At 56.3% G+C, this 52,378-nt stretch carries 66 protein-coding genes, 1 tRNA gene and 1 pseudogene; 17 read left to right on the top strand and 51 right to left on the bottom strand.

Annotated features, from left to right (window positions below; genetic code table 11):
• A pseudogene (locus ACR0EL_RS19890) lies at window positions 1–96 on the top strand (IS5/IS1182 family transposase); the annotation flags it as partial.
• 20 nt (window positions 97–116) lie between these two features.
• On the opposite strand, the gene ACR0EL_RS19895 reads toward ACR0EL_RS19890, so the two are convergent.
• The 9 genes from ACR0EL_RS19895 to ACR0EL_RS19935 all read right to left on the bottom strand — a co-directional run bounded on the left by ACR0EL_RS19895 (window position 117) and on the right by ACR0EL_RS19935 (window position 9,440).
• Window positions 117–1,130 (bottom strand): TAXI family TRAP transporter solute-binding subunit, encoded by a 1,014-nt coding sequence (locus ACR0EL_RS19895; RefSeq protein ID WP_480501763.1) that lies wholly within the window; start codon window positions 1,128–1,130, stop codon window positions 117–119.
• Between the two features lies 1 nt (window position 1,131).
• Window positions 1,132–2,262 (bottom strand): hypothetical protein, encoded by a 1,131-nt coding sequence (locus ACR0EL_RS19900; RefSeq protein WP_480501765.1) that lies wholly within the window; start codon window positions 2,260–2,262, stop codon window positions 1,132–1,134.
• Between the two features lie 195 nt (window positions 2,263–2,457).
• Window positions 2,458–2,901 carry a hypothetical protein gene (locus ACR0EL_RS19905; protein WP_480501767.1) on the bottom strand — a complete coding sequence of 148 codons (444 nt, stop codon included), beginning with the start codon at window positions 2,899–2,901 and terminating at the stop codon, window positions 2,458–2,460.
• Window positions 2,902–2,903: 2 nt separating this feature from the next.
• Window positions 2,904–4,199, bottom strand: coding sequence for a hypothetical protein (locus ACR0EL_RS19910; RefSeq protein WP_480501769.1), 1,296 nt, complete (start codon window positions 4,197–4,199; stop codon window positions 2,904–2,906).
• Between the two features lie 739 nt (window positions 4,200–4,938).
• The gene (locus ACR0EL_RS19915) at window positions 4,939–5,178 is read right to left on the bottom strand and encodes a hypothetical protein (RefSeq protein ID WP_480501770.1); all 240 of its coding nucleotides are present in this window, start codon (window positions 5,176–5,178) and stop codon (window positions 4,939–4,941) included.
• Window positions 5,179–5,742: 564 nt separating this feature from the next.
• Window positions 5,743–5,819 (bottom strand) — tRNA-Arg (locus ACR0EL_RS19920).
• 64 nt (window positions 5,820–5,883) lie between these two features.
• Window positions 5,884–7,266: an ATP-binding protein gene (locus ACR0EL_RS19925; protein WP_480501773.1), complete on the bottom strand. Its 1,383-nt coding sequence runs from the start codon at window positions 7,264–7,266 to the stop codon at window positions 5,884–5,886.
• A gap of 19 nt (window positions 7,267–7,285) precedes the next feature.
• A complete protein-coding gene (locus ACR0EL_RS19930) occupies window positions 7,286–8,704 on the bottom strand; it encodes a dihydrolipoyl dehydrogenase family protein (protein WP_480501774.1) in 1,419 nt (472 codons plus the stop codon).
• A 4-nt stretch (window positions 8,705–8,708) separates the two neighbouring features.
• Complete coding sequence (locus ACR0EL_RS19935) at window positions 8,709–9,440, bottom strand: TVP38/TMEM64 family protein (protein WP_480501818.1); 732 nt, start codon at window positions 9,438–9,440, stop codon at window positions 8,709–8,711.
• 295 nt (window positions 9,441–9,735) lie between these two features.
• On the opposite strand from ACR0EL_RS19935, the gene rpmH reads away from it, so the two are divergent.
• The 13 genes from rpmH to ACR0EL_RS20000 all read left to right on the top strand — a co-directional run bounded on the left by rpmH (window position 9,736) and on the right by ACR0EL_RS20000 (window position 20,459).
• Complete coding sequence (gene rpmH, locus ACR0EL_RS19940; protein WP_005980833.1) at window positions 9,736–9,870, top strand: 50S ribosomal protein L34; 135 nt, start codon at window positions 9,736–9,738, stop codon at window positions 9,868–9,870.
• A gap of 26 nt (window positions 9,871–9,896) precedes the next feature.
• A complete protein-coding gene (gene rnpA, locus ACR0EL_RS19945; RefSeq protein ID WP_480501775.1) occupies window positions 9,897–10,322 on the top strand; it encodes a ribonuclease P protein component in 426 nt (141 codons plus the stop codon).
• Entirely contained in the window at window positions 10,319–10,564 is a 246-nt protein-coding gene (yidD, locus tag ACR0EL_RS19950) for a membrane protein insertion efficiency factor YidD (protein WP_480501776.1), read from the top strand. The genes rnpA and yidD overlap by 4 nt, the downstream gene beginning before the upstream one ends.
• 57 nt (window positions 10,565–10,621) lie before the next feature.
• Window positions 10,622–11,515, top strand: coding sequence for a tRNA 2-thiocytidine(32) synthetase TtcA (ttcA, locus tag ACR0EL_RS19955; protein ID WP_480501777.1), 894 nt, complete (start codon window positions 10,622–10,624; stop codon window positions 11,513–11,515).
• 64 nt (window positions 11,516–11,579) lie between these two features.
• A complete protein-coding gene (locus tag ACR0EL_RS19960) occupies window positions 11,580–13,133 on the top strand; it encodes a putative bifunctional diguanylate cyclase/phosphodiesterase (RefSeq protein ID WP_480501779.1) in 1,554 nt (517 codons plus the stop codon).
• A 111-nt stretch (window positions 13,134–13,244) separates the two neighbouring features.
• The gene (gene yidC, locus ACR0EL_RS19965) at window positions 13,245–15,074 is read left to right on the top strand and encodes a membrane protein insertase YidC (protein ID WP_480501780.1); all 1,830 of its coding nucleotides are present in this window, start codon (window positions 13,245–13,247) and stop codon (window positions 15,072–15,074) included.
• Window positions 15,071–15,808: an MOSC domain-containing protein gene (locus ACR0EL_RS19970; RefSeq protein WP_480501781.1), complete on the top strand. Its 738-nt coding sequence runs from the start codon at window positions 15,071–15,073 to the stop codon at window positions 15,806–15,808. The genes yidC and ACR0EL_RS19970 overlap by 4 nt, the downstream gene beginning before the upstream one ends.
• On the top strand, window positions 15,805–16,458 hold the full coding sequence (gene yihA / locus ACR0EL_RS19975) for a ribosome biogenesis GTP-binding protein YihA/YsxC (RefSeq protein WP_480501782.1): 654 nt from the start codon (window positions 15,805–15,807) through the stop codon (window positions 16,456–16,458). The genes ACR0EL_RS19970 and yihA overlap by 4 nt, the downstream gene beginning before the upstream one ends.
• Window positions 16,455–16,823 (top strand): DUF2946 domain-containing protein, encoded by a 369-nt coding sequence (locus ACR0EL_RS19980; protein ID WP_480501784.1) that lies wholly within the window; start codon window positions 16,455–16,457, stop codon window positions 16,821–16,823. Before yihA ends, ACR0EL_RS19980 begins: the two co-directional genes overlap by 4 nt.
• 67 nt (window positions 16,824–16,890) lie before the next feature.
• A complete protein-coding gene (locus ACR0EL_RS19985; protein ID WP_480501786.1) occupies window positions 16,891–18,294 on the top strand; it encodes a PepSY-associated TM helix domain-containing protein in 1,404 nt (467 codons plus the stop codon).
• Window positions 18,295–18,408: 114 nt separating this feature from the next.
• Window positions 18,409–19,272 carry an acetylglutamate kinase gene (argB, locus tag ACR0EL_RS19990; protein WP_480501787.1) on the top strand — a complete coding sequence of 288 codons (864 nt, stop codon included), beginning with the start codon at window positions 18,409–18,411 and terminating at the stop codon, window positions 19,270–19,272.
• 18 nt (window positions 19,273–19,290) lie between these two features.
• Complete coding sequence (locus tag ACR0EL_RS19995; RefSeq protein ID WP_480501789.1) at window positions 19,291–19,965, top strand: ferredoxin; 675 nt, start codon at window positions 19,291–19,293, stop codon at window positions 19,963–19,965.
• A complete protein-coding gene (locus ACR0EL_RS20000; protein WP_480501790.1) occupies window positions 19,962–20,459 on the top strand; it encodes a SixA phosphatase family protein in 498 nt (165 codons plus the stop codon). Before ACR0EL_RS19995 ends, ACR0EL_RS20000 begins: the two co-directional genes overlap by 4 nt.
• A 46-nt stretch (window positions 20,460–20,505) precedes the next feature.
• Here ACR0EL_RS20000 and ACR0EL_RS20005 read toward each other — a convergent pair whose 3' ends face one another.
• The 31 genes from ACR0EL_RS20005 to ACR0EL_RS20155 form a co-directional block, all read right to left on the bottom strand.
• Window positions 20,506–21,297: an amino acid ABC transporter ATP-binding protein gene (locus tag ACR0EL_RS20005; RefSeq protein ID WP_353010793.1), complete on the bottom strand. Its 792-nt coding sequence runs from the start codon at window positions 21,295–21,297 to the stop codon at window positions 20,506–20,508.
• A 12-nt stretch (window positions 21,298–21,309) separates the two neighbouring features.
• Window positions 21,310–22,608 (bottom strand): amino acid ABC transporter permease, encoded by a 1,299-nt coding sequence (locus ACR0EL_RS20010; RefSeq protein ID WP_353010791.1) that lies wholly within the window; start codon window positions 22,606–22,608, stop codon window positions 21,310–21,312.
• Between the two features lie 3 nt (window positions 22,609–22,611).
• Window positions 22,612–23,844 (bottom strand): amino acid ABC transporter permease, encoded by a 1,233-nt coding sequence (locus ACR0EL_RS20015; protein ID WP_353010789.1) that lies wholly within the window; start codon window positions 23,842–23,844, stop codon window positions 22,612–22,614.
• Window positions 23,845–23,966: 122 nt separating this feature from the next.
• Complete coding sequence (locus ACR0EL_RS20020) at window positions 23,967–24,983, bottom strand: amino acid ABC transporter substrate-binding protein (RefSeq protein ID WP_353010787.1); 1,017 nt, start codon at window positions 24,981–24,983, stop codon at window positions 23,967–23,969.
• Between the two features lie 207 nt (window positions 24,984–25,190).
• Entirely contained in the window at window positions 25,191–25,898 is a 708-nt protein-coding gene (locus ACR0EL_RS20025; RefSeq protein WP_480501793.1) for an ATP12 family chaperone protein, read from the bottom strand.
• A 3-nt stretch (window positions 25,899–25,901) separates the two neighbouring features.
• A complete protein-coding gene (locus ACR0EL_RS20030; protein WP_480501794.1) occupies window positions 25,902–26,573 on the bottom strand; it encodes an HAD-IA family hydrolase in 672 nt (223 codons plus the stop codon).
• Window positions 26,570–27,613, bottom strand: coding sequence for an RluA family pseudouridine synthase (locus ACR0EL_RS20035; protein ID WP_480501795.1), 1,044 nt, complete (start codon window positions 27,611–27,613; stop codon window positions 26,570–26,572). Before ACR0EL_RS20035 ends, ACR0EL_RS20030 begins: the two co-directional genes overlap by 4 nt.
• A gap of 180 nt (window positions 27,614–27,793) precedes the next feature.
• Window positions 27,794–29,107 (bottom strand): replication-associated recombination protein A, encoded by a 1,314-nt coding sequence (locus tag ACR0EL_RS20040; RefSeq protein ID WP_480501797.1) that lies wholly within the window; start codon window positions 29,105–29,107, stop codon window positions 27,794–27,796.
• Between the two features lie 4 nt (window positions 29,108–29,111).
• On the bottom strand, window positions 29,112–30,497 hold the full coding sequence (locus ACR0EL_RS20045) for a trypsin-like peptidase domain-containing protein (RefSeq protein WP_480501798.1): 1,386 nt from the start codon (window positions 30,495–30,497) through the stop codon (window positions 29,112–29,114).
• Window positions 30,498–30,639: 142 nt separating this feature from the next.
• A complete protein-coding gene (gene rplQ, locus ACR0EL_RS20050; protein WP_170805984.1) occupies window positions 30,640–31,059 on the bottom strand; it encodes a 50S ribosomal protein L17 in 420 nt (139 codons plus the stop codon).
• A gap of 118 nt (window positions 31,060–31,177) precedes the next feature.
• Window positions 31,178–32,194 (bottom strand): DNA-directed RNA polymerase subunit alpha, encoded by a 1,017-nt coding sequence (locus tag ACR0EL_RS20055; protein ID WP_010437127.1) that lies wholly within the window; start codon window positions 32,192–32,194, stop codon window positions 31,178–31,180.
• Window positions 32,195–32,308: 114 nt separating this feature from the next.
• Window positions 32,309–32,698 (bottom strand): 30S ribosomal protein S11, encoded by a 390-nt coding sequence (gene rpsK, locus ACR0EL_RS20060; protein ID WP_008757289.1) that lies wholly within the window; start codon window positions 32,696–32,698, stop codon window positions 32,309–32,311.
• Window positions 32,699–32,713: 15 nt separating this feature from the next.
• Window positions 32,714–33,082: a 30S ribosomal protein S13 gene (gene rpsM / locus ACR0EL_RS20065; RefSeq protein ID WP_008757392.1), complete on the bottom strand. Its 369-nt coding sequence runs from the start codon at window positions 33,080–33,082 to the stop codon at window positions 32,714–32,716.
• Between the two features lie 202 nt (window positions 33,083–33,284).
• Window positions 33,285–33,860 carry an adenylate kinase gene (locus tag ACR0EL_RS20070; RefSeq protein ID WP_480501800.1) on the bottom strand — a complete coding sequence of 192 codons (576 nt, stop codon included), beginning with the start codon at window positions 33,858–33,860 and terminating at the stop codon, window positions 33,285–33,287.
• Window positions 33,857–35,221 carry a preprotein translocase subunit SecY gene (secY, locus tag ACR0EL_RS20075; protein WP_170531614.1) on the bottom strand — a complete coding sequence of 455 codons (1,365 nt, stop codon included), beginning with the start codon at window positions 35,219–35,221 and terminating at the stop codon, window positions 33,857–33,859. Before secY ends, ACR0EL_RS20070 begins: the two co-directional genes overlap by 4 nt.
• 109 nt (window positions 35,222–35,330) lie before the next feature.
• Complete coding sequence (gene rplO / locus ACR0EL_RS20080) at window positions 35,331–35,804, bottom strand: 50S ribosomal protein L15 (protein ID WP_480501802.1); 474 nt, start codon at window positions 35,802–35,804, stop codon at window positions 35,331–35,333.
• 202 nt (window positions 35,805–36,006) lie between these two features.
• On the bottom strand, window positions 36,007–36,222 hold the full coding sequence (locus tag ACR0EL_RS20085; RefSeq protein WP_170531617.1) for a DUF1127 domain-containing protein: 216 nt from the start codon (window positions 36,220–36,222) through the stop codon (window positions 36,007–36,009).
• 244 nt (window positions 36,223–36,466) lie between these two features.
• Complete coding sequence (locus tag ACR0EL_RS20090; protein ID WP_480501819.1) at window positions 36,467–37,237, bottom strand: VOC family protein; 771 nt, start codon at window positions 37,235–37,237, stop codon at window positions 36,467–36,469.
• Between the two features lie 192 nt (window positions 37,238–37,429).
• A complete protein-coding gene (rpmD, locus tag ACR0EL_RS20095; protein ID WP_480501804.1) occupies window positions 37,430–37,618 on the bottom strand; it encodes a 50S ribosomal protein L30 in 189 nt (62 codons plus the stop codon).
• Window positions 37,619–37,630: 12 nt separating this feature from the next.
• The gene (gene rpsE / locus ACR0EL_RS20100) at window positions 37,631–38,200 is read right to left on the bottom strand and encodes a 30S ribosomal protein S5 (RefSeq protein ID WP_480501805.1); all 570 of its coding nucleotides are present in this window, start codon (window positions 38,198–38,200) and stop codon (window positions 37,631–37,633) included.
• 112 nt (window positions 38,201–38,312) lie between these two features.
• Entirely contained in the window at window positions 38,313–38,672 is a 360-nt protein-coding gene (gene rplR / locus ACR0EL_RS20105) for a 50S ribosomal protein L18 (RefSeq protein WP_039523386.1), read from the bottom strand.
• A gap of 11 nt (window positions 38,673–38,683) precedes the next feature.
• On the bottom strand, window positions 38,684–39,217 hold the full coding sequence (gene rplF, locus ACR0EL_RS20110) for a 50S ribosomal protein L6 (RefSeq protein ID WP_170356679.1): 534 nt from the start codon (window positions 39,215–39,217) through the stop codon (window positions 38,684–38,686).
• 11 nt (window positions 39,218–39,228) lie between these two features.
• On the bottom strand, window positions 39,229–39,621 hold the full coding sequence (rpsH, locus tag ACR0EL_RS20115; protein WP_039523381.1) for a 30S ribosomal protein S8: 393 nt from the start codon (window positions 39,619–39,621) through the stop codon (window positions 39,229–39,231).
• A gap of 13 nt (window positions 39,622–39,634) precedes the next feature.
• The gene (gene rpsN / locus ACR0EL_RS20120) at window positions 39,635–39,940 is read right to left on the bottom strand and encodes a 30S ribosomal protein S14 (RefSeq protein ID WP_010437098.1); all 306 of its coding nucleotides are present in this window, start codon (window positions 39,938–39,940) and stop codon (window positions 39,635–39,637) included.
• A gap of 19 nt (window positions 39,941–39,959) precedes the next feature.
• Entirely contained in the window at window positions 39,960–40,520 is a 561-nt protein-coding gene (gene rplE, locus ACR0EL_RS20125) for a 50S ribosomal protein L5 (RefSeq protein ID WP_480501807.1), read from the bottom strand.
• Window positions 40,513–40,824 (bottom strand): 50S ribosomal protein L24, encoded by a 312-nt coding sequence (rplX, locus tag ACR0EL_RS20130; protein ID WP_170531626.1) that lies wholly within the window; start codon window positions 40,822–40,824, stop codon window positions 40,513–40,515. Before rplX ends, rplE begins: the two co-directional genes overlap by 8 nt.
• 2 nt (window positions 40,825–40,826) lie before the next feature.
• On the bottom strand, window positions 40,827–41,195 hold the full coding sequence (gene rplN / locus ACR0EL_RS20135) for a 50S ribosomal protein L14 (RefSeq protein WP_008757934.1): 369 nt from the start codon (window positions 41,193–41,195) through the stop codon (window positions 40,827–40,829).
• 76 nt (window positions 41,196–41,271) lie between these two features.
• Entirely contained in the window at window positions 41,272–41,502 is a 231-nt protein-coding gene (rpsQ, locus tag ACR0EL_RS20140) for a 30S ribosomal protein S17 (RefSeq protein ID WP_008757253.1), read from the bottom strand.
• A 4-nt stretch (window positions 41,503–41,506) separates the two neighbouring features.
• Window positions 41,507–41,713, bottom strand: coding sequence for a 50S ribosomal protein L29 (gene rpmC / locus ACR0EL_RS20145; protein ID WP_037311745.1), 207 nt, complete (start codon window positions 41,711–41,713; stop codon window positions 41,507–41,509).
• A gap of 270 nt (window positions 41,714–41,983) precedes the next feature.
• Window positions 41,984–42,766 carry an SDR family NAD(P)-dependent oxidoreductase gene (locus tag ACR0EL_RS20150; protein ID WP_480501808.1) on the bottom strand — a complete coding sequence of 261 codons (783 nt, stop codon included), beginning with the start codon at window positions 42,764–42,766 and terminating at the stop codon, window positions 41,984–41,986.
• Window positions 42,767–42,841: 75 nt separating this feature from the next.
• On the bottom strand, window positions 42,842–43,462 hold the full coding sequence (locus tag ACR0EL_RS20155; protein ID WP_480501809.1) for a 2OG-Fe(II) oxygenase family protein: 621 nt from the start codon (window positions 43,460–43,462) through the stop codon (window positions 42,842–42,844).
• 325 nt (window positions 43,463–43,787) lie between these two features.
• Between ACR0EL_RS20155 and ACR0EL_RS20160 the strand changes: the two genes are divergently transcribed.
• Window positions 43,788–44,459, top strand: coding sequence for a DUF1194 domain-containing protein (locus tag ACR0EL_RS20160; RefSeq protein ID WP_353010755.1), 672 nt, complete (start codon window positions 43,788–43,790; stop codon window positions 44,457–44,459).
• A 104-nt stretch (window positions 44,460–44,563) separates the two neighbouring features.
• On the opposite strand, the gene rplP is transcribed toward ACR0EL_RS20160, so the two are convergent.
• The 5 genes from rplP to rplB are packed head-to-tail and all read right to left on the bottom strand — an operon-like array spanning window position 44,564 to window position 47,208.
• Window positions 44,564–44,977, bottom strand: a complete 414-nt coding sequence (rplP, locus tag ACR0EL_RS20165; protein WP_010437070.1) for a 50S ribosomal protein L16 — start codon at window positions 44,975–44,977, stop codon at window positions 44,564–44,566.
• Window positions 44,978–44,989: 12 nt separating this feature from the next.
• Complete coding sequence (rpsC, locus tag ACR0EL_RS20170; RefSeq protein ID WP_008758042.1) at window positions 44,990–45,700, bottom strand: 30S ribosomal protein S3; 711 nt, start codon at window positions 45,698–45,700, stop codon at window positions 44,990–44,992.
• Window positions 45,700–46,080 (bottom strand): 50S ribosomal protein L22, encoded by a 381-nt coding sequence (gene rplV / locus ACR0EL_RS20175; RefSeq protein ID WP_039538267.1) that lies wholly within the window; start codon window positions 46,078–46,080, stop codon window positions 45,700–45,702. The genes rpsC and rplV overlap by 1 nt, the downstream gene beginning before the upstream one ends.
• A 3-nt stretch (window positions 46,081–46,083) precedes the next feature.
• Complete coding sequence (gene rpsS / locus ACR0EL_RS20180) at window positions 46,084–46,362, bottom strand: 30S ribosomal protein S19 (protein WP_005980699.1); 279 nt, start codon at window positions 46,360–46,362, stop codon at window positions 46,084–46,086.
• A 3-nt stretch (window positions 46,363–46,365) separates the two neighbouring features.
• The gene (gene rplB, locus ACR0EL_RS20185) at window positions 46,366–47,208 is read right to left on the bottom strand and encodes a 50S ribosomal protein L2 (RefSeq protein WP_120633917.1); all 843 of its coding nucleotides are present in this window, start codon (window positions 47,206–47,208) and stop codon (window positions 46,366–46,368) included.
• A 446-nt stretch (window positions 47,209–47,654) separates the two neighbouring features.
• On the opposite strand from rplB, the gene ACR0EL_RS20190 reads away from it, so the two are divergent.
• Complete coding sequence (locus ACR0EL_RS20190) at window positions 47,655–47,954, top strand: hypothetical protein (RefSeq protein ID WP_480501811.1); 300 nt, start codon at window positions 47,655–47,657, stop codon at window positions 47,952–47,954.
• Between the two features lie 332 nt (window positions 47,955–48,286).
• Here the strand turns inward: ACR0EL_RS20190 and ACR0EL_RS20195 are convergent, their stop codons facing one another.
• The 5 genes from ACR0EL_RS20195 to rpsJ are packed head-to-tail and all read right to left on the bottom strand — an operon-like array spanning window position 48,287 to window position 50,887.
• A complete protein-coding gene (locus ACR0EL_RS20195) occupies window positions 48,287–48,925 on the bottom strand; it encodes a hypothetical protein (protein ID WP_480501813.1) in 639 nt (212 codons plus the stop codon).
• Window positions 48,922–49,218, bottom strand: a complete 297-nt coding sequence (locus ACR0EL_RS20200; RefSeq protein ID WP_010437040.1) for a 50S ribosomal protein L23 — start codon at window positions 49,216–49,218, stop codon at window positions 48,922–48,924. The genes ACR0EL_RS20195 and ACR0EL_RS20200 overlap by 4 nt, the downstream gene beginning before the upstream one ends.
• Window positions 49,215–49,832 carry a 50S ribosomal protein L4 gene (gene rplD, locus ACR0EL_RS20205; protein WP_480501815.1) on the bottom strand — a complete coding sequence of 206 codons (618 nt, stop codon included), beginning with the start codon at window positions 49,830–49,832 and terminating at the stop codon, window positions 49,215–49,217. Before rplD ends, ACR0EL_RS20200 begins: the two co-directional genes overlap by 4 nt.
• Window positions 49,829–50,554, bottom strand: a complete 726-nt coding sequence (gene rplC, locus ACR0EL_RS20210; RefSeq protein ID WP_008758167.1) for a 50S ribosomal protein L3 — start codon at window positions 50,552–50,554, stop codon at window positions 49,829–49,831. Before rplC ends, rplD begins: the two co-directional genes overlap by 4 nt.
• A gap of 18 nt (window positions 50,555–50,572) precedes the next feature.
• Window positions 50,573–50,887, bottom strand: coding sequence for a 30S ribosomal protein S10 (rpsJ, locus tag ACR0EL_RS20215; protein ID WP_008756422.1), 315 nt, complete (start codon window positions 50,885–50,887; stop codon window positions 50,573–50,575).
• 349 nt (window positions 50,888–51,236) lie between these two features.
• Between rpsJ and ACR0EL_RS20220 the strand changes: the two genes are divergently transcribed.
• Complete coding sequence (locus ACR0EL_RS20220) at window positions 51,237–52,229, top strand: hypothetical protein (protein WP_353010750.1); 993 nt, start codon at window positions 51,237–51,239, stop codon at window positions 52,227–52,229.
• Here the strand turns inward: ACR0EL_RS20220 and ACR0EL_RS20225 are convergent.
• A partial coding sequence (locus tag ACR0EL_RS20225; RefSeq protein ID WP_480501817.1) for a hypothetical protein occupies window positions 52,199–52,378 on the bottom strand: 180 nt, incomplete at its 5' end. The genes ACR0EL_RS20220 and ACR0EL_RS20225 overlap by 31 nt on opposite strands.

Raw genomic sequence — 52,378 nt, forward strand, 5'->3', positions numbered from 1 at the left:
AAGGATTGGCGGCGTGTGGCAACCCGCTATGACAGGTGCCCAAAGGTATTCCTCTCCGCCATCGCTCTCGCCGCCACTGTCATATTCTGGCCATGAAACAACAACGAGTCCTGAACCTAATCTCCCAAGCCGTGATCGATTTGCGTGATCGCCGCATGTGGCAAAACGTTGCTGGCATGCTGAAACAGCGAGTCAGGCTGCAGAAAGCTCAATGACGGGTGCTTGTTCTTGAAGCTGCCGAGGCTGCTCAAAATCTCCAATGCGATGATTTGTACTTTCTCTGGGGCCATCGAACTGTCTACCATCAATGACGCAAAAGCGCCTACAGTTTCTATCTGTTGTGAGTTGCCGGGGTAAATACCGCCCGGTAAGGATTGCGGTACAAGTGAAGTTCTCTCTGATGTCATTTTGAGTGTGATGGCATCAGGGATATTCAAAAGTACCCCTTGGCACCTTGATGTTAACTCGGTTGCAAGCTGATTAGGGATCGCAGCCATCCAGATGATCACGTCTAGTTCCCCATTGCAGAACGCATTTACTTGCTCAAAAGGCTCAAGTTCGCCTGCGAAAGCAAGATCATCAATGGTGATACCTATCGCGCGCAAAAGAGTCTCAGCGGTGATCCTTGAACCGGATTCTTTGCTTCCAATGTTTACGCGTCTGCCTCGCAAATCTCTAACTGATGAAACTTTTGAACTGGGCAGAGCAATCACGTGTAGGGTCTCTTGCTGAAGGGCGATTATGTTGCGAAGGTCAGAGTAAGCACCACTTTCTTCGAACGGCCCGGTACCGCTGAGTGCTTTGGCAAGTGCATCACTCTGTACAATCCCAGCTACAACGCTAGGAAACTCACGCATGCTATTGATGTTTTCGATCGAACCGCTTGTTGCCTCAACAGAGCACCTCAAACCATGGATGTGACTACGGTTGTTCAGTACGTCACAAATACCATCGGCAATTGGATAATACGCTCCGCTGATACCTCCGGCGCTAATCTTTAGATAACTGTTTTCTGTCGCTTGTACAGATTTAGAAATGGGCATGAGTGCAAGCACTAGACAGAAAAGAATGGATCGACCCAAAACTGAAAACCCAGCGCGAGACCTTCTGACTATCCAAACTAAGAGCATCTTATTCCGACTCCAGCAATGCGCGTGCCGATGCAGCTTCCTCCAACAAAACGCGGTTTGTCGGGTTTAGCCGCAACCCTCGCTCAATCACTTCGACGGCGCCAGTGTTATCACCTGCTTCGACCAGTACTTTCCCATAGAGACCATACACCTGCGCGTCCTCGGGCTCTATTTCGAGCAGCCTTTCGCAGGCCCTTAAGGTTTGCCTGCTCATAGTGCCATCCAACCCAGAAATGCACGCAGCATACGCGTAGGCGGAGGATGTCTGATCGGAATTGAACGCGCGCAAAAGGTCCTCCGTTGCTTCGTCCGGGAGCCCCATCGTCATGTAGGTCAGACCGCGTTGATAGAAAACTTCTGCTGGTTCAATGCCGAGACGTACATGCAAGGCGTGTGCTACATCAAATGTATCAAGCGCTTCGTGATACATTCCAAGAGCGTGTTGAGAGCTACCGATATGAAGTTCCAGGTTCGCCAAATAAATATCATTTTCATCGGACCCGGGCGACATGACGCGTTGTGCAGCGCGAAATGACCTCAACGCTGAGGCATGGTCACCCTGCGCGGCTTCGAGGTTTCCTGCTGCAAGTTCGACGACATATTCATCAAGTTGAGAATCCTTGTACTGTATTTTGCGGGACTTCGATCTGCGCAAAACAAGCCTGGCCCGATCACAGTCGATTTCGGCAATCAAGAAGTATCCTGCAGAAGTCGCTGCCCAACACCGTTGCCAAAGAGAAAAGATGTCATTGGGTTCGAAATCAAGGGCTGACCCGAAATTCGCAATCGCCCGATCAAATTGTCCGCTGCGAAGATTTGCACTCCCCTTGAGCCGAAGAGCCGAGACATAATTGGTTCTATTGATGTCCTCAATCAGAAGCGTTGCTTCTGCTGTTCTTTCCGCTATGGAAAGGTCTCCCTTCGAGATTGCCTTGGAGCTTTTCTCTAGCAAGATTTCAGCCAGAGCGTCGCCACTACCAACGGTTTTCAGTGCCAAACTAAGCTCAGTCTTCAAATGTGCATCAAATCCACTAGCGATCGAAGCGAGAACTCGCTCAACCGTTTGATTTTCTTCAGAACTCTCTGCAAGCAAGAAACTCGTGCTTGAAAGCAGAACCAAAAGCGCGCTCAAAACGTTTGCCGCTGTTCTGTGTTGAGAGGCTAGCACTTTAGTACACTCGTAGGGCACGGCGGAGGGGGAGGAGAGTTAGCATCTGCAGCTCCGAGAGTGGCTATAGCAAAAAAAAGGATAGCGGCGGACGCTATCATTGCTAGAGTAGGCGGCTTAGGCTTAGCCCTTTCAATAGGCACAGAGTTGCACTTTGAGTCATTCTTTACCTTTCTCATCAGCTGTCTCCATTTTCGAATACTCGCTTCGATTTCCTATGGGGGTAACATCATTTTTGTCGGCGTTACCGGATGAATAAGCCTTTGCTTCCTCAGTGTCTGCTTGCGTTTCTGTTTCACCTGGCTCGTGACTTGGACCTTGATCAACTTTGCCGGAAGTCCCCCGCTTTGTGCCTGGAAGGTCTTTCTTGTCAGCACCGTTGCCAGCCGCATCAGACATCCAGTCTTTGAGCAAACCGACCAGTGTCCCAAAATAAAACCCAATTATGAGACCGCCCCAATCCTCCAAGATTGATGGGGTCTCACTATGCTCATCGAGGTACGGATGAAGGATTGCAGCTCCTATAGTTGCTAGTGCAATTATCGAAGAGACACAGACAATGATTAAAACCACACAGCGCCTAAGCCAAATATCTCCCTTCATAATCAGTTCCCCGCTGCTTGGTTAGACAGTGCTTGAACCGTCGAAAGCTGCACGATCTCTCGCGCGATATCGCAGTGAAGTTTTAGATTGGCACTTCGCTTCACAAGCGGAACTGCAGTCCCGCTGTCATCGAAACAAGCGTCTCGATAGAGTGTCCAGAGCTCCAGCAGATCGGGTTCTTGTGATACAGCTAGCTTCCAATCCGAGCTCAGGCTCTTCAAGTTTGGAAGACTTGAAAAGTTGACCACGTAATACGCAAAGTCAGAAAAGAAGTTCCGCATAATACGACTCGAGAAGGTTCGATCTGAATTGACCAAATCGAACAAGATATATGCGCAATCAATCTGGAACTCTGACCCATCTTCATTGCACATAAATTCATAGGCATGTTGCATTTTTCGGCCGACCGCGGTCGTTTTGATGGTGCTGTTGCTGGCAACGGCAAGCTCGCTCGCGGAGAGATAATACTGCTTTGCCAAATCTCTGATCCGGGTTCCTGGTGAAATCACAAAATCGCCGTTCCTTGCAGTCGTCAAGACAAGTGCCAAATCAGTCAACAACCGAAATTGGTCAATATCGGAAAGCTCAAGAAATGCGGTGTTATCTTCAATCGTACGCAAACCATCCACAAAGTCCGATGGCCATGAAACAAAGCGCTGGTCCAATTCATTCTGCATCCCGACTATTTCGCGCACAAATTCTACTAGAAGCAAAAAATGCTTCAGTTCAGTGTTTGAGCTCAAATAACCACGAAGAGCCAAATAGGTGTCGTCAATCTCCTCGACGGGGACAGCAGAGGGTTTCATGACCCGGTCGCTGAGTTCTTGAATATAGACTTTTTGTGCATCATCGGTTCGGAAGGTTTCCCTAAATTCGACATGCAGCTGTTCAATGACAGATCCGTGTTGATCAATTTCAACTTCGCTTGCCCCATAATATCGACCATGAACAAATTCAACGACAACTGTAACAGGTAGTGTCTTTACTTTCTTGTTGCCAAAGATAAGCGTGTACTCAGCAAGCTGCACAAAGTCAGGGTCGTCGATAAATGCGATTTCTGGCCCAGTCCGCAGAAACGCCGGACGGCCACTATTTTTAAGACTATAGATTAGGCTGTTTTTGATTCTTTCTTGACTGCTTGGCCAAGGGTAGACATCTCGGTCACCGCTGGGCCTAGTAAAGTAAACGAGCCCTTCAACTTTGGAATTCTGAGCGACAACTGGCGTTGAAAAAACGAAACACAGCGCGACTGAAATAAATCGAATGAGGCAATTCAACTCAAAACCCTCAACAAACAAATTCGAATCAGCTAATAGGCGGATTATAACACAAATTCTGCAACTCTAGAAAATCTGGCGCAATCATACCAAACATATCTGCCTTGATGTTCACCATCGTTCGTTTGCAAACTTCCATTCTGCATTACAGTGAAGATCGGCCCACCGCCCTTGCTGATTTCTCTTGCAGTTAAAAGCGCGCAAAGCGGTCATCAAAAAGAGGAGGTCAGACGGCGGGTTTGTCCGCACTGCGGTCGTCTTCGAACGGCGTCTCGAATTGCAGTTTTCTGCAACCTCTGAATGATTGGCGCCTTCGTAACAATTTAAGAACATCGCTGAACGGGTGTTATGTGAAGCGATCTCTGGTTGTATCATCGGCCATCTGGGTCGTCATCACTCCAGTGCCCCAATTCATAAATGCCCTGTTTTTTCATACGACGTATAAAAGCAAGGTAGTTTATCACCTGATCGACCTCATCCATGTCTCCGGTGGCATATACTGCTGTGTTGTCGATTAGCTGTTTCGACATCTACCGCCACAAACCGGAATGTGCGGTCAGTAAAAGTCTCTAAGTCAGGTGAGATGTCCGCTTTCGAATTTCTTGGGGCCGGTATGTACATTCTAGTTTCAGCGGGCTGCGTTTGGCTCAAGGAATTGCTCGGCTCTGATATGTATAGCGCATATGTCTTTCCCTTCTTTTCCCTTGTGATCTCGCCTGCTTTTTCCAACCAAGAAATCAAGTTGTTCACATGACGGCCGTCATCTTCCCCGAGCTCGGCCTTTACCTTGTTTTGCAATACTCCAGGCTTGGATGAAGCCTTTGGTCGCCAGAGCTTCATCCAATGCGGCCCTGTCGTCTGTCGACAAGGCTCCTACAACATCTTTAGTCAATCCAGACACTAGCGGGTAGCCTGATTCAAAAGATGTCCCTGCTCCAAAAAGGAAACCCAAATTATCTATACTAGTTCCTGCTTTTGGAACAAATTCTTCAATACCCAAAAATATCACTTCTCAGTAATGGTGGAGATGATCTCGCACAACCGACGGTAGCGCAATAACCGGTGGCGAACCAGACCCAAAGCAAAGTGCCCGAATGGTGCAACTATTTGTTTAACGTCTGTTGTCCCACTGCACTGAAAAAGGAAGTTACTGCGGCTAAGCTCGGTTTCCGCTCACGCAGATTCACATGATGAAGGCGTCTTGTTCAAAAATAGTGACGACAAAGCATGCCCCACCGCTTCTGTTTTCCTTGGGGCCAGCGGGATTTGGACAAGCCAAATGCCCCTGGCCATCAGGGGTAAGACACTGCCTTCCCCCTCGGGCAACCCTATTAGACAACACCGTGTCCTCGGCTGCGCCTGCGGGCCGCACCACTATTGTCGAATAGCATTGCCTCGCCCCCAGGCGCCTTCGGCGTCTGATCTGCAAATCAGCCCTGATTTCCCAAAAGGGAAGTCAGGATCATTGAAATCGGTCTAGGTGCTGGATGAAGGACGTGAGGCGAAAATGGCAAGGTTCTGTCGCTGGTGGCAGAACTATGTGTCGCCTGACACAAGTACCAAGTGGCGGACCGAGGAGGATTCGAACCCCCGACCCCTTGATTCGTAGTCAAGTACTCTATCCAGCTGAGCTATCGGTCCGCGTTGGTGAGGCGCTGTTTAGACCCGGGGCGATGGACGTGCAAGTCGATTCTGTAAAAAATCCTCAAAAAGTCTCGTCTCCACGCGGCAACCTTATTTCAAAGGTTGTTCCATCGGGTCCGGTGTCTTTCAGCACCAGATCCCCGCCATGGCCGCGCACCAGTTCCTGCGAAATTGCAAGACCTAGGCCAGATCCACCCTTGCGCACACCACCCTCAAACGGGGTGAACAGGTTTTCACGCGCTTTGGGTGGCAGCCCGGGGCCTGTATCGCTGACTTCGATGCACCAGGTGCTCTCCAGCTCGCACCCCACGATGACGATCCGACCTGGTTTTCCAGAGGCAACCAGCGCCTGCCGCGCATTGCGGACAAGGTTCATGATAACTCGGTACAATTGCTCTGGGTCGGCGCGTGCGACCAGATCGTCCGGTACTTCGTTCGCAATCTCAACGCAGGCGTCGGCCACCGCCAATTGTTCGCTTGCAGCCACGTCCGCAGCAATGTCGCGAACCTTTACCATGTTCAGAGTCGGTGCGGGTTCTTCTGCACGGCCAAAGGCCAGTGTGCTTTCGCAAAGGGAAACCGCTCGGGTGATCGAGTTGACCAGCTTCGGCGCCATGCGTTTGACCAACGGATCATCGCTCGCCTCAATCCGGTCTGTAAAAAGCTGCGCCGATGTCAGGATATTCCGCAAATCGTGGCTGACCTTGGCCACGGCACCACCCAATTGCGCCAATCGCTCGCGCTGTTTCAACGCCTGTGTCAGGTCCGTTTGCAACATTTGCAAGGCTTCTTCCGCCTCGCGCAGTTCAGTCACTTTCGAACTAGGCGAGATGATGCCACGCGCATCCTCGGGCGCGCTAGCATAGCGCTGCATATAGCCGACAACACTTTTGATCGGACGAACAAGAACAATACGTACTGCGAGAAACAACAACGACGCCGTTATGATCGAGATAACAAATGACAGTCCAAGGATTCGAAGGCCATAGTCCACCATCGCCATCCGCAAAGGTGCGCTTTCCATGGTCACTTCGATTAACAAACCAGCCCGTTTGACAGGTTCTCCGATCACACGGATAACTTCGTTTTCTACGGTGAATATCCGGGTCATCGCATCACGGATCAGAATCCAGGGGCCTGCATCCCGCAGATCGTAAGTATTGGTGATCTGTTCAGGGATGGGTGAGGACAGCATCAACTGACGCACCTCATCACGTCTGAGTACGACATTATAGACGCCCGCGTTTTCCAGCAGTTCGGCCTCAAGCTCATCGGCCAGCATGTCGTCGGCCAATAGCGCCAGAGATGCGATCTGCGCGCGCTCCAGCCGGTTTAGCAGAAAGTCTTCCCGGAAGCGCGCGATTGACGGGACAAAGATCAGGATTTCGGCCAGCATCACGAAGACCGTCGTCAAGATCAGGAAACGGCCCGACAGCGAGTTCAATTGACGCTCCTTCTTTGGGTCAGGGAATCCAGCGCTGGACGAACCTGACCACTCGTTTAACTGTCTGATTCTCAAACAGCCTCGGCGAGAAATAAGCACCCGCGACGCGTTTGTTAAGCTCTCCGATCGTCGGATAGGGCGAAACCATCGCGGCGATCTGACCCATCTTGAGGTTATTGGCCAGCGCCAGAGACCACAAGTTGATCAACTCTCCGGCCTGATGTCCCACGATTGTTGCGCCAACCGGGCGGCCTTTGACGACCATCACCTTGATAAAGCCCTTTGTCTTGCGCTCAGAAATAGCGCGGTCATTGTGGTGATAGTCAAACCGGGCGATTTCCATCGCCTCACCATGTTGTTCGCGGGCCTGCGCCTCTGTCAATCCGACCTGCGCCAATTCTGGGTCGGTGTAAGTTGCCCATGGGATATGCGCCGTTTTGGCTTTCGAGGGCAGCCCAAACAGCGCTGAGCGAATGATGATGCCAGCATGATACCCTGCGACATGAGTAAATTGCAGCCCACCTGCGACGTCACCAATCGCGTAAACCTTGCGGTTGGTCGTACGCAATGCGTCGTCAACCTGGATACCGGTGCGGGTGCGGTCGATACCAGCAGCCTCAAGGTTCAGACGATCCACATTCGCCTTGCGCCCGGCGGCCATCAACAGATGGGTGCCCGACATGATATCGCCGTTCTCGGTCACAACTTCGATCTTACCGTCCTCACCACGTATCTGAGCGACCATGGCTTGCTCGCGGATATCGACGCCTTCCGCCCTCAAGATGTCCACAACCACGGCCGCAGCCTCGGGGTCATCCTTGCCCAGCGCCTTCATGCCTTCGATCACTGTAACTTTGCAGCCCAACCGGATATGCGCTTGCGCCATTTCCATGCCGATAGGCCCTCCACCGATGATCAGCAGATGGTCCGGTTTGTCGCGCAGATCGAAAACGGTCTCGTTGGTATAATACGGCACATTTTCCAAACCGGGGATCGGAGGGACCAACGGAGATGACCCGGTCGCAATCACAACACGGCGCGCGGTGATCACGGTGTCCCCGGCCTGCACCTCGGTTGGCGACAGGAAGGTGCCAAACTCTCGGATGACTGTCACACCAAAGCCCTCGAACCGTTCCTGACTGTCCATCGGCTCGATCTGAGCGATCACATCATGAACGTGATCTTTCGCTGCAGCATAATCGACCTGAGGCGTAACATCGGCCACCCCAAACGGCGAGGCGTGCGCTTGCCCATAAGCCATTTTACCGCTCGCGATCAGCGCCTTCGACGGGACGCAGCCAAAGTTCAGGCAGTCACCACCCATTTTGTGGCCTTCCAGCAGGATCCCGTCAGCCCCCATCTGTGCGGCTCCTGCGGCAACTGACAATCCGCCTGATCCGGCTCCGATCACCAGGATATCCGTCTTCACTTTCTTCATGCTTTCAGGTGTCCTTTTTCCCGCGCAGGGCTTTGATCACAATCGGCAACGCGGCCAGCACGCAAAGACCGATGATCGGGCCGATCACAAACGGTTCCCACAACAGGGATACATCAGGCGTTTCACCCCGATCGAACACACCGCCCAGCCCGACGCCGATCCACGTATACACGATCCCGCCCGGAATAATCCCTAGCGCTGTGGTGATCAGGAAGTTACGGAACTTCACACCGACCAGTGCGGGCACCAGATTGGCGACAAAGAAAGGTACCACCGGAACTAGCCGCAAGAGGAACAGCACAGAAATCTCGTTCTCGCGCAGCCCGTCTTTCAGCTTCTTAACCGTGCCTTCCGAGGATTCCAGCCGCGCGGTCAGCGATTCACCCAAACCCCAACGGGCGGCCAGGAAAATCGCCGATGCACCAATCGTCGCCGCGAAAACGTTAAAAACTGTTCCCGCGAACAAGCCAAACAGGAAGCCGCCGGTCATCGAAGCCACGGCTGCACCGGGCAAGGAGAAGGCCACAATCACGATGTAGATTGCGATAAAGGCACCGGCCATGGCCCAGTAATTTGCATCCCGCCAGGCCAGAAGCGCCTCACGATTATCGCGCAGGGTTTCGAAGCTGAGGTAATCGCCAAGCGTGAAGAACCCGAGCGCTGCGACCGCAAGGATCACCAGCAATGGGATATGGCGCGCAACGCCGCTGCGCGGGGGCTGGGTCGTTTCACTCATAGGCTCGTCCGGCTTGATCTGTTTCATTCTGACCCCAACATGCGTTGCCCGACCGCCAAACGACAGGTCCCTCACGCGGCCTTGAACTATGTGGCAGGGAATGTGAGGGTTTCGGGCGCAAAACCCGGAATCTGAAACCTTTTCGACGACCCGACTACAGAATTGTTGCAAAAGGCGTCAAAACCCCCGTCTTGGGGTTTGACTTACCCCCCGCTTAGCAGTAGAGGACGGGCTTCGAACACTAGGGCCAGGCGAATCCGCGCCGCACCCACCGCTATAGATTGGAGACGGAGCGATGAAACGCACCTATCAGCCTTCGAACCTGGTTCGCAAACGCCGCCACGGTTTCCGCGCGCGCATGGCCACCAAGGCCGGCCGTAAAATCCTGAACGCGCGCCGCGCACGTGGCCGCAAGTCGCTGAGCGCGTAAACCGCTCGACCTGTCGGGTACTGAACATGACGCCGCCGGAGGCCCCTGAGGTTGGTAAGAACCACCCCCGGGAAAAGCCCCCGGCGGCTTCTGTTTGCGCGCCAGTATCTTTGACTGTACTTAAGAACCGGCCTGATTTCCTGAAAGCCGCGCGCGCGCGCAGGCAAGGCGCATCGTCGATGATGGTGCAGGCCCGCAAGCGCGTACCGGACGAAGCATCCGGTATTCGGGTTGGGTTCACCTGTTCCAAGAAAGTCGGTAACGCTGTCGCCCGCAACCGCGCCAAACGGCGCTTGCGCGAAGCAGCGCGCGCGATTCTGCCCACCCTAGGTCAAGACGGATGGGACTATGTATTGATCGGACGCGCCGAGGTCACCGGGGCATACCCTTATGACTCTCTGCTGAACGATCTGGAATACGCGCTGCGGAAAATCCACGGCACAGGCAAATGACCTTTCTGGCTCATATCATCGCCCTGCCCGTCCGGGCGTATCGGTTGATCTTTAGCCCCTGGGTCGGCTTCAATTGTCGCTATCAACCCACCTGTTCCGCCTATGCGCTGGAAGCGCTGGAAAAGCACGGGGCCATCAAGGGGGCATGGCTTGCCGCGCGCAGAATCGGACGGTGCCATCCCTGGGGCGGCGACGGGTACGATCCGGTTCCAGAGTGCCAGACGTGTAAAGACAAAACCTGATGCTCAAAACCTGGCATTTATCTTGCCGGGGTGACTCAAACTCTTTAGGGCAGGCCCATGTTTGACGAAGCAGATGATATCCACCCGCTTTTCGCTGGCGCGCCCTCGACCACCGAGTTCAAGAAGCTGCGCAAGCGCATAGTGCGCCAGACCCGTGAGGCCATCGAACACTACGGAATGGTGAACCCTTCTGCCCATGACAAGGACGGCAAGCCCCCACGATGGCTGGTCTGCCTGTCCGGGGGCAAGGACAGCTACACCCTGCTTGCCGTTCTTTATGAGTTGAAATGGCGCGGCCTGCTGCCCGTCGATCTGCTGGCCTGCAATCTGGATCAGGGGCAACCCGGTTTTCCCGCCACCGTCCTGCCCGAATTTTTGGAACGCATGGATGTACCCCACCGGATCGAATATCAGGATACCTATTCGATCGTAGTCGACAAAGTCCCGCAAGGCCGTACATATTGCGCGCTGTGTTCCCGCCTGCGTCGCGGCAACCTTTATCGTATCGCTCGTGAGGAAGGGTGTTCAGCCGTCGTGCTGGGCCATCACCGTGATGACATACTCGAAACCTTCTTCATGAACCTTTTCCATGGCGGACGGCTGGCCACAATGCCGCCCAAGCTGGTCAATGAAGAGGGTGATTTGTTCGTCTTTCGCCCACTGGCCCATGTGGCGGAAGCGGATTGCGAGAAATTTGCCAATGCAATGCGCTACCCGATCATCCCCTGCGATCTGTGCGGCAGTCAGGACGGGTTGCAACGCCAACAGGTCAAACAGATTCTGGATCAATGGGAAAAGAACAGCCCCGGTCGGCGGCAGGTCATGTTTCGCGCCCTGACCAATGCCCGACCGTCGCACCTGCTGGACCCCAAACTGTTCGATTTTGCAGGGCTTTCTTTGGATCCGGACAAAAAACCCGAAGATTTGGGTGAAATTCCGCATCTGCGTTAACGGCTGACTCAGATTGGTTTCATACGGTCGGGGCCTGTGATCATCTCTCAGGGCCCGGAAACCGATGCGGAACCTACCTTCTTTTGACCGTCTGTCGCGTAGCCTCGCGTTGCTGCTGAACTCCTCATCTGCCCTCGCCTTCATTCCAGCACTCAGCCTTGGTGCGTTCTGGATCGGGGGTGAGCGTGCGCTTGTCGCCGCCGCTTTGGGCCTGCCGTTGATCGCCGCGGCAGCCGGCCGGTTTGGGTCAAAGGCTGATGGGACGCTTCTAACAGGTCAGGCTGGGGGCCTCTTGAACAACGACCGGTTTGATGCCGAGTTGGAGGCGGTCTTTCACGGTTCAAAACAAAGCGGGGAAATGTCCGCTTGTATTGCCATTGCGATCGACGATTACACCCAACTTCTTGATCTGCACGGTCAGGCGGCGATGAACCTGATATCGGAGCAGGTCTGCAATCGCATTCTGTCGGTCATTCGCAGTCAGGACTTTATAACCCGACTGAAGGGCAACAGGATTCTGATTGCCCTGCGCCCGGCGCAGCACCTGGATCTTGTGGCCTCTATACAAATGGCGGGGCGCATTCAGTCAGCCATCGAAGATCCGATACCGCTGAACGGCACCGGCATCTATGTCTCGTGCTCCATAGGGTTCTGCCTCAGTTCAGGCGAACTTGACGGGACCCCGGAAATGTGGAAGGACGCCGCCAACAACGCCTTGATCGAGGCGCAACAGAATGGCCCATCCACGATTCGCGCCTATTCGTCGGATACACGCCGCCGGTCCCGCATTCGTACCAATCTGAAAAAAGAGTTCGAGGCCGCGCTGAATAGCGGCGAAATCCGCCCATGGTTTCAGCCTCAAATCTCTACCGATACCGGCAAGGTCACGGGGTTTGAAGCGCTGGCAAGATGGGAGCATCCGCAAAAAGGCGTATTGGGCCCGCACGTGTTTCTGCCCTTTGCGGAACAGGCCGAGATGATGGAACGTTTCGGACAGACCATCCGCCATCATGCGTTCAAAGCCATGCGTGACTGGGATCGGGCCGGAGTAATCGTGCCGCGGATCGGCATCAATTTCTCTTCAGATGAGCTGCGAGACCCCGGCCTGATCGACCGCCTGAAATGGGAGATGGATCAATTCGACCTCACCCCGGACAGGCTGGCGGTCGAAATTCTGGAAACCGTTTTTTCGCGCAGACCCGATGACGTAATCACGCGGAATGTCACCAGCATGGCCGCGCTTGGATGCTGTATTGATCTGGACGATTTTGGCACCGGACATGCCTCAATCGCGTCGATCAAACGGTTCCAGGTCTCCCGGATCAAGATCGACAGATCCTTTGTCGCCAAATCCGATCAGGACCCAAGCCAGCAGCAGCTTGCAAGTGCGATCCTGACCATGGCGGAACGCCTGAAGATTGAAACCCTGGCCGAAGGTGTGGAAACCCCGGGGGAACACGCCTTGATGGCACAGCTTGGTTGCAATCACGTCCAAGGCTTCGGCATCGGAAAACCCATGCCCTTTGAAAAGACACTGGATTGGATTGCCGCGCATCGCAACAAGGTCAACGGTGTTCCGAAGATCGGGCGGCAAACGGGATCACAAGGAGGATTTTAGGCCCTATATCGGTGATCCGTGACGAATTGACAGCCGATTCCGCTTGACCTTTGGGTCTGCACTCTGTTGAACCCTGCGGGTGTCTTTCACTGCTCAAGGTGGCTGTCCCAGATGGACGATCAGAATAAGAATCTCATCCTCGCAACCGCGCTCAGCTTTCTGGTGATCCTGGTCTGGTTCGTGCTGTTCCCCCCGCCGGAGCCCAGCACAGTGGCAGAGGATGCCGAGATCGCGGCAATAGATGAGGCCGAGATTCAGACGCCCAGCGCAACTGCAAGTGGCACCGTAGGTGAAGCAACCGCCGCGGCCGAAGACACGCTACCCGAAGAACAGGCCCCGCGCGTAGACATCGATACGCCCCGCCTAAAAGGCAGCCTTTCACTGTCGGGCGGACGTATCGATGAGCTATTCCTGAAAGACTACAAGGTCTCGATCGAAGAAGACGCACCGATTGTCGAACTGCTGTCGCCGGTTGGATCAAATTCTGCCTACTACGCGCTGTATGGCTGGGCGCCGGGCACGGGCGTTTCGAGCGAAGACGTCCCCGGCCCCAACACGTTGTGGGTACTCGAAAAGGGTGAAACCCTGAGCCCGGACAGCCCCGTAACGCTGGCGTGGGAGAACGGTAACGGGCTAACCTTTCGCCGCACGATCTCGGTCGATGACAACTACATGTTCTCGGTGACCCAATCCGTCGAAAACGCCACCGCGTCCGAGGTCAGCATGGCCCCCTATGGCATTCTGGCCCGCCACGGCATTGGCGAGGATGGCGATCTGCCTGGCTTGAAAAACTTCTTCATCCTGCATGAAGGCGTGATGGTCATGGCAGACGGTGTTCTAGACGAAGTTGCCTACAAGAAAGTCCGCGATTTCGACATCGATCCGAACGAACGCGCACAGGCGGAGGTGTATCAAATCAAAGACGGTGGCTGGGTTGGTTTCACAGACCACTATTGGATGACGACCCTGATCCCAGAAAAAGATGCGACTTTCAAGGCCGCGGCAAAATACGACGCGCGCCGCAAAATCTATCAGACCGAGACGGTATTGCCCACGATCACCGTTGCTCCGGGGACCACTGAAGAGGCTACGACGCAGCTGTTTGCAGGAGCGAAAGAGTGGGAAACCATTCGCGAATATCAAACTGCGGGCGTTCAGAAATTCCTTGAGAGCATTGATTGGGGCTGGTTCTCGTTCCTGACCAAGCCGATTTTCTGGCTGCTTCACAATATCCATGCCTTGATCGGCAATATGGGTTGGTCGATCATCGGTCTGACGCTGATCATCAAAGCCATTCTGTTCCCGCTGGCGTTCAAATCCTACGTCTCGATGGCGAAGATGAAGGAATTGCAGCCGCAGATGGAGGCCCTGAAAGAAGCCGCAGGCGACGACCGTCAGAAGATGCAGCAAGGCATGATGGAGCTGTACAAGAAGGAAAAGGTGAACCCGGCTGCGGGCTGCCTGCCGATCCTGATGCAGATCCCGATCTTTTTCTCGCTCTATAAGGTGATCTTTGTCACCATCGAGCTGCGGCAGGCCCCATGGTTCGGCCCGTTCCAAGACCTCAGCGCGCCTGATCCGACCTCGATCTTCAACTTCTTTGGTCTGCTGCCTTGGGCCGCACCTGCGCCCGAAAGCCTGATGGCACTGGTCTTCATTGGCATCCTGCCCTTGCTGCTGGGTATTTCGATGTGGATGCAGCAGAAATTGAACCCGGCACCCACCGATCCGACGCAGGCGATGATCTTTGCCTGGATGCCATGGGTCTTCATGTTCATGCTGGGCGGGTTTGCCAGTGGTCTGGTCGTCTACTGGATCGCGAACAACACCATAACCTTCACGCAGCAATATCTGATCATGCGCAGCCAAGGATATACACCGGATGTATTCGGCAATATCAAATCGGGCTTCAAGCGCACACCGAAGACGGATGACAAATGAGCGGCACGGTAAGCTGCATATGGCGGCATCCTATCAAAAGCCATGGGCGGGAGAGCCTGGCTGACGTGACATTGACCCCCGGGCAGACCATGCCCGGGGATCGCGTTTGGGCAGTCGCGCATGAAGCCTCAAAGGCTGATGGATCAAAATGGGTGCCCTGCGCCAATTTCAGCCGTGGGTCGAAAGCGCCCAGCCTGATGGCGATATCGGCTGAGCTTGAAGGGGAAACCATCACCCTCAGCCATCCCGACAGGCCCGATCTGCGCTTTGATCCGGAGAATGAACAGGAGGTGTTTCTGGACTGGGTGAAGCCTTTGATGCCTGCTGACCGAGCCGCCTCGGCACGGATCATTCGTGTGCCGGGTCGCGGCATGACGGACAGTGACTACCCCTCAATCAGCCTGTGCAACATGGCGTCACATCGTGCGGTTGCGCAGAAGCTGGGGCAGGATTTGTCGATCGCGCGCTGGCGCGGCAATATCTGGTTCGATGGACTGCCCTTGTGGAAAGAATTCGAGTGGCTGGGCAAGGACGTTCAGATTGGCGAGGCCGTGCTGCATGTGCGCGAGCGGATCGTGCGTTGCATGGCCACCACAGCCAATCCTGAAACCGGTGTGCGGGATGCAGACACGCTGGGCGCATTAAACAGCTGGGATCATCAGGATTTCGGCGTCTATGCCGAGGTGATCAAAGGCGGCAGGATCAGCCTAGATGACAAGGTTCAGGTGCTATGACCGCCCTGCCCTTTCCCCTAACCGAAGACCCAGATGAAATTTCGCTGGAGCGCGGGCGCAAGCTGTTTGCAGGACCGTCGGAATTCGTCAAAGGCGTCGTGGCCATGAACGGCCTGCCTGCCCCTGACAGGCTTGAGGTCTGTTTTGCCGGGCGGTCCAACGTCGGCAAATCCAGCCTGATCAACGCGCTGACCGGGACCAAGGGTCTGGCGCGCGCCTCAAACACCCCCGGCCGCACGCAAGAGATCAACTTTTTCACCCAAGGCCCCGAGCTGTATCTGGTCGACCTTCCCGGCTATGGCTACGCAAACGCTCCGGTTAAGGTGGTTGAGAAATGGCAGCGGCTGCTCAAGCAATATCTGAGCGGGCGGCAAACCCTGCGCCGGGCTTTCGTGCTGATCGATTCACGCCACGGCGTAAAAGCCGTCGACGATGAGATCATGAAGCTGCTGGACACCAGCGCGGTGACTTTTCAATGCGTGATGACCAAGGCCGATAAGGTCAAAGCACAAGATCGGGAAAAGGTGCTGGAGCAGGTCCGCGCGGCCCTGTCGAAACATCCTGCAGCCTACCCCGAGATTGTGCTGACCTCGTCCGAGAAGGGTGACGGTATCCCGACACTCCGCTCTATAATTGCACATCTCGAATGACCCTAACCCTTCGTGCCATAGGCGTTCTGGCCCTGCTTGCGCTGCTGACAACCGGTGCAATCCCGCAGGGTTGGATGCCAGCGCAGAGCAATGATGGAAAGATACTGCTGGTGCTCTGCACCGGTGAAGGCACGGTTGAACAATGGGTCGACCTGGACACGGATGAACCAGTTCACGACGATGGCGACACGCGCGTCATGTGCCCCTTTGCAGGGCTGACAGCCGACGCAAGTATTCCCGGCATCACCATGGTCGTTCCGGCAGACTTCCACATTCAGTCTCGCTGGGATCATTCGGACTTCACCCATCGCAGCGCTGGTTTCTACGCGCGCTACGACGCCCGCGGGCCACCTCAAGTCTCCTGAAACAGCAAACACTTGTTCACCCTGCGTGCCACGCATGCGGGGCATGTCTGCATATGGAGATTTTCTAATGGCACTGAATAGCCAAAATCCGAGTACAGCCTCGGCGCAGAACAGTACTGCGCAAAAATTCTACTTCGCCGCATGGCGGTGGCATTTCTACGCGGGGATTTTCGTGATCCCATTTCTCATCATATTGGCCGTGACCGGTTTGATGATGATGTTCATCACCCAGTTCGATGGGCGTGACGGCGAAAAGATTGGCGTCACGATTGACGGTACCGCCCTGCCCGTTTCGCAACAGGCCGAGGTCGCGATGGCCCAGGTACCCGGTCAGGTCGTGGAATGGATCGGCCCCAAGGCCGAAGATCTGGCCACCGTGTTCCGCATCAAGACCGAAGCCGCGCACCGCATGGTCGCCGTCGACCCCTATGCCGGTCAGGTGATTGAGGTTTGGGACCGTCGGGCAGGTTGGTACGATCTGGCGGACAACATCCACTCGACCCTTTTGATCGGCACCACCGGTGACCGGATCTTGGAAATTGCTGCGGGTCTGAGTCTGGTTCTGGTCTTCACCGGCCTCTATTTATGGTGGCCCCGTGGGAATGCGCTGGCCGCGTTCATCCCAAACCTGAAGGCGCGCGGCCGTGCGCTGTGGAAATCGCTACATGCCGTTGTCGGCTTCTGGATGTCGCTGCTGCTGATCGTATTCCTGATCTCTGGCCTATCCTGGGCCGGGGTCTGGGGCGGCATGATTGTCCAACCCTGGAGCAGTTTCCCCGCCGAGAAATGGGACAGTGTTCCGCTATCGGACGAAACCCACGCCAGCATGAACCATGGGCATCAGAACGATGTCCCTTGGGCGTTGGAACAGACCCCAATGCCCGCTTCGGGTTCGGATGTGGGGATCACAGGCGTGCCCGAGGGTGCAAGCGTCGATATCGACGCATTGGTCGAACTCGGCACTGCTCTGGGCATGGCCGGACGGTTCCGTGTGGCCTATCCCAGCGGGGAAGCCGGGGTTTGGACGCTGAACCGTGACAGCATGAGCAGTGACTCAACCGACCCGGCGAACGATCGAACCGTACATGTGGATCAGTACACAGGCAAAATCCTGGCCGATGTGCAGTATGCGGACTATTCGCTGATGGGCAAGGCCATGGCTGTTGGCATCCCGTTGCATATGGGGCTGATGGGCATTTGGAACTTTGTCCTGAACTTGGTCTTCTGCCTATCGGTGATCTTTGTCTGTGTCTCGGGCGTGGTGATGTGGGTTAAGCGACGTCCGCAAAAGGCCGGGCGTCTGGCTGCACCTCCAATGCCGGCAGAATTGCCCTTATGGAAAGGTGCTGTTCTGATCGGGTTGTTCACGGCGATGGCCTTCCCATTGGTCGGTTTGACCCTAGTGGCCGTTCTTGCCTTTGACCTGCTCATCCTCAGCAACATTCCCGCGATGAAGCGCGCGATGAGCTAACCTGAACACGGGCCGCGCCAAGCCGGCGCGGCCTCAGATTGCGGCAATTGCCCGGTATGGTCTTGGCAGCCCGGTCCAAACGCCCTAACAGGGTGGATCAAAGGACTGACAGCCATGAAGACACGAGACATGAACCGGGACTGGATCGCCACTGCTGCAACCCTAAATAGCGCCTTGCCTTATCTGCAGCGCTATGACGGCGCCATCGTTGTCATCAAGCTGGGCGGGCACGCCATGGGCAGTGACGAAGCGATGGAGAGCTTTGCCCGCGATGTTGTGTTGATGCGTCAGGTAGGTGTGAACCCGGTCGTCGTGCATGGCGGTGGGCCAATGATCAACGCGATGCTGAAGCAGCTGGATATCCAATCGGACTTCGTGAGTGGCAAACGTGTCACGGACAAAGCCACCGTTGAAGTGGTCGAAATGGTCCTGTCTGGCCTCGTGAACAAACGCATCGTTCAAGCGATCAACCGTCAAGGGGGCACCGCAGTGGGCCTGTCCGGCAAGGACGCCAACCTGATGACCTGCGAGCAGACAGATGTCTCACTGGGCTTTGTCGGCACCCCATCCGAGATGAACCCGAAGGTCCTGCACGACCTGTTCTCGCATGATGTCATCCCGGTCATCGCCCCGCTGGGTGCTGGCACGGGCGGAGAGACATTCAACGTCAATGGTGACACCGCCGCCGGGGCCATCGCCTCGGCTTTGAAAGCGGACCGCCTGTTGCTGCTCACCGACGTATCTGGCGTTAAAAACGCCGCAGGAGATGTCGTCACCGAGTTGAAAGCCGGTCAAATCCGCGAAATGACCCGCGAAGGCACGATTGCAGGCGGTATGATCCCCAAAACCGAAACGGCGCTGGACGCTTTGCACAGTGGCGTTCGCGCGGTGGTCATTCTGGACGGGCGCGCACCCAATGCGGTGCTGCTGGAGCTGTTCACCGAACACGGTGCCGGGTCTTTGATCCGGCCTGATTGATCTGAGCGCGGAGGGGATATGACAGACCAGGCACACTCCGCAGAGGTGACATTTGAAAGCGTTGAACAGGCGGCGCAGCAGGTCGGCCTGATTGTCATGGGCGCACTGCATCCGCATAAGACCGACGCAAAGCAGCTTGATGGGGGAACGTTGATCCTGCTGGGCGCAGGGCCAGAGTTCTGGCCCGCGCTCAAATCCTCACCTGAGTGGCGAGGTCGCGATCCGGTAGACAGTTGGTCTCTGCGCGTTGTCGGACAGTTGGCGCAGCAGATGCGGGCCGAGGCACATTTCCCATTCGGTGGCCCGCCCTATGCCCCATTCATCGATTGGGCGCTTAAATCCGGGCGGACCTTCAGTAGCCCTGTTGGCGCCCTGGTTCATGACACTATGGGCATGATGATCTCATTTCGCGGCGCGCTGCATTTTGTGCAAGAGTTTGAAATCCCCAAAGCCGAAGCGGCATCTCCTTGCACCACCTGCCCTGCACCTTGCACGCAAACCTGCCCGGTGGGGGCCTTGAACGATCAAAGCTTTTACAATGTGGACGCCTGCCACCGGCACCTCTCCACACCCGAAGGCCAAACCTGTATGACGGGCGGCTGCCTTGCTCGGCTGTCCTGCCCGATCAGTGCCGGGGCCAAGCGTGACCCGGAACAATCCGCCCATCATATGAGGGCATTTCACCCGTCATGACCCTGACGCTGATCCTGACCCGTCATGCAAAATCCAGTTGGGACAGCCCCATATTGCCGGATCACGACCGGCCCTTGAACAAACGCGGGCGTAAATCTGCGCCGGCAGTCGCCGAATGGCTGCGCAGCAATGGCTGGCTGCCGGATGAGGTGCTTTGTTCCACTGCAGCTCGTACGCGCGAAACCTGGGACCGGATGGGGCTGCAAGCCGATAGAGCGCGTTTTCTGCGCACGCTCTATCACGCAGGCCCGGAGGATATGCTAGACGTGCTATCCGGGGCCACCGAGCCCACCGTTATGATGCTAGGGCACAACCCCGGCATTGCCGACTTCGCCAACCGTATCGTTCGCCAGCCAGCGGATCACCCGCGCTTCTACGACTACCCAACCTGTGCGACGACTGTGATCCGCTTTGAAAGCGATGACTGGGCGCAAGTGAATTGGAACAGCGGGTTGGTTCTGGGCTTTACGATCCCGCGTGAGCTTCTGGCATGAAAAAAGGCGGGGTCAAACCCCGCCTTCTCTATTCGTTTCTCTGGGATCAGTGCCCCAGAATCTGGCTCAGGAACAGCTTGGTCCGTTCGCTCTGCGGATTGTTGAAGAACTCTTCCGGTTCATTCTGCTCAACAATCTGGCCAGCATCCATAAAAATCACGCGGTTGGCGACCTGACGGGCAAAGCCCATCTCGTGGGTCACGCACAGCATGGTCATGCCTTCTTCGGCCAGCTCGATCATGGTGTCGAGCACCTCTTTGATCATCTCAGGGTCAAGCGCCGATGTCGGTTCATCAAACAGCATGATCCGCGGCATCATGCAGAGCGAACGGGCAATCGCCACACGCTGTTGCTGACCACCGGACAGCTGACCCGGATACTTCAGCGCCTGATCGGGGATTTTCACCTTTTCCAGGAAATGCATCGCGCGCTCTTCCGCCTCTTTCTTGGGCGTCTTGCGCACCCAGATCGGGGCCAGCGTACAGTTTTCCAGAATGGTCAGGTGCGGGAACAGGTTGAAGTGCTGGAACACCATGCCAACCTCGGACCGGATCTTGTCGATGTTTTTCAGGTCATTCGACAGTTCGATCCCGTCCACCACGATCTTGCCCTGCTGGTGTTCCTCCAGCGCGTTCAGACAGCGGATCAGGGTGGATTTGCCCGAGCCCGACGGGCCCGCGATCACGATCCGCTCGCCCTGATTGACGGTCAGATTGATGTCGCGCAGCACGTGGAACGAGCCGTACCACTTATTCATGCCGTTGATGTCGATGGCGACCTCGTCGCTCACCTGCATCTTCGAGCGGTCGATTTCGCGTTCAATTGCAAGTTCAGACATGTGTTGAACTCCTTAACGATGATCTGTGGCAAGGCGACGCTCGAGCCACTGAGAATATTGAGAAATGCCGTAACAGACGACGAAGAACAGGAGCGAAGCGAACCCTAAGAGTTCCCAATACACACCATTCCACTCGGTTGATGCCAAAATGGGACCCCGGATCATGCCCAACAGATCGAACATTGAGATGACCGAAACCAGAACGGTGTCTTTGAACAGGCCAACGGCCACATTCACGATTCCGGGGATCGAGATCTTCAAAGCCTGCGGCAAGATGATCAGACGCATCGCCTGAGGGTAATCCAGACCAAGGCTGTCTGCTGCTTCGTACTGCCCGCGCGGAAGCGCTGCCAGACCGCCACGGATCACCTCGGCGATATAGGCTGCCGAGAACATGGTGATCATGATCACAACGCGCAGGAACAGGTCGACCGTGCTGTCGGGCGGGAAGAAATAGGCCAGCATCACCGAAGCCACAAACAGCAGCGTGATCAGAGGCACGCCACGGATAAACTCGATGAAGATGACACAAACCCACTTGATCAGCGGCATGTCTGACTGACGGCCCAGCGCCAGGGCAATGCCCAGAGGCACCGACAGGGACACACAGGTTACGCCCAGCATCATGTTCAGCATGAAGCCGCCCAGATCACGGCTGGGCACGTATGTCAGCCAGGCATCGTCTGACGCCCCTTCCGGGATCAGAGCAGCGCCCACGTTCCAGATAACAAGTGCAACCACGATGGCGCCAAAGAACCCGGCGGCAAAGCTGTTCTTGCCAAACTTCTGGAAGACTGCACCTGCAGCCACACAGCCCACCAGCGCTACCAAAGGTGCCAGGATCGTACCGCCCCAGATCAGCCAGAAGGCAATGAAGGGATAGAGACCAGTAAAGATCAGCATCTTGCGCGGCAGGTCGAAGAACAGCACCGGTGCGAAGGCAACCAACATCAGCACAAAGGCCAGATTTGGGCGCCAATAGGCGTCAACCGGGTATTTGAACCCATAGATCAGCTGTGGCCAGCGTTCCGTCAGAACCGCGAAACACGCCCCTGTCTTGCCCGCCAGAATCTCCCGGCATTCAGCCAGAGAGTTCGCGTTCCAGACCCCGTTCAGGAACCACGGCAGCGTGTTTTTTAGCAGGATGTAGATCAAGATCAGCGACAGAACTGTCAGGATGGTGTTTGCGACACCCGAGAACAGGTTATCGCGCATCCATTTGACCACACCAACTTCATTTGCCGGTGGGGGTGAAGGCGGAATGGTCCCGTCGGCCACAAATGCGATCGGATTTGTTGTTTGATCGGTCATGGCTCAGCGCTCCTTCAACTTGACGGATGCGTTGTAGAGGTTCATCACCATCGAGATCAGCAGCGAGGCTGTCAGGTAGAACAGCATCAGCAGCAGAACACACTCGATCGCGCGACCTGTCTGGTTCAACGTGATACCGCCCAAGGTTGCGGTGATATCTGCGTAACCCACGGCAATCGCCAGCGACGAGTTCTTGGTGATGTTGAGGTACTGCGAAATCAGCGGCGGGATGATCACCCGCAAGGCCTGAGGCAGAACCACAAGGTTCATGATCCGACCCGGGCGCAAGCCCAGCGCCGCTGCGGCCTCGGTCTGACCTTTGTTGATCGCCTGAATACCTGCCCGCACGTTTTCGGCGATGAAGGCACCGGTGTAGATCGACAAGGCAAACCATAGGGCGATCAGCGGACCACCAACTTTGATACCGCCACTGAAGTTAAAGCCCTTGAGCTCTGGAATATTCCAGGTCAACCCCATCAGGACCATCAGAACCACAAAAGGAACAAGCCAAACGCCTAGTTTCACCAGGAGCGTCTGCGGCCGTTCACCTGTTTGTTCCTGCTTAAGCGCCGCGCGTTTTTCAATCTCACGTGAGGCAAACCAGGACCCGACAAGGCCCGCTATCACCAGAAGCCAGCTTAGCAATGTTGAGCCAAACAACGCATTCGTGAATTCTGGCCGCGGAACGTAAACACCCCGGTTGGTGAAGGCAAACGCGTCAAACAGCATCGTCGACGTTGGATCTTCACCTCGGAAGGCGCGTGGCCCCGGCAGCACGGCTGTCATGATGGTGAAGATGATGATGATCCAGATCAGAACCGGAATGTTCCGGAAAATCTCGACATACACCGCCATCAGTTTTGAAACGAGCCAGTTGTTGGACAGGCGCAAGACACCCGCGATCACACCGAATACCGTGGCAGTGATACAGGCGAGAAATGCTACCAGCAGCGTGTTGAGGATCCCAACGACAGCAGCACGGCCATGCGAGGCCTGGCTGTCATATTCGATCAGACGCTGGTTGATGTCATATCCGGCGGCATCGCCAAGAAACGTGTATGATATGTTGAGCCCTGCGGCCCGAAGGTTCTGGATCAGGTTGTTGCCCAGATACCAAATGGATAGCGCAATAGCGATGGCCGCAATCACCTGGAATGTGAGTGATCTGTAGCGGGTATCGTTAATGAGCATCGACAACCGAAAATCAGCTTTCGGTGGGTCAGTCATAGTCGACATATATGGAATCCCCGTGGCTTGCGGACTTTTAACCCCGGCGAGGTATTCCCCGCTCTGTAGCGTCCGCAGCAGTTATGAAAGAAAAGGGCGCAGGTTGCCCCGCGCCCTTTCCCGTGGATGTCTTAGCGGAAAGGCGGCGAGTACAGCAGGCCGCCTTCGGTCCACTGTGCGTTCAGGCCGCGTGCCAGACCGATCGGAGTTTCTTCACCGATGTTCTTGGCAAACACTTCGCCGTAGTTACCATCCGCCTTGATGGCGCGCATGGCCCACTGTGCGTCCAGACCCAGCATCTCGCCCAGGGTACCTTCGGTGCCCAGCAGACGGTTCACTTCCGGGTTGTCGGTGCCAGCTGCCAGCTCGTCGATGTTCGCCGAGGTCACGCCCAGCTCTTCAGCCGAAACCAGCGCATTCAGGGTCCAGCGGACAACATCGCCCCACTCGTGATCGCCGTGACGGACCAGCGGGCCCAGCGGCTCTTTCGAGATGATTTCGGGTAGCAGGACGTGGTCACCGGGGTTTTCGAACGTGGCGCGGGTTGCGGCCAGGCCCGAAGCGTCGGTGGTGTAAACGTCACATGCGCCAGCCAGATACTGCTGTTGCGCTTCAGCGTTGGTTTCGATCGGTACCGGTTCGTAGCTGATGTTGTTGGCACGGAAGAAATCGGCCAGGTTCAGCTCGGTTGTGGTGCCGGTCTGGATGCAGACGGTTGCGCCGTCCAGCTCCTTGGCCGAGGTCACGCCCAATGCCTTGGGAACCATGAAGCCCTGACCGTCATAGTAGTTCACGCCAGTGAATTCGAATTTCAGGTCAACGTCGCGGCTGAAGGTCCATGTGGTGTTACGGGCCAGCATGTCGATCTCACCCGACGCAAGCGCGGTAAAGCGCGTCTTGCCGGTGGTCGGCACGAATTCAACAGCGTTTGCATCGCCCAGAACTGCGGCTGCAACGGCACGGCACAGCGAAACGTCAAAGCCTTTCCATTCGCCATTCGCATCTGGTGCCGCAAAGCCAACCAGACCGGTGGTCACACCACAGTTCAGAGTACCGCGCGCCTTGACGTCATCGATAGTACCCGCCACTGCAGCGCTTGCGGCCAGACCGGCAACTGTTGCCGCGCCCAAGATTACGGATTTTTTCATTTTTACCTCTTCCTGATTTTCCGCCCCTTTGCGGGACGGCTCTATCCGGCAAAGTGGATGCCGGTAAGGTTACCCCAAAGGTGTCTCCCCTTTAGTGGGCACGAGTTTGGTCGCATTCATAAACAAACGTCAAGTGCCCGATCATGGAAATCGATTTATCACACCCTACGGCAGCGTTAACACAGCCAGTTTTTTAGCCGAGAGCAATCAAAACGATAGATCAAAGAAGGATTTAGCATGCAGAAAGGCCGCTTTCTTGGTCTCGGCTGCGGCGTGGGCCTCGTCATCGTGGCCCCATTGTTCGATCTGCCAGTCTTCGTCCAGACGCGAAATGCGCCAAATCTCATCCGGTTCGCGCCAATTCAGGGCAGCTGCAAAGCCCAGAATCAACGACCCCGACAGACTCACCAGGTCATGGAATGCAGCCAATTGAAACGCATCCATCCCATGAACCCGTTCCCGCAGCCGCGCCAGCGCGTCTTGGGATTGCGGTTTGTGCAAGACGCCTGACACCGGGACCAATCGGGCTGACAGGGTTTCAGCGGCCCAATCCAGGGCCGGGTCCCATTCTACCGCTTGACGGTTTTGCAGCGCCTGAGGATGCGTTGCGCGATAGCACAACAGATCGGAATCCCCATAGTCGGATAACATCTCAGCCACTTCGCTATGCTGGGTTCGAACCTTATCAATAGCAGCATTGGCTGAACGCGTGTAAGGCATGGTGGCGGGATCCACCTCATTCTCTTGCGCGTCCCATTCGGCGGCGATCTCCATGGCCATGGCCTCTGTGGGCAAGATCAACGCCTGTTTAGCAGGGGTTTTGACCCGGCGGCCATCCAGCTCAACCGTATGCCCACCATCGACCTTGACCACTGCGCTGTGCGTCCAAAAGCGTTTCGGTTTCCAATCGCTCATGTGTCAGTTCCAGATATGGGCCAGCGCGTCAGGCAACTGGTCGAAGGTTTCAATAACGCAGACAGCCGCGTTCAATGCAGATCGATCATGGTAGCCCCAATCGACACCGATCCCAGCCACCCCTGCTGCGGCGGCCATATCCATGTCATAGCTGGTATCCCCGATCATCACCGCATTTGCCGCATCAACCCCGGTTTCTGCCAAGGCGGTCTGCACCATCGAAGGGTGCGGCTTCGATGGATGGTGATCGGCCACCTGACGGGTGACGAAATACCCTTCGAGCCCATGCGCCTCGATCAACGCGTCCAGGCCCCGCTGTGACTTGCCAGTCGCCACGCCCAGCAGGATGTCCGGCACTGCATGCAGGGCCTCAATCGCCTCACGCGCACCGGGATAGAGCGGCGAGCTAGGCGCTCCAAGGTTCAAGCGATACGAGTGAAAGGCCCGCTTGTAGCCATCGACCAACTGCGCCTGCACTAAATCGGATTGATCCGGAACCAGCCGCGCAATCGCTTGTGGCAGCGATAGGCCCACAATCGACAGGATTGCCTCACGCGACGGAGCCGTGACCGAGGCAGCCTGAAAACTCGTGGTCATGCAATGGACGATGCTGCCCTGACTGTCGACCAGAGTGCCATCGACATCGAATAGAACCAACCGCAAGGGTGTGCTCATTGCAGTTCCTCAAACGGGTCGTCGGCAGCCAGATCCTCGGTCCAGCCGAACGTGTCCCAGCTGTGTTTCATATGCTCGGGCAAGGGCGCTTCGATGGTGATCGTCTGGCGCGTCACCGGGTGCTGGAACGACGCGCTGCGGGCGTGCAGATGTAGCTTCTTGCTGATAATCCCGCCCAGTTGCGCGCCCCAGCCATCACCGAGGTTCTCCTGACCAGATCCGCCGTATTTGCCATCTCCGATGATCGGATGCCCGATCGCGGCCATATGTGCGCGCAGTTGATGGGTTCTGCCTGTAATTGGCTCCATCGCCACCCAGGCGGCACGACCTGCAACACGGTAGAGCGTGGCATAAAGCGTGTGAGCACGTTTCGCACCGGGCGTGCTGTCAATGTCACCCATATGGACGGGGATCATCTTCTCACCCTCGCCCTGCTTGCCATGGCCCGATGCCTTGACCAGACCCGTCTTGATCTCGCCCAGATAAGGCGTCGGCACCCCAGCAACCAAAGCCCAGTAGATTTTGCGCGTATCCCGGTGGCGGAACGCAGCAGTCAGCCCTTTGGCGGCCTCGCGCGTGCGGGCCAACAACAAAACACCCGAGGTGTCCTTGTCCAGCCGATGGACAAGTCGAGGATTCTCCTCATAGCCAAAGCGCAAAGCCTCGGACAGGCTGTCCACATGGCGTGTCTGACCGCTGCCACCCTGGACCGGCAGGCCATGCGGCTTGTTCAGCGCAAGCACATGATCGTCGCGGTAGATCACGCAGGACTGGATCATTTTGGCATCCGCATCGGAAACGCGTCGTTTCACCTCGACCGGTTTGTGATCCGCACCAGGCAAAGGCGGCACGCGCACAATCTGCCCCACCTCCAGCCGGGTCGAGGCCTTGGCGCGGCTGCCATCCACGCGCAGTTCACCCTTGCGGCACATTTTTTCGATGCGCCCCTGGCTGACATGCGGAAACAGACGGCGCAACCAACGGTCGACCCGCTGATCTCCGTCGCCCTCTGCGACCGTAATCATCTGAACACCGCTCATGCCATTGCCCTTCGTACCGGGCGTCTGTCCCGCCCGGATTGTGCTTTGCCAACTATCCTAGAAAACATGCGCGTCTGTCGCCTGCAACGGCGCAAGAGTCAAGCAACCGGCGGCCCACCAAATGCTCGGCAAATACCAATTCCACCAACTCTGGTGTGGAAGCATCTGGTCTATCCCGCGTTACCCGCTGTTGCGCTGCGCTCGGAGCTTGGCAAAATAGTCGAGCCGCTTCTTCAACTCACGCTCGAACCCGCGTTCGACCGGTTGATAGAGCGGTTCTCGCTCCACGCCGTCGGGGAAGTAGTTCTGGCCAGAAAACCCATCCTCGGCGTCATGATCATAAGCATAGCCCGCACCATAGCCCTGATCCTTCATCAGCGATGTCGGCGCGTTCAGGATGTGTTTGGGCGGTGGTGTGCTGCCGGTTTTTTTAGCCAACCGCATCGCAGCCTTATAGCCCACATAGGCCCCGTTCGATTTCGGCGCGAGCGCCAGATAGATCAGCGCCTGCGCCAATGCCAATTCACCCTCGGGTGAACCGAGCCGTTCGTAGGTTTCCCAAGACTGCAGGCAAACTGCCTGCGCCTGCGGATCGGCCAGCCCGATATCTTCGACCGCCATCCGGGTGATACGCCGCGCCAAGAAACGTGGGTCTTCACCCCCGGCCAGCATTCGGGCAAACCAGTAGAGCGCAGCGTCAGGATCCGAGCCCCGCACGGATTTATGCAACGCCGAAATCAGATTGTAGTGCTCATCACCCGATTTGTCGTATTTCGCGGCCCGGCGCATCAGGCGCGTCGACAGTGCATCCGGGTCCAGCGGTGCATCCACCGTCCAGGCGGCCACCTGTTCGATCAGGTTCAGCAGGGCCCGCCCGTCCCCATCTGCCATTTCCTGCAACGCATCCCGCGCAGCGGGTGTCAAAGGCAGCGCTTTGCCCAGTTCCTTTTCTGCACGCTGTGTCAACCGCTCGAGATCAGCCAGACCCAGCCGTTCAAGCACCAGCACCTGAGACCGGCTGAGCACAGCGGCATTCAGCTCGAATGAAGGATTCTCGGTCGTTGCCCCTACCAGCAGGATGGTGCCGTCCTCCATATGAGGCAAAAACCCATCCTGTTGGGCCTTGTTGAACCGATGGATTTCATCGACGAACAACAACGTGCCCTGCCCGTTCTGACGCCGGATCTTGGCAGCCTCGAACACCTTCTTCAGATCTGGAACACCAGTGAAGATCGCGCTGATCTGGACGAAATGCAGATCGGTTTCCTGCGCCAGCAATCGGGCAATCGTTGTCTTGCCAACGCCCGGCGGCCCCCAGAAGATCAGGCTGGACAGGCTGCCAGAGGCCAGCATCACCCCTAGGGGAGCCTCCGGCCCAAGCACCTGTTCCTGCCCGATGACCTCGGCCAGTGTCTGCGGTCGCAGTCTGTCTGCCAGCGGACGGTGCTTGGCCGGCGCGGAGTCTGAACCTGTAGTATCGAACAGATCGCTCATGCCCCTAGAGCCTGAACCGCAATGACAAAGAACGCCCATCACGCTCTAGCGTCATTTGCACCCGACGCCCGGGATCGGTCAGGGCGCGAACCGCATCGCGCGGACGCTCAATCCTGTCACCGTTGATTTCCCCCAAGATGTCTCCGGCGCGCAGACCAGCACGCGCACCATACGGGCCGGGGTCAACAACAACGACCCCCGTTTGCGAGATGCGCAGGCCCAGATCGGATGCCACCGCTGGATTGACCCGTGCAATCGTCAATTCGGGCAGCACGGTGTCTTCGGTTGTGGTCGTTTTCTCGGCATCCGGTGTTTCTGGAGCTTGAATCAGTGCAACTTCGACCTCGGCACTCTCATCGCCGCGTAGCCGAGTCAGTATCGATGTCCCGCCAACGCCCGCAACGGACATGCGGAACTTCATTTCAGCGGGAGAGTTCACCTCATCCCCGTCCACATGGGTCACGACATCGCCAACCCTCAATCCGGCTTCTGCCAAAGGACTAAGCTCATGCAGGTTCGAGATCACGACACCCAATGGGATGGCCAGACCCAGCGACTCGGCGATATCGGCACTCATGTGCTGGCCGGTGATCCCGGCCCATGGGCTGATGAAACTGTCATTGCCGTCTTGCGCTTGCCGCAGAAATTCCGCCACCAGATTGGCCGGTATCGCAAATCCGATCCCGTTCGAGCCACCCGACCGGGTCAAAATCGAGGTATTGATTCCGATCAGGTCGCCATTCACATCGATCAGCGCGCCGCCCGAGTTGCCCGGATTGATCGCCGCGTCGGTCTGAATGAAATAGCCCCGTGCGTTACCCGTGGCCGTGCCTGTGCGGGCCAACCCTGAGATTATGCCCGATGATACGGTCTGCCCAACCCCGAAAGGGTTACCAATCGCCAACGCCAGTTCACCCACCTCAACCTGATCGGAATCCCGCAGGCTCAGGTGGGGTAAATCGGCAGCCTCTTCAAGACGCAGGATCGCGATGTCGCTTTCCTCATGCCCCAGAACAACGGTTGCTGAAAACTCCCTCCGGTCAGTTGTGACCACACGGATTTCGGTCGCCGAGCCCACAACATGGAAATTCGACACAACATACCCGTCATCAGACAGGATAACGCCAGAACCCAGAGAGTTCTGCACACGCGGCTGTGGCGCCCCAAATCCACCGCCGAAGAAATCCTGAAAGAACGGATCCGAGAACAAGGAATTGCTGCGCCCCGGCCGAATGATCTTGGCATAAATGTTCACCACCGCGGGGGCCGCCTGTTTCACAACCGGTGCGAAGCCCAAGCTGATTTCGGCCTGAGATTGCGGAACCTGTGTTTCGGCCGTGGCAAAGGATGCCGATAGAATGGACAAAGCTAGTACTGTCGCGCGAAGCATTCCGACCTCAATCTTCAAAGACCTGTAGGATATGCGGCCAAGCAGCCGCTATTGCAAGCACAGCACTCGCGACTGCAAACAAGAAAAAGAAAACCCCCGCGTCCGGGACGCAGGGGTTTCACAATCAGATAGACGGGTCGGCTTATTCTTCTGCAGCTTCTTCGGCGGCAACGCGGGCTTTGTCAGCCGCGCCTTTGGCGTCGACGTCACGATCAACGAATTCGATGATCGCCATCGGGGCCATGTCACCATAGCGGAAGCCAGCCTTCAGGATGCGGACATAGCCGCCCTGACGCTCGGCGTAGCGGGGGCCAAGAACTTCGAACAGCTTTGCGACATCTTTGTCTTCTTTCAGCTGAGATGCGGCCTGACGACGGGCATGCAGGTCGCCGCGTTTGCCCAGAGTGACCAGCTTTTCGATGATCGGGCGCAGTTCTTTTGCCTTCGGCAGAGTTGTTTTGATTTGCTCATGCTCGATGAGCGAGCCAGCCATGTTCGCAAAAAGAGCCTTGCGGTGCTCATGAGTACGGTTCAGGCGGCGGTAACCACGTGCGTGACGCATTTTCTAGTTCCTTCTTTCGCGTTTTGCTTTGTCTGGCCGGCGATGCGTGTCACCGGCTCTCCTTGGGGCGGAAGTGCCCATTTGGTCCCCGGCAGCCCGGGCATTGGGGAAGACGCGTTTAGAACGCGTCTTCGAATTTCTTCGCCAGATCTTCGATGTTGTCGGGCGGCCAGTCCTCGACATCCATGCCGAGGTGCAGACCCATGCCGGACAGCACTTCTTTGATCTCGTTCAGCGACTTGCGGCCGAAGTTCGGGGTGCGCAGCATCTCGGCTTCGGTCTTCTGGATCAGATCGCCGATGTAAACGATGTTGTCGTTCTTCAGGCAGTTTGCCGAACGGACCGACAGTTCCAGCTCGTCCACTTTCTTCAGCAGCAGCGGGTTGAACTCCAGACCATCGTCCTCGTCCTGGCGGCCAGCCGATTCCGGCTCGTCGAAGTTTACGAAGATCGACAGCTGATCCTGCAGGATACGTGCGGCAAATGCCAGCGCGTCTTCCGGAGTGATCGAACCGTCGGTGTCGATCTTCAGGGTTAGCTTGTCATAGTCCAGAACCTGACCTTCACGGGTCGGCTGAACGTCATAGGCAACCTTTTTGACCGGCGAATAGATCGCGTCGATCGGGATCAGGCCGATGGGTGCGTCTTCGGGCTTGTTCTTCTCAGCCGAGACGTAACCCTTACCGGTGTTGACGGTCAGTTCCATGAACAGGTCAGCGCCATCGTCCAGGTGGCAGATGACGTGATCGCGGTTCAGAACCTCGATGCCGGCGCTTTCGCTGATGTCGCCAGCGGTGACAACTGCGGGGCCTTTGGCATTGATCGACAGGCGCTTGGGGCCTTCGACTTCCATGCGCAGCGACACGCCTTTGAGGTTCAGGATGATGTCGGTGACATCTTCACGCACGCCCGCCACGCTCGAGAACTCGTGCAGGACGTTGTCGATTTGAACGCTGGTGATGGCCGCGCCTTGCAGCGAGCTCATCAGAACGCGGCGCAGCGCGTTGCCCAGAGTCAGGCCAAAGCCACGCTCCAACGGTTCAGCAACCAGGGTTGCCTGACGCGCAGGGTCGTTGCCCGGCTTGCCGTCAAGCTGGGTTGGCTTGATCAATTCTGCCCAATTCTTATGGATCATGTAATCCCTCCATTCCTGTCCGCGCCCCATGACCAACAAGGTGCAGACGCCCGAGGTTCAAAATGACATGCTGGGGCCGCGCAAAAACGCAGCCCCAGCCAAATTCGAAATCGCTTAGACGCGGCGGCGCTTCGGCGGACGGCAGCCGTTGTGAGCGATTGGGGTCACGTCGCGGATCGACGTGATGTTGAAGCCCACGGCAGCCAGCGCACGCAGAGCCGATTCACGACCCGAACCGGGGCCCTGAACTTCGACTTCCAGCGTCTTGACGCCATGTTCCTGCGCCTTCTTGCCTGCATCTTCTGCAGCCATCTGAGCGGCGTAGGGTGTCGATTTCCGCGATCCCTTGAAGCCCATAGTGCCGGCAGACGACCACGAAATGGCGTTGCCCTGTACGTCCGAGATCAGGATCTTGGTGTTGTTGAAGGTCGAATTCACATGGGCGACGCCCGATGCGATGTTCTTACGCTCTTTGCGCTTAACGCGAGTCTTATCACGTGCCATCAGTCAGACCCTCCCTTATTTCTTCTTACCAGCGATGGCCTTTGCGGGGCCTTTGCGGGTACGAGCATTGGTGTGGGTGCGCTGACCGCGAACCGGCAGGTTGCGGCGGTGACGCAGACCGCGATAGCAGCCCAGGTCCATCAGACGCTTGACGTTCATCTGAACTTCACGACGCAGATCACCTTCGACGGTGAAGTTTGCATCGATGTGCTCACGGATGGCCAGAACTTCGGCGTCGGACAGTTCGTTGACGCGACGGTGCGCTTCAATGCCTACGGCTTCGCAGATCGCTTTGGCCGAAGTGTTTCCGATACCGGTGATATATGTGAGGGCGATAGGTACCCGCTTTGCAGTCGGGATGTTTACGCCGGCAATACGTGCCACGTGTCACTTTCCTTTTTTGTTGCGGTTCCGTAGCTCCAGAACCTTTTTTCACAACACTTGACCGTGGCAGTGAGGCCAGAGGGTCCAGCATTTGTACGAGGTATTAGATGCGTCAGGGACGAATCCCGTACGCGATTGCGATTCCCATAGGGATGTGGGTCGATATGGGGTTTTGAAGGGGCCGTCAAGCCCCCTGATTCAATCAGCCCAGCACGGCCTCGATTGAGGTGGTTACATCGCCGATATCCGCCAGACCATCCACCGGGCGCAAATCGCCCTTGGCGTGATAGTAGCCAATCAACGGAGCGGTCTTTTTGTAGTATTCCATCAGGCGGATGCGCACGCTGTCTTCGTTGTCATCTGCGCGGACAGGCTGACCAGCGGCGCGGGCTTCTTCGGCACGACCTACGATGCGCTGAACCAGCGTTTCGTCATCCACCTGTAGCTCGATCACAAAATCCAGTGTCTCACCCTTCTCGGCCAGCAAGGCGCCCAGTGCATCTGCTTGCGCAAGGGTCCGGGGAAAGCCGTCGAAGATAAAACCACCTTCTGCACCCTGCTCCAGCTTTTCGCGGATCAGGCCGATTACGATCTCATCTGTAACCAGTTCGCCCTTGTCCATCACTTCGGCGACGCGCTTACCCATTTCGGTACCGCTGCTCTTGGCTTCGCGCAGCATATCACCGGTGCTCAGCTGAACCATGCCGCGTGTATTGACCAGATGGGAGGCTTGCGTCCCTTTACCCGCCCCTGGGGGGCCAAGAAGAATAATGTTCATCGACGAGAGGGTCCCTTCCTTCCGCGTTTCTTGCTTTTACCGCGCAATTGGGACTTTTCGATAAGACCTTCGTATTGGTGCGCGAGAAGATGGCTCTGCACCTGTTGGATGGTATCCATGGTCACAGAGACGATAATCAAAACCGAAGTGCCGCCAAAATAGAACGGAATGGCAAACTGGTTCCGCAGAATTTCCGGCAGCAAACAAACCGCTGCCAAATAGGCTGAGCCCAGAACCAGTACGCGGTTGACCACGTATTCCAGATACTCGGCGGTCTTTTTGCCCGGGCGGATACCCGGCACAAATCCGTTTTGCTTCTTCAGGTTGTCCGCCACATCATCCGGTTTGAACGACACATTGAACGTATAGAAATACGCGAAGAACACGATCATCGCAGCAAAGAACAGCAGATAGAGCGGCTGACCCGGGCCGAAATTGGCCAGCAGCCACGACATGATCGGACCGTTGGTCGCCCCGGCCGAGAAGGTCGATATGGTGACCGGCAGCAACAGCAGCGAGCTTGCGAAGATGGCTGGAATCACACCCGCTGGGTTGACCTTGACAGGAAGGTGGCTGGAGCCGCCCTCGTATACTTTCATACCGGCCTGACGGCGCGGGTACTGAATGTGGATCTTGCGCAAGGCGCGTTCCATGAACACGACAAAGGTGATCACGGCGATCACCATGACAATCACGCCAACGATAACAGCAGGGCTGATTGCGCCCGAACGGCCAGAGGCAAAGAACTGCGCCAGGGCAGCCGGAACCTCGGCGATGATGCCGACGAAGATGATCAGAGAGATACCATTGCCGATGCCACGTGCTGTGATCTGCTCACCCAGCCACATCAGGAACATGGTGCCCCCAACCAGTGTGATCATGGTCGACATGCGGAAGAACAGGCCCGGATCGGTCGCCAGATCGCCCGATTCCAGCGAAACGGCCAGACCATAGGCCTGAACGGTGGCCAGCGCCACGGTACCAAAACGGGTGTATTGGTTGATCTTCTTACGCCCCTGCTCGCCCTCTTTCTTAAGTTGCTCAAGCGCGGGAACCATCGATGTCAGCAGCTGCACGATGATCGAGGCCGAGATATAAGGCATGATGCCGAGGGCAAAGATACCCATTCGACCCAGCGCCCCGCCGGTGAACATCGAAACCATGCCGCCGATGCCCTGCCCCGCCTGTTCCATGAACTCGCGCAGGGCTTGCCCGTCGATCCCCGGCACCGGAATGAAGGTGCCCAGGCGATAGACGATCAACAAACCCAGCGTGAACAGGATGCGGTTGCGCAGATCGGTGGCTTTGCCCAAAGCAGCCCAGCTTGTGTTGGCTGCCATTTGTTCTGCTGCTGATACCATAAATCGGTCTCTCTTATGCAAACGCCGCCCGGAACCGTTTTCCGGCTCGGACGGCGTCTTGGAAAACTCTGACGTCTATGTAAGCGGGTCTGAGCCCGCTCACAAGCGCTTACTCTGCCGCAGCAGCTTTTGTGACTTTCAGTGAACCGCCCGCTTTTTCGACTGCCTCGATGGCAGTTTTCGAAGCACCGGTCACTTCCAGGTTCACCTTGGCGGTGATTTCACCTTTGGCCAGAACGCGCACGCCATCCAATTTGCGGCGAACCAGACCGGATGCAACAAGCACGTCTTCGGTGATCGCGGCTTTGGCGTCCAGCTTCTTGGCATCGATGAATTTCTGGATCAGACCCAGGTTGATAACAGCAAATGCCTTGCGGTTCGGTTTGTTGAAACCACGCTTGGGCAGACGCTGGTACAGAGGCATCTGGCCGCCTTCGTAGCCATTGATAGCCACACCCGAACGGGATTTCTGGCCTTTGATACCACGGCCACCCATTTTACCTTTGCCGGAACCCGGACCACGGCCAACACGAGTGCGTTTCGGGCTTGCGCCGGGGTTGTCGCGCAATTCATTCAGTTTCATTTCGCTTCTCCTTAGCCGGATGTGACCCCCGAAGCGTGATGGGCCAACCACGGCATTTCTTGGTTTTGATTCTCGTGGACGGAAATCCACCGGAGCGCTCTACAGCGTTGCGGCCTTTGATGCAAGGTTTGTTGTCAATTGGAGCGCGATGCAAAAGAGGCGCCCGAACGACGCCTCTTTCTTTGTGAGTGGTGGGGTATTGTTAGGAGCAGTACGCATGCTCACGCGCGATATCCGCGATGTCGCAACGGCGGACGCCAATATCGTCCAGCTCACGGTTGGTGAGACGCTGCAGCTCGGTGTAAGTGCGCTGATATTCCGCCGCGCGTGCGCGGGCCGCTTTAACGCGCTCAACCAGATTCGCGAAACGGGCGCTCAGGTTGAAGCCGCCATGTGTCAGTGTAGCTGTATGTGCCATATCTCTATTCCTTTCTGTGCCGAGGCGTATTCCCCGGTTGTTTCCATTTGTTCCTTTGTGGACAAGGCTCAGATAGGCATAGTCGGTACCGCTAACAACGCGCGTTTTGGTCTAGCCGCTATGCGTGTTGCGAATAACTTTCGCTGGTTGGCTTGTTCCTAGCCTGGTTGCTATTCGTATTGGAACGTAACTTGCAGCTGACCTGCTGATCAGCTCGATGGCCACCTGCGTTTTTTGCAGACCGCTAGCCTGTTGTTAGAATTGGACCCACCTGCTGAAATGCAAAGTAAAGCCCCATCGGATCACGAAATACACGCGGCACCTGCTGAGCACTTTGCAGTGATCGAACACGCGTTTCAGACGCTCCAAGCGTCAAAGCATCACGAACCGCCTTCTCGATTGCGACCACTTTGATCACAGGCAGCCAGGCGCATTTCTCGCGCATCTTCATATCTCGTGAAGCAACCACAAGACTTTGCGAAAGCCACCGGCTTGACTCGGCACCTTCACCGCCATCCGTCGTCGAATATGTGCGATCAAACAACGCCTGGTAGAATTCAATTGGAAACTCTGAGCCTCCGCTCAAATAAATCTCTGCTGCAAACTGCTGTGTAGGTATTGGGTATTCATGTTGTGAAACGGAGATACCAAATCTGGCGCCCCAAGGGTCCGCCAATAGGCAGTTTCGCCCAACCCCGGGCACATCAAAGGGTCGCCGGATTATACGTGCGCCCAGCTTCTCAGCACGCGCTGAATACGCATCAACATCGGGAACTTCGAAATAAGGAAGCCATCCGGCATCAAAGTCCCTTGGAGTTTCCGTCAATCCGCTTCCGGCTTCCCCGTTTAGAAGAGCAAGAGTGAATTCCCCTTTTCCTTGGCCCCAGACGTATTCATCGGTGCTTTCCTTGATGAAATCCCACGACGCTACACTACCATAGAACGTCTCAGAAGCGCTCAGATCAGGCGTGAAGAGGTCATGCCATACAATCTGTCCTGTATTATCCGCATTCATTTCAAACAAACCTCCTGCGCCACACGCGCTGGGTAGTCCAACACAATCCAAATGGTCATTGATACAAATCAATCAGAACATGGCCTTCGGAGGTCCGCGCTAGAAGAAGAGTTCCCCAATAAGCTAAAGTGCGAACAAAAAAACGCCCCCGACAATGTCGAGGGCGTTTCAAATTCTTCAATGAGCTCGCGCTTAGCCGCGCTCGTCGATGATCTCAACAAGATGCGGGATCTTGTTGACCATGCCGCGGACCGAGGGAGTATCCTCCAGCTCACGGGTCTTGTGCATCTTGTTCAGGCCCAGACCGATCAGAGTTGCGCGCTGTTCGGCGGGGCGACGGATCGGAGAACCGATCTGCTTGACGACGATGGTTTTTGCCATGGGTCGCTCTCCTTATGCTTCTGCTTCAGCACCAGCTGGTGCTTCGTCCCGCTTGGGCAGGATATCGGCAACCTTTTTGCCACGACGCTGTGCAACCGAACGCGGGCTCTGCTCTTTCTGCAGGCCGTTGATGGTGGCGCGGATCATATTGTACGGGTTCTGCGAGCCCAGCGACTTGGACACAACGTCCTTTACGCCCAGCATTTCGAACACAGCACGCATCGGACCACCGGCGATGATACCAGTACCTTCAGGCGCGGTGCGCATGACCACTTTACCAGCGCCGTGGCGGCCTTCGATGTCGTGGTGCAGAGTACGACCTTCGCGCAGTTGCACGCGGATCATTTGACGCTTGGCTTGCTCGGTCGCCTTACGGATGGCCTCGGGTACTTCTTTCGCTTTACCCTTACCAAAGCCGACGCGGCCTTTCTGATCGCCGACAACCACCAGAGCGGCGAAGCCAAAGCGCTTACCACCTTTTACGGTTTTCGACACGCGGTTGATTGCGACCAGGCGATCTGCAAATTCCGGTGCTTCTTCACGGTCGCGGCCACGGCCCCGACGGTTTTCACGTTCTGCCATCTTGGCATCCCTTTTACTATGGCGCTCGGCGCCGTTTGTTCAATCCAAGTGAGCCCCGACTGTTGCCGAGGCCCCCGGATCATCGGGGCAGCCACAAAGCTGCCCGCAAGTCTTAGATCTTCAGACCACCTTCACGCGCGGCGTCAGCAACTGCCTTCACCTTGCCGTGGAACAGGAAGCCACCACGATCGAAATAGGCCTCTTCGACGCCTGCCTTCTTGGCACGCTCGGCGATGGCCGCCCCCACTTTGGTGGCCGCTTCGACGTTGTTCTTGCCAACAACACCCAGATCTTTTTCCAGGGTCGAGGCCGATGCCAGGGTCACGCCACGAACGTCGTCGATCAGCTGAACGCTGATGTTCTTGTTCGAACGGTGAACCGACAGGCGTACACGGCCGGCGTTGACTTTGCGAAGTTTGTTCCGAACGCGCAGGCGGCGCTTCAGAAACAGGGTTCTTTTGCTGTTTGCCATTGTCTGCGTCCTTACTTCTTCTTGCCTTCCTTGCGGAAGATGAACTCGCCCTTGTAGCGGATGCCCTTGCCTTTGTACGGCTCGGGACGGCGCCATTCGCGGATTTTGGCCGCGACTTCGCCCACCTGCTGCTGGTCGATACCTTCCACAACGATCTCGGTCTGCTTCGGCGCGGTGATGGTGACACCTTCCGGAGCAGTGAAATCAACATCGTGGCTGTAACCCAGGTTCAGCTTCAGGGTGTTGCCCTGCATCTGCGCCCGGTAACCAACACCCTGGATCTCCAGCTCTTTTTTGAAGCCCTGGGTCACACCGGTTACCAGATTGGCAACCATAGTGCGGCTCATGCCCCACTGCTGGCGGGCACGCTTGGACATGCCACGAGGGTTGATCTGCACAACGTTGTCTTCGACCGACAGCGTTACGTCATCAGTTGCAGTGAAGCTGCGGGTGCCTTTCGGACCTTTCACTTCGATGGTCTGACCCGACACAGAGGCGGAAACGCCGCTGGGCAGCTCGACCGGTTTTTTACCAATACGAGACATTGCAGACCTCCTTAGAAGACGGTGCAGAGCACTTCGCCGCCAACGTTGTTGGAGCGAGCGTTCTGGTCCGACATCACACCTTTCGGAGTGCTGACAATCGACACGCCCAGACCCTGACGGACCTGCGGGATGTCATTGACGCCCATGTACACGCGACGACCGGGTTTCGAGACCCGCTTCAGTTCGCGAATAACAGGGGTGCCTTCGTAGTATTTCAGGCTGATTTCGATGGCCGGATGACCGTTTTCACCGGTCGTCTTTTCATAGCCACGGATGTAGCCTTCGTCCGCCAGCACGTCCAGAACCCAACCGCGCAGCTTGGACGCCGGGGTTGAAACGGTGGACTTGCCGCGCATTTGCGCGTTGCGGATACGGGTGAGCATATCGCCGATAGGATCATTCATATCTATGTCTCCCTTACCAGCTCGATTTCACCATGCCGGGGATCTGACCAGCAGAACCCAGCTCGCGCAGCGCGATACGGCTGACCTTCAGCTTACGGTAGTAAGCGTGGGGACGACCGGTCAGCTGACAACGGTTGTGAAGACGGGTAGCCGAGCTGTTGCGCGGCAGTTTCGCCAGTTTCAGACGCGCTTTGAAACGCTCTTCCATCGGCTTGCTCTCGTCATTCGCGATTTCTTTCAGCTCGGCACGCTTTGCGGCATATTTGGCCACCAGGCGTTCGCGCTTCTTCTCGCGTTCGATCATTGCTTTTTTAGCCATGTCTCAATCCTCCCGGCGCTTATGCGTTGAACGGCATGTTGAACGCTTTCAACAGTGCCTTAGCTTCAGCGTCGGTTTTCGCTGTGGTGGCAATTACGATATCCAGGCCCCAGACCTCGTCGACCTTGTCGAAGTCGATTTCCGGGAACACGATGTGCTCTTTCATGCCCATGGCAAAGTTGCCCTGACCATCAAAAGACGGCTTCACACCGCGGAAGTCACGAATACGCGGCATTGCGATCGTGATCAGACGATCCAGGAATTCGTACATCCGGTCACCGCGCAGGGTTACTTTCGCACCCAGCGGCATGTCCTCACGAACACGGAAACCCGCGATCGACTTCTTCGCCTTTGTTGCAACGGCCTGCTGGCCAGCAATCGCAGTCAGATCCTCGACAGCAGCTTTCGCTTTCTTCGAGTCTTTGACCGCCTCAGCACCACATCCGATGTTCAGAACGATTTTTTCCAGCTTGGGCAGCTGCATGTCGTTCTTGTAGCCGAACTCTTCTTTCAGAGCGGCACGGATGGTTTCAGCGTACTGAGCCTTCAGACGCGGGGTGTAGGTTGCGTTATCAAGCATCGATCACGTCCCCTGTGGTCTTGGCGAAGCGGACCTTCTTGTCGCCTTCCATGCGGAAACCAACGCGGGTTGCTTTGCCGTTTTTGTCCAGCAGTGCCAGGTTCGACAGCTGGATCGGGTTCGCCTGAGGCAGACGACCACCTTGCGAAGCTTGCGACTGACGGGTGTGACGGATGGCAATGTTGATGCCTTCGACAACAGCTTTACCGGCCTTCGGGTCAACCGAGGAAATGGTTCCCTCTTTGCCCTTGTCTTTACCGGCCAGCACGACGACCTTGTCGCCTTTGCGGAGTTTAGCAGCCATGATTACAGCACCTCCGGAGCCAGCGAGATGATTTTCATGAAGTTCTTGCCGCGCAGTTCACGAACAACGGGGCCAAAGATACGTGTACCGACTGGCTCGTTATTGTTGTTCAGGATGACGGCGGCGTTACGATCGAAACGGATCGCGGTGCCGTCTTCGCGACGGACTTCCTTGGCGGTGCGTACGACGACGGCCTTACGGACGTCACCTTTCTTTACGCGGCCGCGCGGGATGGCTTCCTTCACCGAGACGACAATAATGTCGCCAACGGAGGCGTATTTACGCTTGGAACCACCCAGGACCTTGATGCACTGAACTCGGCGGGCGCCGGAGTTGTCAGCGACATCCAGATTGGTCTGCATCTGGATCATGTGGTTTCTCCCGACCTGTGGGGGCTGGTCTCGTTAAATCCCCCAGGGTTTCGACAAATGGAAAAGTCCTGGGGGCTTACGCCTCCAGAACCTCCCAACGTTTCGTCTTCGATTTCGGCGCGCATTCGATGATGCGGACTGTGTCGCCGACCTTGAAGGCGTTCTTTTCATCGTGAGCCCGGTATTTCTTGGACTTACGGATGGTTTTCTTCAGAACCGGATGCGTAAAGCGGCGCTCGACGGATACGGTTACGGTCTGTTCGTTGGCGTCGCTGGTTACGGTGCCGGACAGGATACGCTTCGGCATCTGATTACTCCTCGGATGCCGCAGCAGCGGCCTTTTCGTTCAGAATGGTTTTGACGCGGGCAGCGTTGCGGCGGGCCGCTTTGATGCCGGCTGTGCTTTCCAGCTGACCGGTGGCCTGTTGAAAGCGCAGGTTAAAGCTTTCTTTCTTCAGGTTGGCCAGTTCCTCGCGGAGCTGGTCCGGGGTCTTGTCACGCAGTTCTTGGGCGTTCATCGCCTTTTTCCTTTGCTCAAAACACCAGAAGGCCCCCTTGCAGGGTCACCTTGGACCTGGTGGATGAATGATAGACATACGAATCGCCCGACAACGCCGGGAGATCGCAGGATGCCGCCGTATAAGGGTTTGGGGGGTGGGTGGCAAGGGAAAGTTTGGCACTGTCTTTGCAAGCGGCTTCAGACAAATTTTGGCGATGGCCGGAAGCAGCACCGCCAGTTAGCTGTGCTCGACCAATCCAGTTTGATTCAAACCAGAACGACCTTTTGTTCAGGTCCCTTTCTCCTGCATCTTCCGAACCATCTTCAGACGAGTCTTGCGTGGCAGCAATGGAATGATCCAGCCCGTCATAAATGCGAGAGGCCTGTCATTTATCACGGCCAGCTTTCCATCAACCATGGCGTCATAGCCAAACTTGGCCACAGCTTCAGCAGTTGCCCCTTTCTGGGATACGAGTTTAGTGCCCTCAAGATCAGCTGAAGCGGCGAACTCAGTCGCCACATAGCCGGGTTCCAGGGCTGTAACGGAGACACCTTTGTCTTTCAGTTCTTCGGCCAAAGCCTGACTGAAACTAGAAACATAGGCCTTCGTAGCAAAATAAGTGGCTTGCAGCGGGCCCGGCAGATACGCCGCGGTCGAACTGACATTTAGTATCTTGCCACCGCCACTGCTAACCATATCCCTGCCAAACATGTGACACAGAGAGACAAGCGCTTCGACGTTCAGGCGGATCATGCTCAGGTCCTCTGAAAGATCACGATCCAGAAAGGCCCCGTGCCCTCCAAACCCGGCATTGTTGATAAGATAATCAACCTTCAGACCCTCGGCGTTGACGGCCTCATACAGTTTTTTTGCCCCACTTTGTGCGCCCAGATCGAGCGCAATCGCAGTGACCGTAATACTGTAGGCGGCTTCAAGCTCTGCCTTCAAAGCGTCTAACACGTCGGCACGCCGCGCAGTAATAATGACATCTCCGCCTTGCGACGCGTGATATCGGGCTATTTCACGACCAATTCCCGAAGATGCGCCGGTGACGAGTGCGATTTTCGGCATGGTGTTCTCCGATCAATTCAGACTGAAATGATAATACTCCAGAACCGCGCGGTTTTCTTCAGGAGATTTACAAGCTCACTCCCACTTGTAGTTAAAACTCACTGAAATACGCTCTTCTTCCGCCATATTCATCGGAACCTCGTGACGCAGCCAGCTTTCCCACAGCAGAACGTCTCCCACCTTCGGCTTCATATAGATAAACGGCTGCAAATCGCGCCGTCCGCCCTTCAGACGCGTTGGTGCAGCCATCATGCGGCCTGAGCGTGGGTCTTCCAGTTTCAACGCACTCGCCCCTTCAGGCATCGCGACATAGGTCGTGCCCGAGATCACGCTGTGCGGGTGGATGTGGCTGGAGTGCATTCCACCCTCCGGCAGGATGTTGATCCAAAGGTCTTCCAGCACCAGCTTCCCCTCGCCCAGATCAAACTCCAGATCCTTGGCAAATGCGGCGACGTGCTGATCCAGCGCCGCAACCAGATCGGCGAAGATCGGGAACCGCCACGGCAGATCGGTCAGCGAGGCATAGCTGGTATAACCGGGATAGCCGTTCTCCTCACACCATTCCTGCCCGGCCTCATCATCCTCGGCGATGACAATGCAGGAATTTTCCAGTTCTTCCGGGTCGATCTTGGGATCGAACTCGGACAAAGCGGCGCGGTATAGACGGGTGACGAAGAGCGATTCAATCTGTGCCATGCCCCGGCTATAGACCAGCCGGGACAGGAGAGCGAGACCAGCCGACTTAGAAAATCGCGTGTTTGGGGGTGTTTCACAAGAAGTGCAGCCAGGTCTAGTCGTTTGCGACCATCAGGGTCAGGAGCGCGAACTTGTCCAACCCGATGTGCTTCTTGGTCTTCTGGGCCATGATCCCGAGCAGGCCGTCCAAATAAGTCTGGACCCATTCAACCTGGCCAAATATGGGATGAATGGCTTCTGTTTGCTCTTCGCTATGCCGGCAACCGAAACCGGTCTCGATGAATTGAATTGCCGATCACAGCGGCCACTGCTAGCGTCTTTTCCTGTGAAAGCTCTGGTTCTATCACTTTTTATCACGCTTGTGCCGCTGGGGTCCCGTGCGTGTGAAATTGCGCTGGTTGTTGCGCTCGACGTATCGCGCTCGGTCGACAAGTTCGAATATGTTCTGATGCGAAATGGCATCGGCCACGCGTTTCTGGATGACGATATCATTCGCTTGATTTCCTGGATGCCCGGCGGCATGCAGGTCACTGTAACGCAGTGGGGTGGTTCTGGTCAGCAGCGTCAGCCGATCGCCTGGCGTCGACTGTCCAACCGGCAAAGCGTCATCGAATTTGTCGAAGATCTGATCACGATCAATCGTGGTTTTTGGATGGCTGAAACATCCGTTTCCGAGGCCCTGCTTCATGCCGACCTGATGTTTCATCAGCTTGAAAATCCCTGTCGACGTCAGGTGATTGATGTGTCAGGCGATGGGATCTCGAACGCCGGGCCCGAGGCCAAACCGATCTCGGACACGATTGCCACACGGGGAATCACCATAAATGGTTTGGTCGTTGCAGGGGCCCGCCCTGATCCGGTGGTCTACTACCTGTCCGAAGTTGTCCGCGGGCCTCTGTCTTTTGTGGAAGTAACGCATAGCTATGATGACTACGACCAAGCAATGAAGCGGAAATTGCTGCGAGAGCTTACGCCGAATCTGTCGCGTCTCGACTGAGGCACGCGGTGGCGCGCCTGAAGCCAGATGGTCGCCAACAAGAAAACCCCCGCCGGTTTCCCAACGGGGGTCAATTTAGTCACGAACGGGTGTCCCCGGATCGCTTACCAGTCTTCGCGGATCACAACGCGAGTCTTGATCGGCAGCTTCATCGCAGCCAGGCGCAGTGCCTCGCGGGCGATGTCGTCATTGACGCCGTCGATCTCGAACATCACGCGGCCAGGCTTGACCTTGCAGGCCCAGCGGTCGACCGAACCTTTACCTTTACCCATACGAACTTCGATCGGCTTGGCCGTGACCGGAGTGTCGGGGAAGATGCGGATCCAGACGCGGCCCTGACGCTTCATGTGACGCGTCATGGCACGACGTGCAGCTTCGATCTGGCGTGCAGTTACACGCTCAGGCTCAAGAGCTTTCAGACCGTAGGTGCCAAAGTTCAGATCAGAGCCGCCCTTGGCGAGACCCTTGATCCGGCCTTTGTGCATCTTGCGGAATTTAGTACGCTTTGGTTGAAGCATATCTTTCCCTCCTTAGCGACGACCGCCACCAGCACCACGAGGTGCAGGGCCGTCCTGGAGTTCCTGTGCTTTACGGTCACGTGCCTGCGGATCGTGCTCCATGATCTCACCTTTGAAGATCCAGACCTTGATCCCGATGATCCCATAAGGAGTCATCGCTTCGGCATGTGCGTAATCGATGTCGGCGCGCAGGGTGTGCAGAGGCACGCGGCCTTCGCGGTACCACTCGGTCCGTGCGATTTCGGCGCCGCCCAGACGACCAGCGACGTTCACCCGGATACCCAGGGCGCCCATACGCATGGCGTTCTGAACCGAGCGCTTCATGGCGCGACGGAACGATACACGACGTTCCAGCTGCTGAGCGATAGACTCGGCAACCAGCTGCGCGTCAAGCTCGGGCTTGCGCACTTCGACGATGTTCAGGTGCAGTTCGCTGTCGGTCATGCGAGCAAGCTTTTTGCGCAGAACTTCGATGTCTGCACCTTTCTTGCCGATGATGACACCGGGACGAGCCGTGTGGATCGTAACGCGGCACTTCTTGTGCGGACGTTCGATGATCACACGGGCAACACCGGCCTGCTTGCACTCTTTGTTGATGAACTCACGGATCTTGAGGTCTTCCAGCAGAAGATCACCGTAGTCCTTTGTGTCGGCGTACCAGCGGCTGTCCCAGGTGCGGTTGACCTGAAGGCGCATGCCGATCGGATTGACTTTATGACCCATTAGGCTTGCTCCTCAACTTGACGCACCTTGATGGTGATCTCCGAGAACGGCTTCATGATTTTGCCGAACCGACCACGGGCACGCGGGCGACCGCGCTTCATGACCAGGTTCTTGCCAACCCATGCTTCGGCGACGATCAGCTCGTCGACGTCCAGGTTGTGGTTGTTTTCGGCATTCGCGATTGCGGACTGCAGGCACTTTTTGACGTCCTGCGCGACACGCTTGTTCGAGAAAGTCAGGTCGGTCAGAGCCTTCTCAACTTTCTTGCCGCGGATCATTTGCGCAACCAGGTTCAGTTTCTGCGGGCTGGTGCGAAGCATGCGGGTTTTCGCCATTGCTTCGTTTTCAGCCACGCGGCGGGGGTTCTTTTCCTTGCCCATGACTTACTTCCGCTTCGCTTTTTTGTCTGCGGCGTGGCCATAATAGGTGCGGGTCGGCGAGTATTCACCGAACTTCTGACCGATCATGTCTTCCGAGACGTTGACGGGGATATGCTTCTGGCCGTTGTACACACCAAAGGTCAGACCCACGAACTGGGGCAGAATGGTGGAACGACGCGACCAGATTTTGATGACTTCGTTGCGGCCCGACTCGCGCGCTGCTTCGGCTTTTTTCAGCACGTAAGCATCGACGAAAGGACCCTTCCAAACAGAGCGAGACATGAGTTAACGTCCCTTCTTCTTGGCGTGCCGCGAGCGGATGATCAGCTTCTGGGACGCTTTGTTCTTGTTGCGGGTACGCTTACCCTTGGTGTCCTTACCCCACGGCGTAACCGGCGTACGGCCACCCGAGGTACGACCTTCACCACCACCGTGCGGGTGATCGATCGGGTTCATTGCAACACCACGAACCGACGGACGAACGCCTTTGTGGCGCATACGACCGGCTTTACCGAGGTTCTGGTTCGAGTTGTCGGGGTTGGACACGGCACCGATGGTGGCCATGCATTCCTGACGGACCATGCGCAGCTCGCCCGAGCTCAGACGGATCTGAGCGTAGCCGCCATCGCGACCAACGAACTGAGCGTAAGTACCGGCCGCACGTGCGATCTGACCGCCTTTGCCAGGCTTCATCTCGATGTTGTGGACGATAGTACCAATGGGCATGCCCGAGAACGGCATTGCGTTGCCCGGCTTGATGTCAGCCTTGGCGGATGCCACAACCTTGTCACCAACAGCCAGACGCTGCGGAGCCAGGATATACGCCTGCTCGCCGTCTTCGTATTTTACCAGTGCGATGAATGCGGTCCGGTTCGGGTCATATTCGATCCGCTCGACGGTTGCCGCGACATCAAATTTGTTCCGTTTGAAGTCAACGATCCGGTAGAGACGCTTTGCGCCACCGCCGCGGCGGCGTGAAGTGATCCGTCCGGTGTTGTTCCGTCCGCCCGATTTGGTCAAACCCTCAGTGAGAGACTTGACCGGACGTCCTTTCCAAAGCTCCGAACGGTCGATCAGCACCAGCCCGCGCTGGCCCGGCGTCGTCGGCTTGTACGACTTGAGTGCCATGCTTTCTGTCTTCCGTTTAGCAAGTGCAGGGGATTTCCCTGCTATGTGATAGGCCCCCGTAGGTGCCAAGGGTATAGGGCCCCGAAGGTCCCCGGTTACAAATATCAGAGGCCCCGGAACGAATCCGAGGCCGCAAGATTGGGTGCGTGTAACAGGGTTGGGGGTGGGTGTCTATAGGGAACACAATGGATTTCGGAAACTTCGATGCCCGTCTTTCTCGCTAATTTAGACTTCTCAATTCTCGATGGTTTATTCCGATATTTGCTGGCAGCCGAACCTGCCTCGCTAAATCGAGAAGTGCTTCGCTCAGGGCAGATTGGAACAAGCCAAGACACAAGACTAGTATGGAATTTTGGCAACACACATCATTATTTGCGCTTCACCTGTTGATGACAGAGCCTATTGGATTACTCGCCTATTTCGACATTTGAAAAGGGAAACAAGAGATGCAAAAAGCTATTTTCTACGTTTTTGCGACATTCGGAACTGCGGTGGTTTCAGCTTGCAGCACGACGAACGTGCCGGAGACTCCGGAAAATCAAACGATCGAACGGAGGTCAAAAGAGGCCATTGTACTAGAATGTGCCGCGAATGCCGGGATCACATCTTCGTTCCAAGTTACAAAAGGCATTGCGGGTGGCCGATTCGGGTACTCGGTTGCTTCCTCAAACGCCTTAACAGATCAACAGGTTGCTGACGCAAACACCTGCATCAGGCTAAACGGCGCAGGTTTACCGACTATCTAAGCGTACCAGGTGAGAGCATGCTCAGCCTCAATAGGAAGTTCAGCTCTCGCTTTTGCATCGCTGCAACCAACAGACAATCAAAGCCTGGTGCCCACGACCGTGGTGTTAACCTCTTTCACCATCACGTGGAATCTTTGGCGCCCTTACAATAGTTCAAACCAGCGCGGGACGAGGCCGAAGGCCGCCGCGCCAGCGCCAGCCCGTCCCGGCGGGCTGGCGCTTTGGGGACGTTTGCACTTCGGCATGAGGTCGGAAGTATCTGGCACCATAAAGTGCACAGATCGGCCGTTGCGGCACCATCCCACGGGCAGTCGCTGGCGCGGCTTGTGCTCTTATCCGAGGGATCGCCTGCGGCACAGCGGCTCGGCCTCCACCATGATCCGCTGCTGGAGTTTGATATGCCCCAACACCTCGCGAAAGGCGCGATGTTTCGGTTTGCCTTCCAGATAATCCGCCAGTTTGAGCAGGTTGATCGGGTGCTTCTCGATCAACGCCTCGATCCGCTGCACGGCTTTGTCCAGCGCGTAGTGATCCACGTACTGACAGGCCACTTGCGTGGGCGTCAGCAGGCAGTAATCCTGCGGGCGTTTCTCGGTATAGCGCGCGATATCAAAAGGCGACGCGCCGAGGGCGTGGAACTTGGGAATGTGTACGCGCATATCGGCCTCGGCGTGCTCCAGCACCGTGCCCGAGGTCTGGCGAAACCCCAACGGGCCAAGCTTGCCGACCACATGCTTGCGCATCGCCGGAGAGATCATGTCCACATCCGCTCGGTCGTATTTCAGATCATCGAACACCGAGAGCAGTCCAAGTTTCTCATCGGCAATCTGGAAATAAGGCTCGGCGCTGAACGCCCGCATCTGATCCAGCACCTGCGCACGCGCAAGCGCTATTTCAGGGTCCGAAACGAAATCGGCCCCGGCGGGTTGAACCGCAGGGGCCGTGAATAGTTGCAGTAAGCGTCGGATCAAAGACCGGTGGACACGTCGATGGTGTTGCCCTCTTCCAGGGTCACATATGCTTTTTTGACGTCTTTCCGACGGCCCAGCTGGCCGCGGAACCGCTTGACCTTGCCTTTGGTCACGGTGGTGTTCACTGCTTTGACCTTTACACCAAACAGCGCCTCAACGGCCTCTTTGATCTGTGGCTTGTTGCTGTCGATCGCCACTTCAAAGACAACCGCGCCATTCTCGGACGCCATGGTCGACTTTTCGGTGATGACCGGCTTGCGGATCACGTCGTAGTGTTCTGCCTTCGCGCTCATTTCAGACGAGCCTCCAGTGCTTCGACAGCCGCTTTGGTGAGCACCAGGGTGTCACGCTTGAGGATGTCATAGACGTTTGCGCCCATCGACGGCAGGATATCCAGACCTTCGATGTTCTTGGACGCTTTCAGGAACCCTTCGTTCACGGTCGCGCCGTCGATGACCAGAGCGCGTTTCCAGCCCAGGTTTGCAACCTGTTTGGCCAGAGCGGCGGTCTTGCCTTCGGCTTCGGCGTTCTCGATCACAACCAGTTCACCTGCCTTGGCTTTGGCCGACAGAGCGTGGCGCAGGCCAAGCTTGCGGAACTTCTTGGGCAGGTCGTGGCCGTGCGAGCGCACGACGGGGCCCTTGTAGATACCACCACCACGGAAGATCGGCGCGTTACGGTCACCATGGCGTGCGCCACCGGTGCCCTTCTGGCGATAGATCTTCTTGGTCGAGTAGCTGGTTTCCGAGCGGGTCTTTACCTTGTGGGTGCCGGCCTGCGCGTTGTTGCGCTGCCAACGGACCACACGGTGCAGGATGTCCGCGCGCGGCTCAAGGCCGAACAGGTCTGCATCCAGCTCGATGTTGCCGGCTTTTTTGCCGTCCAGTTTGATTACATCAAGTTTCATGCTTCACCACCTTCCGCGGGAGCTTCTTCCGCAGGTGCTTCGGTTGCAGCCGATTTCACAGCAGCCGGGAAAGGCAGGCCTTCCGGTGCTTTCTTCTTCACGGCGTCCTTGACGGTGACCCAGCCCGATTTCGGTCCGGGAACGGCGCCTTTGATGAAGACCAGGTTCCGGTCGGCGTCGGTTTTGACGACTTCCAGGTTCTGGGTGGTAACACGGGCAGCACCCATGTGACCGGCCATCTTCTTGCCTTTGAAAACCTTGCCCGGATCCTGACACTGACCGGTCGAACCGTGCGAACGGTGGCTGATCGAAACACCGTGCGAGGCGCGCAGACCACCAAAGTTCCAACGCTTCATTGCACCAGCAAAGCCTTTACCGATCGAGGTACCCGAAACGTCAACTTTCTGACCTTCCAGGAAGTGTTCTGCCGAAATCTCGGCGCCCACATCGATCAGGCCATCTTCGGAGACGCGGAACTCGGCCAGCTTACGCTTAGGCTCAACCTTTGCAGCGGCGTAGTGACCGCGCATGGCTTTCGAGGTGCGTTTTGCTTTGGCAGCGCCGGCGCCCAGCTGAACGGCGGTGTAGCCGTCTTTGTCAGCGGTACGCTGTGCAACGACCTGCAAGTTGTCCAGGTGAAGAACGGTCACAGGGATCTGCTTGCCGTCTTCCATGAACAGGCGGGTCATGCCAACTTTTTTTGCGATAATACCAGAGCGCATAATCTATACCCTCCGATCTTACGACTGCAGCTTGATCTCGACATCCACACCAGCAGCGAGGTCGAGCTTCATCAGCGCATCCACGGTCTGGGGGGTCGGATCAACGATGTCCAAGAGACGCTTGTGCGTACGGATCTCGAACTGGTCGCGGGATTTCTTGTCAACATGAGGGCCACGGAGAACCGTGAACTTCTCAATCTTGTTCGGCAGCGGGATCGGGCCGCGCACGTTCGCGCCGGTCCGCTTGGCAGTATTGACGATCTCTTGCGTGCTGGCATCCAGAACGCGATAGTCAAATGCCTTCAGCCGAATACGGATGTTTTGGCTTTGCATATTAACAGCCTTTTTTAGGCGTTGAGGTTGAGAGGAGGACAGACGCGCATCGCCAACCCTCTTCGAACCCAAAAGGCGGGAATCACCCCGCCTTGACGTTCTTGTTGAGAACCCGCGCGTATTAGTGGGGTTGGCGGGATTTGGCAAGGGCGAAGTTGGTTCTCTCTCAGACGGCAGCTGAGACACACGTGTCGAACCGAGAACGACATCGACGCGAAGCATCTGAATTTTCACTTTATGGTTGGGAATACCCGACTTGAATACCACTCTAAACTGAGTAGTCCTTGGCTCTAAGTATCTGACAGACTTACCCGCACTTGCTTTTATAATCAGTGGGAAACCCAACGCTTTGACGGAAGCCTTGTTATCCAATTCACTTGTTTTCCCCGCTTTGTTGCATGTGGGCGCGTTTGATATTGCACACCTGTTTAACGACGATCCCAACATCCATTATACCCACGCAATCGCTATACAGTTTTTTTTACTGATGCTGTTGTTTACTTTGACTTCCCCCCTCTTCCTTTTGGGTTCAATTCTCGCCTTCTGTCTTTCGCCCAGAATCATCGATCCAGAACGATTGGTTGCACCTTGGGCCATGTTACTTGCAATCGCGCTTTTACTAAGTGCGCCAATGGGCTTTTCCTACATTTTGCTGGGCGTATTCCTTGTTCTGGCCTTACTAAGCTTGGTGGCGCTTCGTTGGATGAAAAGTCCGAAGATCAAGCAAGAGTATCTCTGGCAACCTGAGGGTTTTCGGAATGCAAACCTCCCAAAGAAAACCTTTGCACTCTTGATTCTGGGCCTACTTCTTTACTTTCTGAAATCACTCGCAACGGCACTGTATTTTTCAGCGGTGCCATTAAATACTGGTCAGCCAGAGTTCCAGTTACAGTTTTCACACAGAATGAACATCAGTGTTGTGCGTGCATCATACAGGTTTCCAGATACACAATCCTGCCTTGAGAGCGGCGCAGATGCTGGAATCCGCGAAGATCTGCTGCGAATGGATTGGGATGAGATTTCGACGACCGGAGACGCAAAGGTCTGCATGTTCAGGTTGCTACACGAATGGGGTGGAGTGGCTGAGGCTGCATCTTGGCTAGAAGCCCAAGGCTTTCGTGTGGGCGAGAATTTCAATTCCGAAAAACCCTATGAGAACCGAGATGGCACATTACGCGTCGACGGCGGATGGTCGATCAAGAGAAATGGCCCACGCTTTCCAACATCCGGCATTGTGACTCGCATTCTAAAGGCAGTACCTTATGGCATGGGTGTGAGAGCCACCTTTAGCGAAGACGGGGAGGAGCTACTTTATCTCAACATCGATTTTTCCACACTATAAAAATTCGCGGCTGCACCGCCTTCTGAGCCAAGGTTCTTCGGCGTATCGTTAGAGTAATCGAAAAGGCCGCCCCTTTTTGGGACGGCCTTCTTAAGTTCAACCGAGTTGCTCTCGGCAGATTTTCCTTTGGAAAATCGCCTGCCGCAACC

This window comes from Ruegeria sp. AH12 (assembly GCF_056541465.1).

Bases quoted from the DNA above. Each gene is read 5' to 3' on its own strand.
- ACR0EL_RS19895 (WP_480501763.1), bottom strand. From the start codon at position 1,130: ATGCTCTTAGTTTGGATAGTCAGAAGGTCTCGCGCTGGGTTTTCAGTT.
- ACR0EL_RS19905 (WP_480501767.1), bottom strand. From the start codon at position 2,901: ATGAAGGGAGATATTTGGCTTAGGCGCTGTGTGGTTTTAATCATTGTC.
- ACR0EL_RS19930 (WP_480501774.1), bottom strand. From the start codon at position 8,704: ATGAAGAAAGTGAAGACGGATATCCTGGTGATCGGAGCCGGATCAGGC.
- ACR0EL_RS19935 (WP_480501818.1), bottom strand. From the start codon at position 9,440: ATGAGTGAAACGACCCAGCCCCCGCGCAGCGGCGTTGCGCGCCATATC.
- rpmH (WP_005980833.1), top strand. From the start codon at position 9,736: ATGAAACGCACCTATCAGCCTTCGAACCTGGTTCGCAAACGCCGCCAC.
- rnpA (WP_480501775.1), top strand. From the start codon at position 9,897: ATGACGCCGCCGGAGGCCCCTGAGGTTGGTAAGAACCACCCCCGGGAA.
- yidD (WP_480501776.1), top strand. From the start codon at position 10,319: ATGACCTTTCTGGCTCATATCATCGCCCTGCCCGTCCGGGCGTATCGG.
- ttcA (WP_480501777.1), top strand. From the start codon at position 10,622: ATGTTTGACGAAGCAGATGATATCCACCCGCTTTTCGCTGGCGCGCCC.
- ACR0EL_RS19960 (WP_480501779.1), top strand. From the start codon at position 11,580: ATGCGGAACCTACCTTCTTTTGACCGTCTGTCGCGTAGCCTCGCGTTG.
- yidC (WP_480501780.1), top strand. From the start codon at position 13,245: ATGGACGATCAGAATAAGAATCTCATCCTCGCAACCGCGCTCAGCTTT.
- ACR0EL_RS19970 (WP_480501781.1), top strand. From the start codon at position 15,071: ATGAGCGGCACGGTAAGCTGCATATGGCGGCATCCTATCAAAAGCCAT.
- yihA (WP_480501782.1), top strand. From the start codon at position 15,805: ATGACCGCCCTGCCCTTTCCCCTAACCGAAGACCCAGATGAAATTTCG.
- ACR0EL_RS19980 (WP_480501784.1), top strand. From the start codon at position 16,455: ATGACCCTAACCCTTCGTGCCATAGGCGTTCTGGCCCTGCTTGCGCTG.
- ACR0EL_RS19985 (WP_480501786.1), top strand. From the start codon at position 16,891: ATGGCACTGAATAGCCAAAATCCGAGTACAGCCTCGGCGCAGAACAGT.
- argB (WP_480501787.1), top strand. From the start codon at position 18,409: ATGAAGACACGAGACATGAACCGGGACTGGATCGCCACTGCTGCAACC.
- ACR0EL_RS19995 (WP_480501789.1), top strand. From the start codon at position 19,291: ATGACAGACCAGGCACACTCCGCAGAGGTGACATTTGAAAGCGTTGAA.
- ACR0EL_RS20000 (WP_480501790.1), top strand. From the start codon at position 19,962: ATGACCCTGACGCTGATCCTGACCCGTCATGCAAAATCCAGTTGGGAC.
- ACR0EL_RS20005 (WP_353010793.1), bottom strand. From the start codon at position 21,297: ATGTCTGAACTTGCAATTGAACGCGAAATCGACCGCTCGAAGATGCAG.
- ACR0EL_RS20010 (WP_353010791.1), bottom strand. From the start codon at position 22,608: ATGACCGATCAAACAACAAATCCGATCGCATTTGTGGCCGACGGGACC.
- ACR0EL_RS20015 (WP_353010789.1), bottom strand. From the start codon at position 23,844: ATGTCGACTATGACTGACCCACCGAAAGCTGATTTTCGGTTGTCGATG.
- ACR0EL_RS20020 (WP_353010787.1), bottom strand. From the start codon at position 24,983: ATGAAAAAATCCGTAATCTTGGGCGCGGCAACAGTTGCCGGTCTGGCC.
- ACR0EL_RS20025 (WP_480501793.1), bottom strand. From the start codon at position 25,898: ATGAGCGATTGGAAACCGAAACGCTTTTGGACGCACAGCGCAGTGGTC.
- ACR0EL_RS20030 (WP_480501794.1), bottom strand. From the start codon at position 26,573: ATGAGCACACCCTTGCGGTTGGTTCTATTCGATGTCGATGGCACTCTG.
- ACR0EL_RS20035 (WP_480501795.1), bottom strand. From the start codon at position 27,613: ATGAGCGGTGTTCAGATGATTACGGTCGCAGAGGGCGACGGAGATCAG.
- ACR0EL_RS20040 (WP_480501797.1), bottom strand. From the start codon at position 29,107: ATGAGCGATCTGTTCGATACTACAGGTTCAGACTCCGCGCCGGCCAAG.
- ACR0EL_RS20045 (WP_480501798.1), bottom strand. From the start codon at position 30,497: ATGCTTCGCGCGACAGTACTAGCTTTGTCCATTCTATCGGCATCCTTT.
- rplQ (WP_170805984.1), bottom strand. From the start codon at position 31,059: ATGCGTCACGCACGTGGTTACCGCCGCCTGAACCGTACTCATGAGCAC.
- ACR0EL_RS20055 (WP_010437127.1), bottom strand. From the start codon at position 32,194: ATGATCCATAAGAATTGGGCAGAATTGATCAAGCCAACCCAGCTTGAC.
- rpsK (WP_008757289.1), bottom strand. From the start codon at position 32,698: ATGGCACGTGATAAGACTCGCGTTAAGCGCAAAGAGCGTAAGAACATC.
- ACR0EL_RS20070 (WP_480501800.1), bottom strand. From the start codon at position 33,860: ATGAACATTATTCTTCTTGGCCCCCCAGGGGCGGGTAAAGGGACGCAA.
- secY (WP_170531614.1), bottom strand. From the start codon at position 35,221: ATGGTATCAGCAGCAGAACAAATGGCAGCCAACACAAGCTGGGCTGCT.
- rplO (WP_480501802.1), bottom strand. From the start codon at position 35,804: ATGAAACTGAATGAATTGCGCGACAACCCCGGCGCAAGCCCGAAACGC.
- ACR0EL_RS20085 (WP_170531617.1), bottom strand. From the start codon at position 36,222: ATGGCACATACAGCTACACTGACACATGGCGGCTTCAACCTGAGCGCC.
- ACR0EL_RS20090 (WP_480501819.1), bottom strand. From the start codon at position 37,237: ATGAATGCGGATAATACAGGACAGATTGTATGGCATGACCTCTTCACG.
- rpmD (WP_480501804.1), bottom strand. From the start codon at position 37,618: ATGGCAAAAACCATCGTCGTCAAGCAGATCGGTTCTCCGATCCGTCGC.
- rpsE (WP_480501805.1), bottom strand. From the start codon at position 38,200: ATGGCAGAACGTGAAAACCGTCGGGGCCGTGGCCGCGACCGTGAAGAA.
- rplR (WP_039523386.1), bottom strand. From the start codon at position 38,672: ATGGCAAACAGCAAAAGAACCCTGTTTCTGAAGCGCCGCCTGCGCGTT.
- rplF (WP_170356679.1), bottom strand. From the start codon at position 39,217: ATGTCTCGTATTGGTAAAAAACCGGTCGAGCTGCCCAGCGGCGTTTCC.
- rpsH (WP_039523381.1), bottom strand. From the start codon at position 39,621: ATGAATGATCCTATCGGCGATATGCTCACCCGTATCCGCAACGCGCAA.
- rpsN (WP_010437098.1), bottom strand. From the start codon at position 39,940: ATGGCTAAAAAAGCAATGATCGAACGCGAGAAGAAGCGCGAACGCCTG.
- rplE (WP_480501807.1), bottom strand. From the start codon at position 40,520: ATGCTTGATAACGCAACCTACACCCCGCGTCTGAAGGCTCAGTACGCT.
- rplX (WP_170531626.1), bottom strand. From the start codon at position 40,824: ATGGCTGCTAAACTCCGCAAAGGCGACAAGGTCGTCGTGCTGGCCGGT.
- rplN (WP_008757934.1), bottom strand. From the start codon at position 41,195: ATGATCCAGATGCAGACCAATCTGGATGTCGCTGACAACTCCGGCGCC.
- rpsQ (WP_008757253.1), bottom strand. From the start codon at position 41,502: ATGCCGAAGCGTATCCTGTCCGGCACCGTAACCAGCGACGCCAACGAA.
- rpmC (WP_037311745.1), bottom strand. From the start codon at position 41,713: ATGAACGCCCAAGAACTGCGTGACAAGACCCCGGACCAGCTCCGCGAG.
- ACR0EL_RS20150 (WP_480501808.1), bottom strand. From the start codon at position 42,766: ATGCCGAAAATCGCACTCGTCACCGGCGCATCTTCGGGAATTGGTCGT.
- ACR0EL_RS20155 (WP_480501809.1), bottom strand. From the start codon at position 43,462: ATGGCACAGATTGAATCGCTCTTCGTCACCCGTCTATACCGCGCCGCT.
- rplP (WP_010437070.1), bottom strand. From the start codon at position 44,977: ATGCTTCAACCAAAGCGTACTAAATTCCGCAAGATGCACAAAGGCCGG.
- rpsC (WP_008758042.1), bottom strand. From the start codon at position 45,700: ATGGGTCATAAAGTCAATCCGATCGGCATGCGCCTTCAGGTCAACCGC.
- rplV (WP_039538267.1), bottom strand. From the start codon at position 46,080: ATGGGCAAGGAAAAGAACCCCCGCCGCGTGGCTGAAAACGAAGCAATG.
- rpsS (WP_005980699.1), bottom strand. From the start codon at position 46,362: ATGTCTCGCTCTGTTTGGAAGGGTCCTTTCGTCGATGCTTACGTGCTG.
- rplB (WP_120633917.1), bottom strand. From the start codon at position 47,208: ATGGCACTCAAGTCGTACAAGCCGACGACGCCGGGCCAGCGCGGGCTG.
- ACR0EL_RS20190 (WP_480501811.1), top strand. From the start codon at position 47,655: ATGCAAAAAGCTATTTTCTACGTTTTTGCGACATTCGGAACTGCGGTG.
- ACR0EL_RS20200 (WP_010437040.1), bottom strand. From the start codon at position 49,218: ATGAGCGCGAAGGCAGAACACTACGACGTGATCCGCAAGCCGGTCATC.
- rplD (WP_480501815.1), bottom strand. From the start codon at position 49,832: ATGAAACTTGATGTAATCAAACTGGACGGCAAAAAAGCCGGCAACATC.
- rplC (WP_008758167.1), bottom strand. From the start codon at position 50,554: ATGCGCTCTGGTATTATCGCAAAAAAAGTTGGCATGACCCGCCTGTTC.
- rpsJ (WP_008756422.1), bottom strand. From the start codon at position 50,887: ATGCAAAGCCAAAACATCCGTATTCGGCTGAAGGCATTTGACTATCGC.